Raw genomic sequence first — 57,671 nt, 5'->3', positions numbered from 1 at the left:
GCCGCCGCACCTACCAGGGCCCGGCCGGCCACAACCCCTACTTCCCGTTTGGCGGGAAAAAGAAAAAATGATCCCGGCTCCGTTTCGAACTGCCGTGCTCACGCGGCCTGGACAGAGCATCGGCTAGGATCGAAGACTAACAAGGGAAGTTGCGGACCAGCGGTCAACCGGCTTACCGGAGGGCACACGGTCGCTCTCGGAGTGACCACGTCGGCAGGTCCCGGACAGTCTAGGAGGAGCCCGTGTCCCACCCGATCGATGTCGGATCAGTACTCGGTGGCCGCTACAAGGTCACTGCCACCGTACTGACCTCACATGACCAGGATCTGGTGCTGGACGGTGTGGACCAGGTGCTCAACCGCCCCGTGAGCATCCTCGTCGCAGGCCCGGGCAACGCCGATCAGGTGGCCCAGAGCGCCCGTGAAGTGGCCACGGGCGAACGCCCCGGCAACGTGCAGATCCTCGATCTTGGCGTCAGCGATGCCACCACGTACCTGATCACCAACCACACCTCGGCGGCGGATCTGCTGGATCTTGTAGTCTCTTCCAACCCGCCGTACGTCGAACCCTTCTTCACGGACACGCTGGGCAGCGAGATCTTTGGGCAGGCCCGCTCCCACGAACCCGAAACCTACGACGGGCTTTACGACGACGAGGAAGTCGACGCCGGGTACATCAACTATGGCCAGGCCCAGGGCGCAAACGCACAGCCGCCGGTTTCCCCGGCGGCGCCCCCCGCGGGATTACCGTCGCGGCCCGCGGCCGCTCCTGCTGCCTCGGCAGGCGTCGCGGCAGCAGCCGGGGCGGCCGCCAGGGCACCCAAAGCCCCCACAACCGCACCGCAGGAGACGGCCGCGCATTCAACGGCGCCGCAGCCCGTCCAGAACGGCGGCGCGCCCCGCCAGGCCGAACCGGCAGCGCAGCAGCCGGCAACCGCCTCGGCACCAAAAGTTTCCTTGTGGTCCGACGACGACTACACCGGTGACGATCAGCACGGCGGAGAGCACCACGGCGGCGCAGCCACGGCTGCCGGAGTGGCTGCTGCCGGCTTCGACTCCGCGGATCGGGCTCCGGGCAACTTCCCCGCCTCCGCCCGTGCCGCCGTCGACCAGGATGAAGACGAGTACGAGTACGAAGACGAGGACGAGCCCAACCGGGAGCCGCGTTCCATGCGCTGGCTGGTGGGCGGGCTCCTGGCTGCCGTGCTGGTGGTGGGCCTGATCTTCGCGGTCACCAACCTTGGCAGCCTCTTCAAGAGCAGCCCGCAGACCAACGCCGCAACCTCCGCCTCCTCCAGCGCACCGGAACCGTCCACCGCGCAGCCGTCGTCGACCGCCACCGAGGCGCCGGCGGCCGGACCGCCCGTCATCGAAGACGTGACGCGACTCGGCAACTTCGATTTCGCCGGAAATTACGACTCCGACCTCGTCAAGACCTTTGACGGGAACGGCGCGAGCTTCTGGTCAGACATGGAATTCGCGACGGACGACTGGGGCGGACTCGCCTCCGAAGTTCCGCTCGTGGTCAAGCTGAAGGACCCTTCCAAGGTCTCCTCAGTCACTCTGAGCCAGTTGGGGGCCTCCGGGGGCAACATCAGCGTCTTCACCAATGACAAGCCGACCCTGGACGGTGCAAAGCAGATTGGCAGCAACAGCTTTACGTCACCGGACCTGACCATGCCGCTGTCTGAACCCGTCACGGCGCAGTACGTGATCGTGTCCATCAAGAAGCTTCCGAAGCTGGCCGCACCCAAGACCCGCTATGGGTACGGCCTGCGCCTGGCCGAAATCAAAGTCCAGTAGCGGCCCTGCGCGGCCGCCGTTGCGCTGTAAGGCTGCGGCGTAGGGCTCTGCAGCTGCGCTGTAAGGCCGCGGCTGCGCTCTCAGGCTGCGGTCGTGCGGCGGCGGTCGTGCCCGCCGGCGGGCCGGTAATCCTGGGTCGTCTCCGGCCCCGGCCCCGGCAAACCGGTACCCTGAGTAGTGGTGTTGCTCCGTGACGCCCATTTCGGCCGGAATATTCAATGCCCGGCAATAGTTGTGCCATGTGGCCGGCCATCGAGGCGGGCGCATCGACAAAGGAAGAGGTTCACCGTTCAGTGAGCAACGCAGAAAACACTGCCTCCGAAGTACGTGATGTCATCATCGTCGGCTCCGGCCCGGCGGGCTACACCGCAGCGGTGTACACGGCGCGCGCGAACCTGAAGCCGCTGCTCCTGGCAGGCTCGGTTACGGCCGGCGGCGAACTGATGAATACTACGGACGTGGAGAACTACCCAGGGTTCCCCGACGGCATCATGGGCCCGGACCTGATGGAGAACTTCGAGAAGCAGGCCGCCCGTTTCGGCACGGAGATCCAGTTTGAGGACGTCACCGATTTGGACCTCGACGGCGACGTCAAGACGGTCACCATCGGCACGGGGGAGACCTTCAAGGCCCGTTCTATCATTCTTTCCACCGGCTCGGCCTACCGCGAGCTCGGCTTGCAGAACGAGAAGAGGCTTTCGGGCCACGGTGTGAGCTGGTGTGCAACCTGCGACGGTTTCTTCTTCAAGGATCAGGACATTGCCGTTATCGGCGGCGGCGACTCCGCCATGGAAGAGGCCCTGTTCCTCACCAAGTTCGCCAAGTCCGTCACGGTGGTCCACCGCCGCGATGCCCTCCGCGCTTCAAAGATCATGGCTGACCGCGCCTTGGCCCACGAGAAGATCAACTTTGTGTGGAACACCGGTGTGGAAGACGTGTTGGGACAGGACAAAGTCACCGCATTGCGGTTGAAGAACCTGGTGGACGGCACGGAATCCGAACTGGCCGTAACCGGAGTGTTCGTGGCAATCGGAAACGATCCCCGCACCGATCTGGTCAAGGGCAAACTCGAGCTGACCGCAGAGGGAACCATCGCCGTGGACGGCCGCACCTCGAAGACCAGCGTCCAGGGCGTCTTCGCTGCCGGCGACGTCATTGATCCGACCTACCGCCAGGCCATCACCGCCTCCGGTTCCGGATGTGTGGCGGCCCTCGACGTCGAGCACTACCTCGCAGATTTCCACGCCTAATCGGCGCGCAGCAACCAACGGAAGAGAGACAAAGGTTATGAGCAACGCAAAAGACGTAACGGACGCCAGCTTCAGCACTGATGTACTGGCCTCCGAGAAGCCCGTCATTGTCGATTTCTGGGCCGAATGGTGCGGCCCCTGCCGCAAGCTGGGTCCGATTCTTGACGAGATTTCCGTCGAGTACAGCGAGAAGGTTGACGTGGTCAAGGTGAACGTTGACGACAACCCGGCCATCGCTGCCGAGTACGGCATCACCTCCATCCCTGCCGTCTACCTGTTCCAGGGCGGCGAGGTCAAGGGCACCGTGATCGGCGCCCGGCCCAAGCAGTTCTTCGAAAAGGAATTTGCGGACGTCCTGTCCTAGGCCGACCGAGAGTGGCCCCCGCTTCTGGCGGGGGCCACTTTTTTGTTGTGCTCCAAGGCCATCGGTCGGGGAGTAGGACTAGGCGGACACACCATAGATCTGCCATAACCGTTGTTACAACCTTGGGTGGCTGTCTATCGGCATTGTTTTTTGTCTGCTGGCTGACAATTCTCTTGGCTGCTGCCGGCTTGTGGAATGGGCCATCATTCGGCCGGCGAACTGCTATTCGTGCTGACACGCACGGAAGGTGTTTGGCCGTTGCGCAGGGGACACCACCGCCTTGTTTCACGTGAAACATGGTGATCGCGACGATCCACCTAGCAGTTGCTGCGCCGTGTGCGCCCGCGCATAGAAGAGAACGGTTTCCGGTAAGGACATCCCACTCGATTTCCGTTGCCTTCGTGGTCACGGCCGGGCGTCGTGTCGCCAATATTCCAGAGTGGGTGACCGTCACACAATGATGTTTTACGTGAAACATCCAATTCTCGCAGGGACGGTGAGGGGCTTTCGGGATGAGCCCGGCCGCCAAGTACACTCCATACACTCTTTACCCGTCGCGGGGGAGTCGAGGGTGGAGGTCGCATTCACACCAGGAGCTTGGTCTTCTGACGGGAAGGCATCCGCCGATACTGCCGTTAGGGCTGCGCAATAACCCCCGCTGCTGCGCCGAGATCGGGACGGACCAACGCCCGCCTGTCAGCGCAACACCCCGTGACTACTCCTGGTCGTCCGCCACGGGTTCGGGGAGGGGTCTGGGGGCTATCCGGTTCCGCGGCGAAATAGTCGACTAGGCGACTGATGACCACGACTGCGCTTGGCTGTCACAACGACACCTATTCGTCCACGTTTACCGCGAAAGGCGATCAGGGTTCACTCGTCATTACCGGCCGTAGCCAGCGGCCGGCCGGTTCAGACACTGTTTCACGTGAAACAGGTGTGTACGTCGCAGGCTGCCGAATTTTCCCGCCAACCTCCGGGCTCCCGACGTCACGTGAAACTGGAAGGCTCATCACGAGAGCGCCGAATACTTCCACCCACCGGCGCCGCACCAATGTTTCACGTGAAACGCCCTTGGTCCGAACCATAAATCGCAAATGAGGACGAAATGATAGTTGGCTCTTAGATAAACCAATGGGGCCGTCGGCTCAGCTTACCCATTTCCACGTGAATTGGGGCCGGTGTGACGGACGCAAAGATGCGCTCGATGGTCTCCGCCTCCCTGCTGGAAGGGCCAGGCACAACGTTGGCCGAGCGACCCCAAGGACGGTGGCCCGTGCCCGTGGACGCCAACATTCCTCGCCCAACGCTCGATGCGGCACCGCCGGCTGCGACCACAGTTCCGCACAACAGACGGGATTTCGCGCAGACCACCGGATCCCACCCCGTCCCGGCATCTCCAGAACGCTCGGTTTCACGTGAAACATGTCAGCAGACCAGTAAAAGTCTCCAGCGAGGCAGACCCAGATTCACGTCCGTAGCCCGGGGCAGAGTGCTCATGTGCGCTCTGCCCCACGCCTACGACCAAGGGCCTATGTTGTCTGATTTTAGAGCGAACCGACGAACAATTTCGGATCGCTGCGGCAGTCAGTCAGCGAATGAACACGCCCCGCCGCCGTTACCGCCGGCGCAGTTCCCGCACTCTGCGTGGCGTAGGACGCACGGACCGGACCTGCTTTCCATGGGGCAACCGACCAAACACAGGGCCCGGCCCTGAAGCGATTCCACCGGTTAGGCCCCCACTATATTCAATTCATGGCGCGTCTCAACAGTTGCTCCTCTGCGTCTCTGCGCCTCCGGTCCGCGTCCAATTCGCCTTGCCCGAGGCTCCGCTCGTCTTCCCCAGGGTTCCTGTCCATGGACCCTCCGGCGGCTGCCAGGGTCAAACGCGCAGTGCCTGTTCACAGTTCGTGGGCTGATCGGTTCATCAAACACCATCCCCGTTCGGCGCGCGGCATGATCATCTCCCAGCTGAACAATGCCCACGCTCTCCGCCCCGGGCCGCTTCGGTCTCAGGCACCACTCAAACTACATTAAGCTTGCCCAAACTCCTGTGCTGGCTGCAGCCGGGCGCCCCTATTCCGCTCTAGAGGGGAGCGGATTGAGCCGGCTCCTGTATCCCCGAGGTGGGCCAATTCGATATTCGCGGAACAAGAAGATCGCGCGCCTGTTCTCATGAAGGCTTGTTCTCATCAAGGTTGGGACCCCTGCCCTGCCAGTCGCGGCGCAGCAGGTTCGACTCCATGGCGGCCAGACCAAGGACACCCAGGTCCAGCCACGAACCTGCCCCCGCCCCTGCAGGCGCCGCAACCGCCGCTGCCCTTTATGGATGTGCTTCGAGACCTCGGCATCTGTCCGCAAATCGCCACACTCATGGTGACACCGTGCATGCCTTCCGACTGTCAATACACGAGCCTTCACGACCGGCATCCTGGGCGCTAGGCGAAGGTCAGCGGCGGCCGATACAAGCGCATTCCCGGCCCGTCCAGCGGCCACAGAATCCGGAGCTCACTCGATATCCACGAGTTTCTCCACAGAAGTTATTCACACTGTTATCCACAGGTGCTGAGAGATTATTCACATGCCCTTTCCTAGTGGGCCGCCGAGGGCGGTCGCCCCTCCGAACTGGCTGTCTGACCAGCCACCCACCGTCCCAGAGACATGTCCTGGACCCCGATTAAGAACTCCGGCTCGCAATCACGGCGGAGAGCGTATATCGCCGAAAAATTAACCATAGAACGTCGATTTAGTACATCTTTGCGAATGCTTCGACCATCGTCGCTGCACACCATGATCATGTTTCACGTGAAACGGACTGGGAACCCTGAAAGGACGTTCAGGGCCGTTGTCACGACAACAGCTCGCCCAAGAATCTGGCGACACGAACGGGCTGCAATCAGTCACTAATCCACAAAGTTATCCACAGCAATATCCACCGCTCTATCCACCGCCCCATCCACCGGCCGCTGGCTAAAATCCGAGCCGGGAACGGCCACACGAATCCCACCTGGATGCACCTTTGACCTGCAGTGAAGTGCTCTCCGGACGTGTCATACCAAGGGGGCCGGGAACTGCAAATCCATGTGGGGCGAACCAAACCCGTCGCGCGCCGAGACCGCCAGCGTGCCATTGCATCGCCCGACGCGCCGCCCGAAGCCAGCTTGTCCCACAGCGCCAGGCGGACCTCAAGAGAACCAGGGGAGCGGAGCCACTGGCCCAAGGAACCCTCCCGTCACACGTCCAGGGGATCGTTTTGCCGGGCCAAGATCCGACGACGGCACCCGCTCAATCGACGGGCTTTGCCGGGCAGCTCACATACTCTGAGCTCGGAGACCTTGGCGGGCCTCACGCCCTCGCAGGGCCTGTCTGGCCGATCATCTTTGCACGCCGGTCCGCGGGCCCGCTGTGTCCGTTGGCCGATGCAGACACGAAGAGGCTCGTCGACCGTGTGTTTGCCATGCGTTGTTTGCATTGGGACAGCACTGGTCCTGTTCCGACTGAAGCATTGCCGGTCAACTTGGGGATTCGCATGAGGGAGGCGCCGGACTGCAAAAAGCGGTCGGCCCGGTCGTGCCGGCACAGTTGACACGCGCAAGCACAAGTCCCGAACCCAATCAGACTGGCCCGGATGTCTGCCTTCCCTTCTTTGCGGTTTGAATCCCTCCGGTTGCTGCACCAACTTACGGGTCCGGCGCGGTCAGCGGATTGGATCCTAAAGGCAACTGCGCCCTGATGCCCGGGGGCGACGAACCTGGCCGCCCGAAACACGCTGGTCCGGGGGAGCGGACCCGGCCCGGGTAGCCGTGTAGTTGGACATGCAGCAGCTCGGCAGCTTCCCTCTGGTGTCGGCTGGATGCCCACACAAGAACCACCCCGACAGTTCCGGCCAGGCTGAATCCGCAGGGAAGGCGTGATTGACGCCTGGGACTGATCGGTACGACCCCGGCCCTACTTCACGTGGGCTCCGCTTCCCTTCTCGCGGGTGCGTCGCGTGGCCTGAGCTCCTGCTGGAGGACTCCTTCCAACCACTCTGCAGCAGGGTCAGCCGATGTGCAGCAGTACAGGACCTGCGCTGCACTCTCATCAAGCGGGTACCGGCAAGCCGGCAGGCGCCGGCAGCGGCAAAGTGTGGGGGGCCCCAGGTGTCCGGTGCGCGATTCCGGATGAGGGGTGCCGTGTCCGGGGTGCCGGGAAAGCCCCACACAGGGCCATCTCGGCCATTGGATAAGGCGTCCGGCTCGCCGGAGGAAGCTGAAGAATGCGACAGGAACAGCACGCCCGCCGGGGCCCTCAGGGAGATCAGGCATGCCTCGCACACCGGCATGCCACATGGCGCATGGTTACGGCTGGATGCGGCGACGGGACTGCAGCAGTACGTTGGCGGTCATGGCACCCGGATACCGGGGTGGGGAGGATGCGTGTCAGGGCCCCGGTTCCGGTTGCCCGGGTCCCGGCAAACTGACGGGCACAATCAGTACTGAATGCCGAACCTAGGACGCGGGGGCAACCCAGTGAAAGGGGGGTGAACAGCAAACCGGCGGGGGAGTCGAAGGACGCAGACATCCGCAAAAGGGAGGCAACTCCGGTCAGCTTCCGCTGTCACAGTCCCACAAGAGGCCTCTGCCCGCGCGATCGAGACCACCTACTTTCTGCGGCACCGACGCCAGATCACCCTCCCTAACACGGCCCGCGTCCATTCCCGCGCCAAGGTCGGCGTCCGGCCTGCACCGTCGCCCTCGTCCCGATCTGCACGCCAAGCTCGGCGTCCAGGTCTGCACCGTCGCCCTTGTCCCGACCTTCGTCCACGCCCGCATCGATACCTCTGTCCAGGGTTCGTTTCGAGGCGCGTGTCGGACGCCTACTTCAACCGTAACCACCGGAACGGCCTACAAATCCATCGCCGAACCCGACGAAGCACGTAGCTGACCAGCCTGCCGGCCTCTGCACGAACTCAGGGTTCACCCACTTCAATTTTCCTTCACGGAGGGTGCCTTCACGGCCCGTGATCGTAAGCAGCGGGAGAGTGCCGCGGGCCTCTGCCAGGAGCGGACAGTGCCGCATCAGGGCATCTCAAGGCGTGCAAGGCTTCAGCTGCGCTCCAGTCGGCTTCGCCTTCCCTCAGTCAACCACGCGGCCACACAACGCAGCAGCGGCGCCGTATGGCACTTTCAGCCGCGCACAGGAGCGGGTGACCCCGCAGAGACTGGCAACGGTACAACAGTCGCTCCGAGGTTCGGCTGTGGCTGCGGCGAGCTTGCACCGCCGCCAAGCAGCAGCCGCGCCGTAGTGAGTCGCTTCCCCTGCTTCGCACCGGCATGGATGAATGTGGTCGCATAGCGCACCCGCGGCCGGCCCGGCCGCCAGGAAAAGGTGGGCCATAGCTGCGGGCCGACCCCCTTCAAGGGGAGGCTGAACCGTCATGACGCAGACGGTGGACCCTTGGTCGAAACGACGGCATTCGCTCGGCATCCCAGTCCACCGGCATTGCCATGACCATGGACGGGGACGGGGACGCAGTCCAGCTGCCGGAGTGACGACAGCGCATCGGTCTCCAGCCGGTGGCCGGATTCTTCTGCCCTTTTGCGTCCTCACCTGGGCGACCAGCCAGCAAGGCGTTCGATGGGGCAAGGCGCAGATTCGCGGCCCCGTTTCACGTGAAACATTGATGGACCGCTCCCTCTCAGCTGTTCATCGAGCTCTGGAAGGTGGCGAAGATGGCTGTCGCTGAAAAGCGCGATCGCAGCGGCATCGACAGGGAGGGGCCCCTTCCGCATAAAGGAGAACTGTATGTACAGCCGCCATTTCACTCGGCGTAGCCGTTCCATGGAATCAGAAGCTCCACCCACGAAGCGCAACAGAGTGGACGGTACGGCCACCGGAAGCCCATCGACTCCACAACAGGATGCTCAGCAGGAAGCTCCGTCCCAGTCTGGGACATCCGCCTGCCCAGCACCAGCCCGTCGTTCCGCACGTGTGCCTCAGTCTCGCCGAAGTAGATCCGGCGATACTGACAATTTCCACAGAAGGACCACGGCGCTGCGTCGGCCCCACTCCCGCAGCCGCGAACACGACAGCGCCGAACCCGACACCACCGAATCCGCCGGCACCGAATTGGCCGGCACCGGCAGCATCGGTAGAGACAAAAAAGGGAGGGTCTGTTTCACGTGAAACAGACCCTCCCGGAGAACTCAGCGAGTCGCGACCTAGCTTGGCGCCCCCGGCGTGAGGACATCCATGATGCGGTTCAGGTCCTCAACGCTGGCGAACTCAATGCTGACACGCCCCTTGCGGGCACCAAGCGAAATCTTGACATTAGTATCGAGGCGGTCAGACAGCGACGACGCCAGGTAGTCCAGTCGCTCGTGGCGCGCTCCCGCCCGCGGGATGTTGTTCTTGGCCGGCGAGGCGGGGCTCTGATACAGGGTCACGGCTTCTTCGGTCGCTCGGACCGACATGCCCTCTGAAACAATCTTCTGCGCCAGGCGTTCCATGGCCGCGGCGTCAGGAAGTGCCAGGAGTGCTCGGGCATGCCCTGCGGAGATGACATTTGCCGCGACCCGGCGCTGCACCAGCGGGGGCAGCTTCAGCAGGCGCAGGGTGTTGGAAACCTGGGGCCGCGAACGCCCGATCCGGTCCGCCAGCTGCTCGTGCGTGGTGCCGAAGTCCTCGAGCAGCTGCTGGTAGGCCGCCGCCTCTTCGAGCGGATTCAGCTGGCTGCGGTGCAGGTTCTCCAGCAGCGCGTCGCGAAGGAGGTCGTCATCGGTGGTGTCACGGACAATCGCCGGGATAGTTTCCAGGCCCGCGGCCTGTACTGCACGCCATCGTCGCTCACCCATGACGAGCTCATAGGGTTCGCCACCCTCTTCGGTTGAGGTACGGACTACAATTGGCTGGAGGACGCCAATTTCCCGCACGGAGTGCACCAGCTCCGCCATGTCATCTTCATCGAAGACCGAGCGGGGTTGCTTGCGGTTGGGGTGGATGTCAGTAACCGGGATTTCGGCAAACCTGACGCCGGGCACCTCGACGAGGTCAACAGTACCCTCGTCGCCGTGCTCGGGCGAGGAATCAAACGTCAGCTGTTCGCCGGCGTCGGACGCAGTCGCCTTGGCAGCAGCGGGGGCCGGCTTGGAAGCAGCCGACTTTCGGGCGGGAGCTTTCTTGGTGACGGCGGCAGCAGCGCTGCCGGTTTCAGTGGTGTCAACCGTGAGATCAACGGAATCGTCAGCCTTGAACGGTGTGGACTTCGGCTCCTTGTCCCGTGCGGCAGTGGCGTCCGGGTGCGGCTCGGCGTCGGAGGTCTTTTTTCGGGCTTCAGGGAAGAAGAGGTCCACGGGCCGGGATGGGGCAGCGCCGTTTCCGGAGGCGTTTGCCGCGGCGGAACTTGGAATGAGTGCGCCAAGTCCACGGCCGAGGCCGCGTCGCTTATCGCTCATGGATAAATCCCTCCAGTGGAAGAGCCGGGATTCACCTGGCTCTGGTTAGTGCAATTCTTGAAAGATTCTAACGTTCCGCGATTTCCGCGGCGGCTTCCAGGTAGGACAGGGCACCGCTGGAAGAAGGATCATACGTCATGACAGTCTGCTGGTAGCTCGGCGCCTCGGAAATACGGACCGACCTCGGCACCACAGCGCCGAGCACCTGCTTCGGGAAGTGCTCCCGGACCTCGGCTGCCACCTGGGCGGCGAGGTTGGTGCGGCCGTCATACATGGTCAGCAAAATAGTGGAAACAACCAGGTCAGCGTTCAGGTGCTTCTGGATCATCTCGATGTTCTTCAGGAGCTGGCTGAGGCCTTCGAGGGCGTAGTACTCGCACTGGATCGGGATAAGGACTTCGCCTGCCGCACAGAACGCATTTACCGTCAGGAGCCCGAGGCTCGGCGGGCAGTCGATGAAGATGTAGTCCAGCCGCTCCTCGCCATTCTTGGCGCGCTCCTTGGAGTACACATCGATTGCGCGGCGCAACCGCTGCTCGCGGGCCACCAGGCTAACGAGTTCAATTTCGGCACCGGCAAGGTGGATGGTGGCGGGCGCACAGATCAGGTTGTCGATGTCGGGGCACGGGGCCACGACGTCCTTCAGCGGGACATCATTGATCAGCACATCGTAGATGCTGTCGACATCGGCGTGGTGCTCGATTCCCAGGGCGGTGGAAGCGTTGCCCTGGGGATCGATGTCGATGACGAGCACGTTCAGGCCAGCGGCCGCCAGCGCGGCGGCGATGTTCACGGTCGTCGTGGTCTTGCCGACGCCGCCCTTCTGGTTGGAAACGGTGAAGATCCGGGTTTTTTCCGGTTTGGGGAGCTGCCGGCCGAGCAACCGCTCGCGGCGCTTGTTTTCGTGCGCGAGTTCGCGGGCGATGGGACTGGAATCATCGATGGAATCCAGCACGTTCCCCGTGTGCGGAAGGGATGTTTCACGTGAAACACCGGCCATCCCGGTCGTCTTCGCAACCGAAGCCGTGTGATTTCCGGAGTAGTCAAAAGCTACTGCAGGAGCCGTAAACGCCCGTGCGGACCCCAGGGACACAAACGGCGGGATCCGTTGTGTGGAGGCTTCGCTACTGCTCACTATGACACGCTCACTCTCATTCGGCTCTTACTGCCGGTTACTAGCCTAACCTCTTCCCCTCAGACTCCCCGGGCACCGGGGCCGGTGCTAGGTAATCTTTTGAGGCTTATTCACTACGATTCGCACAACGGTGGTGGGTTCCTCAAGCAGGTCCTCGCCCACCACCACCACGGACGTCTGAATGCCGCCCAGTTTGCGGATAACCTTGGCGGCTTTTTCGATTTCCTCGCCGGCGCTGCGTCCCTTGATGGCGACGACTTCGCCCTTGCCGGCCAGGAGCGGAATGGTCAGCCCGGCGAGATTGGAAAGCGCGGATACGGCGCGGGCAGTCACGACGTCGGCGTTCACGAGTCCCACTGCGAGTTCCGCGCGGGTGCGCATGATCGTGACGTTCTCGAGGCCAAGATCATCCACTACCTCCTGGAGCCAGATGACGCGGCGCTCCAGTGGTTCGATCAGCGTCAGTTCCAGATCCGGCCGCGCAATGGCCAGGCACAGGCCAGGCAGGCCGGCGCCGCTGCCGACGTCGGCGACATGGCTTCCATGGGCAATCTGGCTCTCGATGACGGCGCAGTTAAGCACGTGCCGGCTCCAAAGCCGGGGCACCTCGCGGGGCCCGATCAGGCCCCGTTCGGTCCCGGACGTCGCCAGGTGCTCGACATAGCGTTTCGCCAGTTCCAGGCGGTCGCCGAAGATGGACTCTGCTGCCTTGAGTTCCGGGGCGGTAATTTCAACCATCAAGCTAGTCAACGGTTCAGTCTGCGGAGACAACGATGTGCCGGTCGGCGCCTTCGCCTTCGGACTCGCTCACGAGTCCCAAATCAGCGACGGCGTCGTGCACGATCTTGCGCTCGTAGGCGCTCATCGGAGCCAGGGCAACTGCCTCACCGGAATCCTTCACAGCAGCGACGGCGTCTTCAGCGATCTTCTGCAGGTCGCCGGCACGCTCGGCACGGTAGCCGTTGATGTCCAGCACCAGCCGGGAGCGGTTCTCCGTCGCGGAGAGGACCGCGAGCCGCGTGAGCTCCTGGAGGGCCTCAAGGACTTCGCCGTCACGGCCCACCAGGCTGTCCAGCCCGGCGGCTTCCTCTTCGGCGACGATCGAGATGTACGTGCGGCCGTTGCGGACCTCGATGTCGATGTCGCCATCAATGTCCGCTATATCCAGCAGTTCCTCGAGGTAGTCCGCAGCGACGTCGCCTTCTTCTTCGAGGCGGCTGGCGGAAACACTCTTGCCGGTGCCGGCGTCCGCACCCTGTGACGAGTCGTCGGCCGCGCTCAGGGCGTCGTCCCGGTCCTCGTCAAACTCGGCGGAAATAGCGTGTTCGGTGCTCTCGGCGGACATTACTTCCTCTTCCTGTTCTTACGTTGCGGCTGGACGCGCTGGGTCTTGGCTTCGACGGCGGCCGCGGCGGAGGCTTCGGCTGCCTCGGCGTCGACCTTCTTGCCGCCCAAAAGGGGCAGGGCGGGCAGGCCCTTGGCTGCCCGGCGCTCAGCGAGAGCCTTGGCCGCCGGAGATCCCGGCGTAGGCATCCGGCGGATCACGAAGAACTGCTGTCCCATCGTCCACAGGTTTGTGGTGGTCCAGTAGATCAGGACGCCGATGGGGAAGTTAATACCGCCCACACCGAAGACGACCGGCAGGATGTAGAGCATCATTTTCTGCTGGCGCATGAACGGGCTGGCCAGGGCCTCTTCGGACATGTTCTTGGCCATAATCTGCTTTTGCGTGATGAACTGCGAGGCCGTCATGGCCAGGATCATCACGATGGAGAGGATCCATACCGACATCTGGTTCCCGCCGCCGCCGTGGAGCAGGGAGGCGGAGAGCGGGGCACCGAAGATGGTGGATTCATCGAACTGCTTGACCTGTTCGGCGCTCATCGCGCCGATGCCATGCCCGCTGGATTTGGCCGAGCTGATGCCGGAGAGCACCTGGAAGAGCGCGAAGAAGAAGGGCATCTGGATCAGCATGGGCAGGCAGGCGGAGAACGGGTTGGTGCCGTGCTTCTTGTACAGCGCCATCTGTTCCTGCGCCATGGCCTGGCGGGAGAGCTGGTCCGTCTTGCCCTTGTACTTGTCCTGCATTTTCTTCAGGTCCGGCTGCAGCAGCTGCATCCCGCGCTGGGCCTTGATCTGCTTGACGAAGACGGGAATCAGGGCGGCGCGGATGACCAGCACCAGCCCGATGATGGCCAGGGTCCAGGTCCAGCCGCTGGCCGCCGACATGCCGATGGCGCTGAGTCCGTCATGGAAGCCGACCATGATGGCTGAGACCAGCCATTTGAACGGGGCCAAAATTGTTTCAAAGATGTCCATACGATTCCCTATTCGTCAGGCCGCAGAGCGGCCTTCTCCATCAGGCTGAGCAGCCAGGTAGATATCCGGATTGTTCAGCACAACAATTGTGGGGGTGCGGCCCGCCGGCCATTCCCGATGCCCGGCGGGGACATGGTCCACACCGCCGGGATTCCATGGATGGCAGCGCAACAGGCGCCTCGCTGCGAGCCAGCTTCCTTTCACCGCGCCGTGGACGGTGATCGCTTCAAGGGCATAGGCCGAGCAGCTGGGGAAAAAGCGGCATACCTGGCCGTAGAGCGGTGAGATCACCTTGCGGTACGCCAGGAGCAACAGGATGAGGACATTGCGCGGCAAGTTCCAGACTGCCCGGGCCAACCATGCTGCTGCGGATTTTGCAGGAGGGACGTCGGCGGCAGTTGAGTTACGCACGCGGGGTCCCTTCCTGTGTCGTCTCGTTAGAACCTCGTGAAGCAGCCTGCGAAAGGCGGTTGCCCAGCCTTTTCATGGTCGTCTCCAAAGCGGCGTCATAGTCGGCGAGCAGCTGGTCCCAGCTGGCTCCCGCCGCGGCGGGCAGGGCCCGGACCACAATGGCGAACCCGCTGCCGTATTTCTGCAACGACAAAGCACCGGCTTCTCTCAGTCTCCTCTTAACGAGGTTCCTGACAACAGCGTTCCCGACACTCTTGGAAACGATGAATCCGATCCGGCTTGGTTCATCGGCAGCGAGAGCTGCCGCATATAACACTACGTTCCGGCGTCCATTGCGGACACCGGAACGTACAGTTGTTGAAAAATCGGTTGATGTCCGCAGACGGTTCCTGGTGGCTAGCACCGTTCAACTCGCACAGGGATATGGACCGACGAGTCAGTTATTTAGGCCGACAGTTCGGTGCGGCCCTTGCCACGACGGGCTGCCAGGATGGCACGGCCGGCACGGGTACGCATACGAAGGCGGAAGCCGTGCTTCTTGGCTCGACGGCGGTTATTCGGCTGAAAAGTCCGCTTGCTCACGTTAGTTACTCCAGTGGATCAAAGGTGCGCCCACCCGATCAAGGGGAAGAACTGGCCGACGCTAAGTTTTGGTATGTGCCGCTTCCCTCGTATCTCACACGACGCGGGGCGTCAGGAAAGATGCAGATGAGGCGAAAAGCGTACACATGGGACTTCACAACGTTAGGGCTTGCCAACCTCCCGAGTCAAACCGGGGACCGCTCCGCAGGCTATCCCCAGCTGTGGCTAACTGCTCCCGCAGCCTGTGGATGAAGTGCGTCACCCGCCCCATTTCAGAACCACAACGGTGTAATTATCCACAGGACTGAACCCAGCTATCTTCTGGCGTTTTCATCCCCTACAGTGTCTCAGTAACCCCTTATCCACGGACTGTGCATAACCCTGTGGATTGAGCCGGCCGGTGGACAGCTCCGGACCGCGTGGATGCACGTAATGCAGGCCAGCAAGTTTGAGGAACTGATTGATGACAGTAGACGAAGCCAACCAAGCCAACACTGTCGGAAGTTCCTGGCGGCGGGTAGTGAGCCTCCTGGAGAACGACCACCGTGTCTCTCCCCGGCAGCGCGGCTTCGTCATCCTCGCCCAAGCGCAGGGGCTCATCGGTTCCACCCTGCTGGTGGCAGTTCCGAATGAGCTCACCCGCGAAGTGCTGCAGACCCAGGTCAAGGAAGCCCTTGACGACGCGCTCCGCAGCGTGTTCTCCGACGAAATCCGCTGCGCGATCGACGTCGACACGGATCTGGTGCCGCTGCACACAGAACCCGAACCCGCCGTCGAACTTTCCCTGGCCGCCGACCCGACCGTGGAGTTGAAGCCGCAGCCGATGCTGCCGAGCACCTCGCACGAATTCGGCCGGCTGAACCCGAAGTACGTCTTCGACACCTTCGTGATCGGTTCCTCCAACCGGTTCGCCCACGCAGCCGCCGTGGCAGTAGCCGAGGCGCCGGCAAAGGCCTACAACCCGCTGTTCATCTACGGCGACTCCGGACTCGGCAAGACCCACCTGCTTCACGCGATCGGCCACTACGCGCGCCGGCTCTACAGCGGGATCCGGGTCCGCTACGTCAATTCCGAGGAATTCACCAACGACTTCATCAACTCCATCCGCGACGATGAAGGCACCAGCTTCAAGACCACGTACCGCAACGTGGATGTGCTGCTGATCGACGACATCCAGTTCCTGGCCGGCAAGGACCGGACGCTGGAGGAGTTCTTCCACACGTTCAACGCCCTGCACAACAACAACAAGCAGGTGGTCATCACCTCGGACCAGCCGCCGAAACTGCTCGCCGGCTTCGAGGACCGGATGAAGTCGCGCTTCGAATGGGGCCTGCTGACCGACATCCAGCCGCCCGAACTCGAGACCCGCATCGCGATCCTCCGGAAGAAGGCCCTCAGCGAGGGCCTTTCCGCACCGGACGATGCGCTCGAATACATCGCCTCCAAGATTTCCAGCAACATCCGCGAACTTGAGGGAGCCCTTATCCGTGTCACGGCGTTCGCCAGCCTGAACCGGCAGCCGGTGGATGTGGCCCTGGCCGAGATGGTGCTCAAGGACCTGATCACCGACGACGGTGCCCAGGAAATCACCTCGGCGCAGATCCTCACCCAGACAGCCGACTACTTCAAGCTCAGCATGGAAGAACTCTGCAGCAAGTCGCGCACCCGCACACTGGTGACCGCCCGGCAGATCGCGATGTACCTGTGCCGGGAGCTGACAGACATGTCCCTGCCCAAGATCGGACAGGAGCTGGGCGGCCGCGACCACACCACCGTGATCCACGCCGACCGCAAGATCCGCGAACTCATGGCCGAGCGCCGGGTCATCTACAACCAGGTGACCGAGCTGACCAACCGGATCAAGCAACAGCAGCGCAATTCCTGAGCCATCGGCCGGCGCACTCTTACCTTATTAACAGGGCCCTGTGGACAACCCTGTGGATAGTTAAGGGGACAACCGCGGTTAATGGGCTTAAAACCCTTAAGGCGCCTGTGGATTGGCCAGTCGGCCAAAAATCTTGTCCCCATCCACACCCTGTTTAAAACCTGCTCCGCCCACAGTCCATGAACAGGGCTTAACCGCGGATTCGCACGGCAGGATCGAGTTATCCACAGTTTCCACAGCAGTTATTAACACTACTAATCCCAAGAAAATGAAATTCCCTCAAACAACAATCTCGTTCCGACCTCCGAGCAGCGCCCAGGCCCGTTCCGGACCGGCGCAGGAGACCGGCCCCGCGAACAACACCGATGTAACCCGGGGATGGGAGAAACGCTCACCTTGGGGCTAAGCTGTCTGCAGTGCGTCCGTCCCGGACATCTTTTGTGGTTCCTACGGGGCCATGGGGCCCGGGTGGGCGGACGATTCCCTTGTTGACGGAATTCGGCGTCCCTGCCGAGGTCCGCCGCAGCTTGAGCAGTTTCAGCGATTTTCAGCACTAACAACAGCAATGAAAGGCGGCACCCTTCCGTGAAGTTCAGAGTCGAACGGGACGTCCTGGCAGAAGCCGTGACATGGACCGCCCGGTCGTTGTCTCCGCGGCCGCCCGTTCCCGTACTTTCGGGCCTGCTCCTGAAGGCTGAAGCCGGTACCGTCAGCCTGTCGAGTTTCGACTACGAGACCTCCGCAAGGCTCGAAATCCCCGCTGACATCAGCGCCGAGGGCACCATCCTGGTATCGGGACGCCTGCTCGCGGACATCTGCCGCAGCCTGCCGTCCGCCCCCGTCGAGGTCGAAATCGACGGCAACAAAGTGACGCTCACCTGCCGCCGAAGCAGCTTCCACCTGGCCACGATGCCCGAGGCCGAATACCCGCCGCTGCCGGCCCTGCCGACGATCAGCGGCACCGTGCCCGGCGATTCGTTCGCCCAGGCCGTATCCCAGGTGATCATCGCGGCCAGCAAGGACGACACCCTGCCGATCCTGACCGGCGTGCGGATGGAAATCGAGGACGACCTCATCACCCTCCTGGCCACCGACCGCTACCGCCTGGCGATGCGTGAAGTCCCGTGGAAGCCTGCGACGCCGGGCATCTCCACGAGCGCTCTGGTCAAGGCCAAGACCCTCAACGAAGTGGCGAAGACCCTGGGCAGCAGCGGCGACATCAACATCGCCCTCGCCGACGACGACAGCCGGCTGATCGGCTTCGAGAGCGGCGGCCGGACCACCACCTCACTCCTGGTCGACGGCGACTACCCGAAGATCCGTTCGCTCTTCCCGGATTCGACCCCCATCCACGCCACCGTACAGACCCAGGAACTGGTCGAAGCCGTGCGCCGCGTCTCGCTCGTGGCCGAACGCAACACGCCTGTCCGGCTCGCTTTCACCCAGGGCCAGCTGCACCTGGACGCCGGCACCGGCGAGGACGCCCAAGCCTCCGAGGAGCTCGAAGCCCAGCTGTCCGGTGAAGACATCACCGTGGCCTTCAACCCGCACTACCTGATCGAGGGCCTGAGCGTCATCGAAACCAAGTTCGTGCGCTTCTCCTTCACCACCGCCCCCAAGCCGGCCATGATCACGGCCCAGCAGGACGCCGAGGGCGAGGACCAGGGCGACTACCGCTACCTCGTCATGCCCGTCCGGCTGCCCAACTAGCCCGTCACTGCCGTGCCCCGGACCTCGGGAGCACGGCACCTGCGGGCCATCACGGCCGTCCCCAACGAAGCACCCCAGCGCAGAAAAGAGTTCATCCCCGTGCACATCGGACTAATCGGCCTTGGAAAAATGGGCTTCAACATGCGTGAACGGCTGCGCAAGGGCGGGATCGAGGTCACCGGGTTTGACCGCAACCCCGACGTTGCCGACGTCACCACCCTGGACGAACTCATCGCCGCCGTCCCGGCGCCGCGCCTGATCTGGGTCATGGTCCCCTCGGGCGAGATTACCGACGCCGTGATCACCGAACTGGGCACCAAGCTCGACGCCGGTGACCTCGTGATCGACGGCGGCAACTCCCGGTTCACCGAAGACCAGAAGCACGGTGCCGCGCTGGCCGAAAAGGGAATCCGCTTTGCGGACTGCGGCGTGTCCGGCGGGGTCTGGGGCCTCCAGAACGGTTACGGCCTGATGGCGGGCGGCGATGCCGCGGACATCGAACGGGCACTCCCCGTCTTCGATGCGCTCCGTCCCGAAGGTGAGCGGGCCGACAGCTTTGTGCACGTCGGCGGCGTCGGCGCCGGCCACTACGCCAAAATGGTCCACAACGGGATCGAATATGGCCTGATGCAGGCTTACGCAGAGGGGTACGAGCTCCTGGCCGCCAAGGAGATCGTCGCCGATCTTCCCGGGACATTCCGGGCCTGGCAGAAGGGGACGGTTGTCCGCTCCTGGCTCCTGGACCTCATGGTCAAGGCCCTTGACGAGGATCCCGGACTGGAATCGATCTCCGACTACGTCGAGGATTCGGGCGAAGGCCGCTGGACCGTCGAGGAGGCCATTGCCAACGCGGTGCCGGCCCCGGCGATCACGGCTGCTTTGTTCGCCAGGTTCTCTTCCCGCGAGGACAATTCGCCGGCCATGAAGATGGTCTCGGCGCTGCGCCACCAGTTCGGCGGCCACGCGACCCGGCCGGCCAAATAATCCTGCCCCGGCCACTTGATCCTGCCTGTGAAGTACTGAATCCCGCGTGTACCTAGAAAAACTCTCGCTCACCGATTTCCGCAGCTATGCCCAGGTCGATCTCAGCCTTGAGCCCGGAGTCACCGTCCTGGTGGGTTCCAACGGCATCGGCAAGACCAATCTGATGGAAGCGATCGGGTATCTGGCCACGCTCACCTCGCACCGGGTCAGTACGGACGCGCCGCTGTTGCGGTTTGGTGCCGAGCGGGCCATGATCCGGGCCAAGCTGGTCCGTGGCGAGCAGTCCACCGTGCTGGAGCTGGAAATCAACGCGGGCCGGGCCAACCGCGGACGGATCAACCGGAGCAACCCGGTCCGTGCCCGGGACCTGCTCGGGATCTGCCAGACGGTGCTCTTCGCGCCGGAGGACCTGGCGCTGGTCAAGGGCGATCCGTCCAGCCGCCGCCGGTTCCTGGATGAGCTCCTGGTCAGCCTCATGCCGCGCCACGCCGCGACCAGGAGCGACTATGACCGGGTCCTGAAGCAGCGCAACGCGCTGCTCAAGTCGGCCCGCGCCGGAAAATTCAGCACGGGCCACGAGGCAACGCTCGATGTCTGGGACCAGCACATGGCCCGGGCCGGGGCTGAGCTGCTGCACGCGCGCCTGGAGCTGGTGGACCGGCTGCAACCGCACCTGAAAAACGCCTACGCGCAGCTGACCGATGGCTCCAAGTTGGCCACTGCGGTGTACCGTTCCACGCTGCAGGACAGCCTGGACGACGACGGCGGCACCTCAAGACCAGCGGATTCCAGACCTGCGGACGGAACTGCTGCCGATGAGGCCGCGCCGGCGGAAGACCTGCGCCTGCTCTCCGTCGAGCAGCTCACCGACCGCTACATCCAGGCCTTCGCCGCAGCCCGGCGCAAGGAACTGGAACGGGGAATCTCGCTGGTCGGGCCACACCGCGACGAACTTGAGCTCGTGCTTGGGTCGGCGCCGGCCAAGGGCTACGCCTCCCACGGGGAAACCTGGTCCATGTGCCTGTCCCTGCGCCTGGCCTCCTACTACGTCATGCTCGACGATGCCCGCACGGGTGGCTCGCCCCCGATCCTGATTCTGGACGATGTCTTTGCCGAACTCGACGTCCAGCGGCGGCGTAAACTGGCGGCAATAGTATCCGGCGCCGAGCAAGTGCTGGTCACTGCCGCCGTCGAGGACGATATCCCGGCGGAGCTGACCGGACGGCGGGTGAAGGTCATCCCGGGAGGAATCGATGAGCAGGAAAATCGATGAATAAGGATACCGACGGCGGCCTGCAGCCCGGCCGTGACCCCGACGATATCGATGCCGCACAGGCCGCCTTGAACCGGATGCGCGACGCCGCCGCGGCCCGGGGCGAAATCCGGCGGGCGGTCCCGCGCTCCGGTGCCGCCAGCCAAAAACCCGCCCGCGCGGCCCGGGGAACCCGCGGGTTCTCCCAATTCCACGGCACCGGCAGGGATCCGCTGGGCCTCGGAAAAGTCGTGGGACGCCTCGTGGCCGAACGCGGCTGGAGCTCGCCGGTGGCCGTCGGGTCCGTCATGGCGCAGTGGGCCGTGCTGGTGGGCCCGGAGATCTCGGCGCACTGCACTCCCGAGAGTTTTACCGACACCACCTTGCATGTGCGGACCGATTCCACGGCTTGGGCAACCCAGCTGCGGCTGCTCAGCAGCAGCCTGCTGGAAAAATTCCGGGCCGAGCTTGGCGACGGCGTTGTCACCAGCATCCAGGTGCTCGGACCCGCCGCCCCGAGCTGGCGCAAGGGACTCCGGACGGTCAACGGCCGGGGCCCCCGCGACACGTACGGTTAGCCCCGGCCCCTGGCGGGCACCGGATCTGAAGCACTTCTTGCAAAAACCCTTGAAAAATCCGCAAGCGGCGTGTAGGGCGCTTGAACCTCCCGGAGTCGTATAGGAACCCTAGGGCTGGACCCCGAAAGCCTTGCAGGGGGAGCCAGCGCCCTCCCAGCGGCACTTTCCCGCCCGTTTGGCGCCCTGGAATGCAGGTTTGGCCCCTATAACACGATAGAATCGGTGTAGATAACTGGGCGCCGGTGAAGCGTTGACTGAGTCCGTTTCCGACGCAATTTCAGCGTGCGGCGGACGGGATCCCCAAGTCAACGGAAACACCCGGCGTCGTCAGTGACGTGCCTGTTGGCAGGAGCCTTTTCCACGGAAGGGGCAACCGCCGGCCTTCAACGAACATAGAGGAGTCGAAAGCGCCTGTGGCTAACGACAATGCAGAGATCCCGGCAGTGGAAGACGTAGCGGAAGCGGTGGAACAAGAGGCTGCGGCAGCGGCGCCGTCGGGGACCGCGACATCGCGCGAATACGGCGCCAGCGACATCACCGTACTTGAAGGCCTGGAAGCTGTCCGGAAACGTCCCGGCATGTACATCGGCTCCACCGGCCCCCGCGGTTTGCACCACCTCGTCTATGAAGTGGTGGACAACTCGGTGGACGAGGCCCTGGCCGGCTACTGCACGCACATCGAAATCGTGCTGCAGGCCGACGGCGGGGTCAAGGTGGTCGACAACGGCCGCGGCATCCCCGTGGACATGCACCCCACCGAGCACAAGCCCACCGTGGAAGTCGTCATGACGATCCTGCACGCCGGCGGCAAGTTCGGCGGCGGCGGATATGCCGTCTCCGGCGGCCTGCACGGCGTCGGCATTTCGGTGGTCAACGCACTCTCCAGCCGGGTCGACACAGAGGTCCGCCGCCAGGGACACGTCTGGCGGATGTCTTTCGCCGACGGCGGCAAGCCGCAAGGCGGCCTGATCCAGGGCGAGGAAACCACCGAGACCGGCACCACCCAGACGTTCTACCCCGATGCCAGCATCTTCGAGAGCACCGACTTCGACTTCGAAACACTGCGGGCCCGCTTCCAGCAGATGGCATTCCTCAACAAGGGCCTGCGCATCACGTTGACGGACGAGCGCCGCGCTCCGGGGGAATCGTCCGAGGACGACGACCTGGACCTGGACACCGTCCCCACCGAAGGTGAGATCGCCGCGGAATTCCACACAGTGGTCTACCAGTACGACGACGGCCTGCTGGACTACGTCAAGCACCTGAACTCCGGCAAGAAGGTTGATGTGGTCCACGAGGACGTCATCGCCTTCGAAACCGAGGACACGGAACGGCACATTGCCCTGGAAATGGCGATGCAGTGGACCAACGCGTACTCCGAAAGTGTCCACACCTACGCCAACACGATCAACACGCACGAGGGCGGCACCCACGAAGAGGGTTTCCGCGCCGCGATGACTTCACTCATCAACCGCTATGCGCGGGAGAAGAACATCATCAAGGAAAAGGAAGACAACCTCACCGGGGACGACATCCGCGAGGGCCTGACGGCAGTCATTTCCGTGAAGCTCTCGGAGCCGCAGTTCGAGGGCCAGACCAAGACCAAGCTCGGCAACTCCGAGGTCAAGGGCTTTGTCCAGCGCGTTGTCACCGACGGCCTGGGCGACTGGCTCGAGCGCAACCCCGGTCCCGCCCGGGACGTCATCCGCAAGGCGATCTCCGCAGCCCAGGCGCGCATGGCCGCCCGAAAGGCCCGGGACAACGCCCGCCGCAAGAGCCCGCTGGAATCCTTCGGCATGCCCGGCAAGCTGTCCGACTGCTCCTCGAAGAACCCGGAGAGGTGCGAGGTCTACATCGTGGAGGGTGACTCGGCCGGCGGTTCCGCCAAGCGCGGCCGCAACCCGGAGACCCAGGCCATCCTGCCGCTGCGCGGCAAGATCCTGAACGTCGAGCGTGCCCGGCTGGACAAGGCGCTCGGCAATGCCGAGGTCCAGTCCATGATCACCGCCTTCGGCACCGGCATTGGCGAGGACTTCGACATCGCCAAGCTGCGCTACCACAAGATCGTGCTCATGGCCGATGCCGACGTCGACGGCCAGCACATCACGACGCTGCTGATGACGCTGCTGTTCCGCTACATGCGCCCGCTGATCGAAAACGGCTACGTCTACCTCGCACAGCCGCCGCTGTACCGGATCAAGTGGTCCAATGCCCCGCACGACTACGTCTACAGCGACCGGGAACGCGACGCGAAGCTGGTCTCGGGCCAGGCCGCCGGCCGCCGCATCCCCAAGGACAACGGCATCCAACGCTACAAGGGCCTTGGTGAAATGGACTACACGGAACTGTGGGACACCACTATGGACCCGGACCACCGGACGCTGCTGCAGGTGACGATGGACGATGCCCTGGCGGCGGACCAGATCTTCTCGGTCCTGATGGGCGAGGACGTTGAATCGCGCCGAAACTTCATTCAGCAGAACGCCAAGGACGTTCGGTTCCTGGACATCTAGAGGGCAGCCAAGCCCCGAATATGCCCGGACTGATATATACCTGAAACGGAAAATATAGACTATGAGTGACGAAACACCAGAGGTGCCGGCCGGCTCCGAGCCCGTCCTTGAAGGCGCCATCCTCGATGGCGACGTACTGACCGACCGCGTCGAGCAGGTGGACCTGCAGACCGAAATGCAACGCTCCTACCTCGACTACGCCATGGCCGTGATCGTGGGCCGTGCCCTGCCGGATGTCCGCGACGGCCTCAAGCCCGTCCACCGCCGCGTGCTCTACGCGATGTTCGACGGCGGCTACCGCCCGGAACGCTCCTTCAACAAGTGTGCCCGCGTGGTGGGCGAAGTCATGGGCCAGTACCACCCGCACGGCGACACCGCTATCTACGACGCCCTGGTCCGCCTGATCCAGGACTGGACCATGCGCTACCCGCTGGCGCTGGGCCAGGGCAACTTCGGCTCGCCCGGCAACGACGGCGCCGCGGCTCCGCGGTATACCGAAACCAAGATGGCGCCGCTGGCCATGGAAATGGTCCGGGACATCGACGAGGAAACCGTCGACTTCCAGGACAACTACGACGGCAAGAACCAGGAACCGACCATCCTGCCGGCGCGGTTCCCGAACCTCCTGGTGAACGGGTCCTCCGGCATCGCCGTCGGCATGGCCACCAACATCCCGCCTCACAACCTCCGCGAGGTCGCTGACGGTGTGCAGTGGTACTTGGCCAACCCGACCGCCAGCCGCGAAGAGCTGCTCGAAGAGCTGATCCAGCGCGTCAAGGGACCGGACTTCCCGACCGGCGCCACGATTCTGGGCCACAAGGGCATCGAGGACGCCTACCGCACGGGCCGTGGCTCCATCACGATGCGCGCCGTGGTCAACGTCGAGGAACTCCAGGGCCGCACGTGCCTGGTGGTCACCGAGCTGCCTTACCAGGCCAACCCGGACAACCTGGCCATCAAGATCGCCGAACTCGTCAAGGACGGCAAGATCTCCGGCATCGCCGACCTCCGCGACGAGACCTCGGGCCGCACCGGCCAGCGACTGGTGATCGTGCTCAAGCGCGACGCCGTGGCCAAGGTGGTGCTGAACAACCTCTACAAGCACACCCAGCTGCAGGACAACTTCGCCGCCAACATGCTCGCGATCGTCGACGGGGTGCCGCGCACGCTCAGCCTCGATGCCTTCATCCGGCACTGGGTCACGCACCAGATGGACGTCATTGCCCGCCGCACCCGGTACCGGCTGCGGAAGGCGGAGGAGGAAGCGCACATCCTGCGGGCCCTTCTCAAGGCGCTGGATGCGCTCGATGAGGTCATTGCCCTGATCCGTGCGTCCACCACCACCGAAGCGGCCCGCGACGGGCTGATGGAGCTGCTGGACATCGACGACGTGCAGGCCCGGGCCATCCTGGACATGCAGCTGCGCCGGCTCGCTGCACTGGAACGCCAGAAGATCCAGGACAAGCACGCCGAACTTGAGGCCCTGATCGTCGAATACAACTCGATCCTGGCCTCGGAGGAGCGCCAGCGCGAGATCATCAGCACCGAACTCTCAGAGATCGTGGCCAAGCACGGCGATGACCGCCGCACCAAGGTCCTGCTGGGCTACGACGGCGACATGTCCATCGAGGATCTGATCCCCGAGGAGGAAATGGTCGTCACCATTACCCGGGGCGGCTACGTCAAGCGCACCCGCAGCGACAACTACCGCTCGCAGCAGCGCGGCGGCAAGGGCATCAAGGGCGCGCAGCTGCGCGGCGACGACGTCGTCGAACACTTCTTCGTCACCACCACCCACCACTGGCTGCTTTTCTTCACCAACCTGGGCCGGGTCTACCGCGCCAAGGCGTACGAGCTCGTGGAAGCCGGCCGCGACGCCAAGGGCCAGCACGTGGCAAACCTGATGGCGTTCCAGCCGGACGAGCACATCGCCCAGGTGCTGGACCTGCGCGACTACCAGCACGCCCCTTACCTGGTGCTCGCCACCAAACGCGGCCTCGTCAAAAAGACCCGTCTGGAGGACTACGACACCAACCGGTCCGCCGGCGTCATCGCCATCAACCTGCGCGACGGCGATGAGCTTGTCTCGGCCCAGCTGGTGTCCGAGACCGATGACCTCATGCTGGTCTCCCGCAAGGGCCAGTCCGTCCGCTTCACCGCGACGGACGATGCGCTGCGCCCGATGGGCCGTGCCACCTCGGGCGTGACCGGCATGAAGTTCCGCGAGGACGACGAACTGCTGGCGGCCGACGTCGTGCAGGACGGTTCGTTTGTCTTCATTGTCACCGAAGGCGGCTTCGCCAAGCGGACCGCAGTGGAGGAATACCGCCTCCAGGGCCGCGGCGGCCTTGGCATCAAGGTGGGCAAGTACCAGGAAGAACGTGGCCACCTCGTCGGGGCCCTCATTGTCAACGAGGAAGACGAAGTCCTGGTGGTCATGGAAGGCGGCAAGGTGGTCCGCTCGTCGGTCAGCGGCGTGCCGGCCAAGGGCCGCGACACCATGGGCGTGATCTTTGCCAAGCCGGACAAGAACGACCGCATTATCGCCGTCGCGCGCAACAGCGAACGCGGGCTCGAAGTCGAGGAACCGGCCGAAGGTCAAGATGCCGGTGAAGACACCGGTGAAAATGCCGGAGACGTGGCCGAAAATCGGGCATCCACGCCCGATGACGTAACGTTGGCTGAAGATGGCGGACTGCATGAGGAGTCCGCAGCGGCAGAATCAGTACCGGCCCCGGAGTCAGATGAGTCATCAGGCAATGCCGAGCTGGACGAAGACAATACCGGAGGTAACGAGTGAGTAATTCCGACTCATATCCCAAGCCGAGCAGCGGCGTGCCGAGCGGAGTGCGGCAGCCCGCCGCCGCACCACGCGTAGGCGCCCCCTCGCGTCCGCAGCAGCGCCCCGGGGTGTCCGGCGCAGCCACGGGAACGGGCCAGCGGCCCGCCGCACCCGGCCAGCGCCCCACGGTCCCCGGACAGCGCCCCGCCGTCCCGGGTCAGCGCCCCGCCCAGTCCGGCGGGCAAGGCACTGCCGGGCTGATCAAGCCCGCTCCCAAGGCCAAGGTGCGCCGTGCCAGGCTGCTGGTCAGCAAGGTTGACCCCTGGTCCGTGCTGAAAATGGCCTTCCTGCTCTCCGTGGCGCTGGGAATCGTCACCGTCGTGGCGGCGATCGTGCTCTGGACCGTCCTGGACCTAACCGGGATCTTTGACCAGGTGGACAGCCTGCTCGGGACCCTCGCCGGCTCCGAAGGCGGCGGCTTCGAGTTGAAGAAGGTGGCATCCTTGGGTCAGGTGGCCTCATTTGCCACCATCATCGCCGTAATCAATGTGGTGCTGCTGACGGCGCTGTCGATGCTTTCGGCGGTGCTCTACAACATTGCCGCGACGCTCGTCGGCGGCATCGGCGTGACCCTCACGGACGACTAATGCCCTTACTTTTCCGCGGATTCCCGCGGAAAAAGGCCTCGATTTGAGATCGGGCCGGGATGTGCTGTACAGTCATATCTCGGCCCGATGAGGCATCGGGGCGTATAGCTCAGGCGGTTAGAGCGCTTCGCTGATAACGAAGAGGTCCCAGGTTCAAGTCCTGGTACGCCCACGGAACCTGTACTGGTTCTGGCAGAGGTTAGTGAAGGTTCGTCCATGACAGAACCGGAACGGGGTGCATGTGAAGAAGTTGCTGGTTATCGCAGCCACGGTCGCAGGCGTCCTCCTCTACAGGAAAGTGCAGGAATCCGAAGCCCGGAAAGTGATCTGGAGCAATTCAACCGATACGGTTGACTAGCCCGGAACCCGGGGATGGAAGCTGGAAATCAGCTCTCCGGACCTAGGGTATGATTGTCGGGTTGCTTCTTATGGGGGCATGGCGCAATTGGTAGCGCACCTGCTTTGCAAGCAGGGGGTTCGGGGTTCGAGTCCCCGTGCCTCCACCATAGGAAAAGCCCCGGACAGCGGAAACGCTGTCCGGGGCTTTTTTCATGCCTTCCCCACTCACTCCTTCGGCTTGGCGTAGTCCGCCATCCCTTGCCAGTCGATATACACGTAGGGCTCGTCGCCGAGCACCCAGGCGTCGTGGCCCGGCGGAATCACACCGAAGTCGCCGGGCCCGAATTCGAGTTCTTCGCCGTCGTCCATGACGACTTTGATGCGGCCGGAAATCGTGTAGCCGGTATGGCTGGCCATGCAGCTGTCAGTTTTGGCGATCGGCTTGACGTGGTCTGACCACTTCCAGCCCGGAAGGAAGGTGGCCCGTCCAACCGGGCCGGCCTCGAGGTTGACGAGCTCCACCTGACCCATGCCCTCGGCAACGGGGCGCGTCTCTTCGGGATTGTCCAGGCTCTTGCGGATCATTGACGCCATGATGGTCTCCTTCTTCGATGATGGCGAGACCGGAACGTGAGACCGCGCCTTAAGGTTGGCACCGCGGTATGCACCCGTCAAGGAGCAGCGGCCGTAAGGGCCCCTGCTGTCCGTCCCATTAGTGTTGGAGCGTGAACTTCTTACTTGCGGCCGTAGGTGTGCTGGGTGTGGCCTCGTCGGGGCCCCTTATTGCCGCCACGCTGGGCGCCACGTCGGTCAGTGCCCTCGCCATCGCTTTCTGGCGCAACGCCATTGGAGCAGTCGTGATGGCCGGTCCGGTTGTGGTCCGCAACCCCCGTCAGTTCGGAAAGGTGACCGGAGCCGAGTTCCGCTGGTCGCTCGCCGCTGCCGTCGCCCTGGCCCTGCACTTCGCGTGTTTCATTACCTCCCTGCAGCTGACGTCGGTCGCGGCGGCGACTGCGCTGGTGTGCCTTCAGTCAGGCTGGATCGCGATCTTCCAGCTCTTCCGGGGAGTCCGGCTCCGCTGGCCGGTCCTGGTAGGGCTGGGGCTCGCCTTCGGCGGTGTGGTGACAATCACCGGTTTTGACATGGGCTCCTCGCCCGAGGCGCTTGTGGGCGATCTCCTGGCCGTCGCCGGCGGCGCCCTGGCGGGCATCTACACGCTCGCCGGAGGCAAGGCGCGGCAGAGCATGGGCACCGGCGTCTATACGACCCTGTGCTACGGCATGTGCGCCGCGATTGTGGCGGGGATGGCGCTGTTGGCCGGACAGCCGCTGGCAGGGTTCGAAGCCACCGGCTGGCTGGGGATCCTCGCCATTACCGTGTGCGCACAGCTGGTGGGGCACACCGCGTTCAACTATCTGCTGGCGACCATGAGCCCGCTGCTGGTGTCCATGATCATCCTGCTGGAAATCCCCGGAGCGGCGCTCCTGGCCGCAGCCTTCCTGGACGAGACGCTGCCGGCCGGGACCTACGTGGGGCTGGCGATGATCCTGGTGGGGCTCGCCGTCGTGGTCCTGGGGCAGCGAGGCTCACGCTCCGCCCGGAGAACGGGCGAGGGAGCCGGTGAAGAGCGGCTGGCGGAGCTCGGCACCGACTAGGCCGCTCCCGGCGGCCGCATCTCCCGGCGGCCGCGTGGCCGCCGCCATTGGCCGCTATTGGCCGCCGCGGCGGGCCGGCTGGGCAACGTTGACCGTGTGGATGGCACGGAGCAATTTCGCCGGGAAGTAGACCGAGAAGAAGACCACCATGGGCGCCTTCAGTGCCATCTTCTTGACGTTGTGGGCCTTGTAGGTGCGGTCAAAGCGCGTCACGTAGTAGCGGTAATCCCGCGGCGAGTCCTCCAGCCGCCGGGCCGACATGCCCGAGATCATCTGCGGCCAGTACTGGATCCGGAGCTCGTGGTCGGCCAGGTGCAGCGACAGATCAATGTCCTCGTGCATCTCGTCCCGCTCGTCGCGGCAGGCTTCTGTGCGGATGGTCTCCCAGGCCGAGCGGCGCAGTGCCATGTTGGACCCGAAGAGGAAATGATACTGGTGCTTGGCAAGCCTGAGCATCAGTTGGCGCATCTTGTCGTCGGCCTTGAGCCCGAACCGGCGCATGGGCATGTCGTAATAGACCACCGGACCCGTCGCAGCGTGCACAGACTCGTCGGCGAAGGCTTTCTGCACCTGCTCCACCCAGTCCGGTTCCAGCACGGAATCGGCGTCGATCCGGCCGAGGATATCGCCCGTGGCATGGTCCAGACCGAAGTTGCGTGTGGGAATGAGCCCCTGGTCGCGGTCCTGGCTGAGCAGGATGATCGGGCTCTCCGGATACTCCAGTTGCATCTGCCGCACGATTTCCGCCGTGCGGTCCGTGGACAGGTTGTCCACCACAATGATTTCGTGGGCGGGCACCGACTGGTAGACCGCGGCGATCAGACACTGCCGGATGACGCTTTCCTCGTTGTACGCCGGGATGACGATAGACACAGCCGGCGGTGGAGCAAGGAGCAAGGCATCCTGGGGTGATCTATGGGGTGACATCACCACAAATTTAGCATCAAGCCTGGCGTTTGAAGCCGGACCGTGACGTGCCTGCGGAGCCCGCGTCAAACAAAAGGAGGGATCCCGCACTGTGGCGGAATCCCTCCTTGGGAAAGTGCAGGACACCTGCCGGCAGCCGGACTGCCCGGCGCAGGGTCTCGACTCAGCCGGCCTGTGCCGGCCAGGTTCTACTTGCCGGGCTTGTCTGTGCCGTTGTTCAGGCTGGCCGCGATGTTGCGTACGGCCGTTTTGGCGTCGGTGGCAACCTTGTCGGCGGCGTCAGCGGCGTTGCCGGCGGCGTCCTTGGCCGTTTCCGTGGCTTTGTCCGCCGCGGTGGTTGCGGAATCGGAAGCCTCCTTGGATGCCTCAGCCGCGGAGTCCGCTGCCGCTACAGTCGCGGAACCGGCCTTGTCGGCGGCGTCCTTCAGCGATTCGCCGGCCGGGGCGGCCGTGGGGGCGGGCTTTACCGGCGTCGGTACCTTCCAAGGGTCCTCCACCGGCCTGGACGCCCGCCAGGCGGCGACACCGGCTGCAACGGCGGCAGCGATGATGCCGAAGATCAGCAGGCCGCGGTGCTTGGGCTTCTGCTGCTTGGCGAGCTTGGCATTAGCCGTCTTGGTGACCTCGGTGGCGGCCGCTTTGATGTTCTTGCTGGCGTTCTTGCCTGCCTTCTTGGCGTGTCCCTTGACGGCCTGGGCCTGCGTCTGAACGCCGGTGACAACACCGGAATCAACAAGCTTCTGTGCGACGGCGTCCACGTGGGCCGGGGCGTTTTCCAACGTGCGGTGGACGACCACGGAAGCCTGCCCGATCTGGTCGGAAAGCCTGGGCAGGTACTCGACAACAACCCGGTCGCGTGCATTGGCGATGACCGGGGCTGCCTTGTCCACAGCTTCGTGCAGGCGCGGGGTCGCGCTGTCCGCGGCATCGTGGATCCTCGGCGCCAGCTGGGCCAGGCCATCCTGAAGGCGGGGAGTGACAGTGGCAACGCCGCCGGCCAGATTGTGGGCCGCCGACTTGAGGCCCTCCTGGATCTTGGGAGAGGCGGTGTCCAGTCCGTGCTGCAGGCGGGGAACAGCCCAGTTCACGGCAGCCTCAACCCGCGGGGCCGCCCAATCCTTGGCGCTGTCTACTCCGGTGCTTACTGACTGCTCCAGGTCACGGGCAATACGATCCGTTTTCTTCACAACTACCTCCCGATTAATGTGACGGTTCTGCAGTTAGCCTACGTGTCTATGAACGCACCGGCTATTCTTCAGGCCGATTTCCAGTGGATTTCACCCAGCGCGGAACTGACTGTGCGGCCCTATGCGGGCGGAGCCGTCATGGAAGAATGGGCCCTATGACTGCCAACGCAACCGCAAAAGCCACTATCCACACGAGCCTCGGCGACATCGTCGTCAACCTCTTTGGCAACCACGCGCCGAAGACCGTCGACAACTTCGTCGGGCTGGCCACCGGTGAGAAGGCCTGGACCCACCCGGAAACGGGCGAGGACAAGACCGGCACGCCGCTCTACAACGGCACCATCTTCCACCGCATCATCAAGGACTTCATGATCCAGGCCGGCGATCCCCTGGGCCGCGGCACCGGTGGACCGGGCTACAAATTCGACGATGAGATCCACCCGGAACTGACTTTCAACGAGCCGTACAAGCTGGCCATGGCCAACGCCGGCGTCCAGATGGGCCGCGGCACCAACGGTTCGCAGTTCTTCATCACCACCATCCCCACCGGCTGGCTGCAGGGCAAGCACAGCATCTTCGGTGAGGTCGCCGATGACGAATCCAAGAAGGTCGTCGACGCGATCGAAGGCGTCCGCACCGGCATGGGCGACCGCCCCGTCGAGGATGTCACCATCAACAGCATTGACATCGAAAAGCTCTAACCCACCACCATGAGCTACGGAATTCCGGCGGCAGAGCCGTCCGCAGAGGTCCCGGTATGCCCCAGACACCCGGACCGGCCCGCCTATGTGCGTTGCCAGCGGTGCGGGCGCCCTGCGTGCCCCGACTGCCAGCGGGCGGCCGCCGTCGGATTCCAATGCGTTGACTGTGTCAACGAAACCAAGCGCACGACGCCGGCCGTCAGGACCGTCTACGGCGGCGCCGTGACCGCCGGCAAACCCGTGGTCACTTACGTGATCATCGCGCTGTGTGCCCTTGTCTATGCGCTGCAGTGGATAGTCCCCAACGACGGGATTTACCAGCAACTGGCCTACGCTCCCGCCCTGACCGGCGTTGAACCGTGGCGGATGCTCACTTCGGCGTTCCTGCACTCGCAGGGATTCCTGCTCCACATCGTCCTGAACATGTACACGCTGTGGATATTCGGCCAGATCCTTGAGCCGCTGCTGGGCCACGCCCGCTTCCTGGCCATCTACCTGCTCTCGGCCGTCGGCGGCTCCGTCGGCTTCCTCCTGCTGACCCCGGTGTATCCGGTGAACGGCCCAGTGGGCCTCGTCGGCGCCTCCGGCGCCATCTTTGGCCTGTTCGGCGCCCTGCTGGTGGTCCAGCGCCAGCGCGGCGGCGAAGTCCGCCAGCTCCTGGTCCTTATTGCAATCAACGGCGTCATCGGCTTCATGGTCCCGCAGATCGCCTGGCAGGCCCATCTCGGCGGCCTCGTCACCGGCGCCCTGAGCGCCGCTGTCATTGCCTACACCCCCCGCGGCCCGCGGCAGACCCTGCTGCAGGCCATCGGCCTCGCCGTGGTCCTGGGCTTGGTTACCGCCGTGTCCGTCGTGCGGATGACCGGCGCCAGCGCTTAGCCCGCTCCTGCCGAAGCCCCGGCCGCAATCGCCCGCAATTCGGCCGCATTCGGCCGTAATTGAACGCATTTAGCGCCCGGCCCCCTTCACTCTTTACCAGTGTTTCTCTCGCTGGGGTTCCTTGGCTGTTCCCTCCATTTTGTGGACCTTTCCCCCTGTACCCCCGGGCCGAGCCCCCGCACCTGAATTCACAGGTGCGGATCCAAGAGTTTTCCACAGCGGTTATCCACATTGTTAATAACTTACAAGCGTGTAGTTCACTGTGACGACCCGGCTCTGGCCGCCCGGGCTGGCGATTATCCAGCTTGCAGGCGATGCTGCCGACCTGATCTCCACACCTGTGGATAACTTCTGTGGGTTGCCCTGTGAGTAAGTGGACAACTTTGCCCGCGCAGGCCCTGTTGCCTGGCGCCGGGCGGCACCAGCCCTGTCCCGGCCCTATGCAGGCCCTGCGCCGCGGGCACTCCAGAGAGTACTCCACAGAACGGTGCCGCGGGCACGCCGGGGACCGGTACCTCAGGACCTCCAGGCGGCGCCGCGTCACCACGCCGCACTCCCAGCGCCGTCGCCCCCCACTGGCCCCGCCCGCGTCGGCGGCAGGTCACGACGGGCCGTGGGACGGCCGCGGTGCGTGTTTCAACAGGGTTATTCACAGTGTTAATAACTTGATGGTCTGAGCATCCGCGGGATTCAACCCGGCTCATGGCCCGGCAGAGGGGGTTGCGGCTCCTATCGACAGGCTGTTATCCCCAGCTGTGGATAACTTGTGGGTAGTGGCCTGTTATTAAGTGGATAACTTGCTCGTTGCACCTGTTGTCGGGATGGACAACAACGTCGGGCGGCCGGCTGGCCCCAAGGCGGCCCCGAGGCTGCCGTGAGCCGGCCGTGCGGCGGAACCGCGGTGCCATCCGCGGCCTGTTGCCGGGGTCAGGGAACTTGTCCACAGGAAATCCACACTGTTAATAACTTACAGCTGTGTAATTCAGGGTAGGCCGGGGATCTCATCAGTGGCATTGCGCCCCGCTGTGGCCGCTGAACCCGACTGAACCGCATGAAGACCCGGAAACTTATAAACAGTGTGGATAAGTTTCCCCAGACTTGTGCACAGCTGTGGATAAGGAGGCGGGACCTCGCCGGGTCACCGTCGGGTCACTGCGACCAGACGCCCGATGACCCGCGCCGGTGGCTGTCCAGCAGATGGGTGTCCACCATTCCGATGGCCTCCATGAGCGCGAACATCGTGGTGGGCCCCACGAAGGCGAAGCCCTTCTTGCGCAGCGCCTTGGAAAGCGCGACGGACTCGGCCGAGGTAGTAGGGACCTCATCGAGGGAGTTCGGCCGGGGTGTGTCGGCCGGCTGGAACGCCCATACGAAGTCAACCAGACCGCCGTCGTCCCTCAACGCCAGAGTAGCGCGGGCATTGGTGATGGTTGCCTGGATCTTCAGCCGGTTCCGGACGATCCCGGCATCGAGCATGAGCCGCTCCACATCGGCGTCCGTGAAGCGGGCCACCAGTTCCGGGTCGAAGTCCTTGAACGCCGCGCGGAAAGCGGGCCGCTTACGCAGGATCGTCGCCCATGAAAGCCCCGCCTGGAATCCCTCGAGGCTGATGCGTTCGTAGAGGCCCTGTTCGTCCCGGACGGGCATGCCCCACTCGGAGTCGTAATACTCGCGCAGCATGGGATCCACGGAGGCCCACACAGGCCGCGCCAGTCCATCGTCGCCAATGGTCGAGCCGTTTACTGCCGGGGTCATCTGGATTCCTTCGCTGGGCCGGGATTAATGCTGTGGATTAACGGCGGCGGGCCGGCACACTGTGTGTACCGGCCCGTCAGGGATGTGCGCCGCGCCGGCCTGGTGTCAGGAACGCCAGCGTGTGGTCATCAGGAAGCCGATGATCGCGATTCCGAAGCCCGCGACGATGTTCAACGAGCCCCAAGCCTGAACCGGGAAGGCGCCCTCGGTGATGTAGAACGTGATGATCCACAGCAGGCCAATGATCATCAGGCCAAACATGACGGGCTTGAACCAGACCGGATTGGGTTTGTAGGCCTCCGCGGCAGAAGTCTGCGGGGCCACAGGGGCAGTCCTTTTACGCGGCTTCGACTCGGGCACTGATCCTCCTTGGCGGGCTGGAACAAGAGCGGCTAACGTGGCTTGGTATCCTGCAGGAAGCGAGCCCCTGCCGGCCAACGTGCTCTTGGTCGAGCTTGAATTCTTGTGTCGCACAATTCTAGCTGTAGTTCCGGCCACGCCGTGGACCCCCGCAACCGTCTTGGAGGAGAACCCGCAGTGCTGGAGTTGGAGCAGGGATCCGGCCGGACGGCCCGCAGCCGCCGCGGGCTGCTCCTGCGCACCATCCACGTCGCGGGCGAGCTGCTCCTGACCGCGGGCGTCATTGTCCTGCTCTTTGTGGCCTTGCAGTTGTGGTGGACGAATGTGGCCTCCGACGCCCGGCAGCGCGAGGCGGTGCACGACTTTGCCCGCGGGATTGGAACCGCCGCTCCCGCAGCGCCGCCTCTGCCGTCGTCGGCTGTTGCCCCGGAACCCGCCGTCGCGCCCGAACCGGCCGAGGGCGCGACCATCGGCATCCTGTACGTTCCCCGTTTCGGCACCGGATACACGCGTCCAATGGTTCAGGGAACCACTCCGGCGGTGTTGGACACTCTGGGCATCGGGCACTATCAGGGCACGGCCATGCCGGGGGCTGCGGGAAACTTCGCCGCGGCAGGGCACCGGCAGTCCCACGGCGCCGTCGTGGACCATATCGACGCCCTGGTGCCCGGGGACCGGATCTACGTCCAGACCCGTGAGGGCTACTATGTCTACGTGTTCCGGAACAGCCAGACAGTCCTTCCCTCGCGGACCGATGTGCTGTTGCCGGTGCCGATGCTGCCGGGCGCCGCGCCGACGCAGAGCTACCTGACCATGACGAGCTGCAACCCGCGGTTTGGCTCCGAGGAACGCTTTGTGGCCTACGCCCTGCTGGAGCGGTGGCAGTCTCTTTCGGCTGGACCGCCGGCTGAAATTTCCCGGGCGGCCCGCGCGGCCGGGGAAGGCTGACGAATGTATGGCTGGCTTTTCCGCCGCCTTCCCGGGCCCTTGTGGCTCAGGATTGCGACCGCGCTGGTGCTGGCGGCCGGAGCACTGGTATTGATGGTTCAGTTCCTTTTTCCCTGGCTGGCGCAATTCACCCAGTTAACAGATTCAACGATTGGTTCAGCAAGGCACCCATGAGCACAACCAAGATCCTGGTCGTAGACAACTACGACAGCTTTGTCTACACCCTGGTCGGCTATCTCCAGGAGCTCGGTGCGGAGACCACCGTAGTCCGCAACGACGACGTCACGCTTGCCGAGGCGATCGAAATGGCCGAGGCGCGGGACGGGGTCCTCATCTCTCCCGGTCCGGGGAATCCAGCCGGGGCCGGCGTCTGCATTGAGCTGATCAAGTGGTGCGGCAGCCACGACAAGCCCATGCTGGGTGTCTGCCTGGGGCACCAGGCGCTGGCGGAGGCCTACGGCGGAACCGTGACGCACGCTCCCGAACTGATGCACGGCAAGACTTCCCTCGTCGAACACCATGGAACCAGCGTCTTTGCGGGGCTCCCCTCGCCCCTCACGGCCACCCGCTACCATTCGCTGGCCGCTGTCCGCGAGAGCATCCCGGAGGTACTGGAGATCACCGCGGAGACGGGCACCGGTGTGGTGATGGGCCTGCAGCACCGTACCGCCCCGCTGTGCGGCGTCCAGTTCCACCCGGAATCCGTCCTGACCGAAGGCGGCTACCAGATGCTAGGCAACTGGCTGGAGTCACTGGGCATGGCGGGCGCTGCCGAACGGGCAGCAGACCTGAGCCCGCTCATCAAGCACTGACCCGCCAGGCGTTGAATGCGCCGGCGCGGCGGCAGCCGGCACCCTAGGTTTTTCCCGACTGGGTTAGGGGAACAGGCCGCCCAGGGCCGCGTCCTCTTTGGACGCGCTCTTGGTCGGCGTCGGCGTCGGCGTGGGCGTGGGCGACGGCGGGGGCGGCGGCGGAGCCGGTGCCTTCGCCACGGTCACGGTGATGGTCTTGCCCTGTTCGACGAGCGAATCCGCGGCATCGGCCTGGCCTGTCACCTTGCCCGGAGCCACCTGGGTGTTCTCCACTTCGGTGGCCTTGAGCACCAGGCCCTGTTCCTTCAGTTTCGCCTCCGCCTCCGCCAGCGGCAGCCCGATCAGCTGCGGCACAGCCACCTTGCCGGTGGAGACGACGATTTCGACCGCGTCCGCCACGGCCACAACCTGGCCCGGGGCCGGGTTGGTGGTGATGACAATGCCGACCGGAACCGTGGGGTTGTTGGACATCTTGGTGGTGAGGGCGCCAGTCAGCCCCGTTTGGTGGAGAAGATCGCGGGCTGCCGCCTCGGTCCGGCCGGGCAGGTCCGTCGGGATGGTAATCGCGCTGGGGCCCTCGGAGATGTTGAGGATGATGTCCGAGTTGGCGGCCATGGAACTCCCCGACGTCGGCACGGTGCCAATCGCGGTGCCTTTGGGAATGCTCTCGTGCTGCAGCCGTTGGAGCTGTGGCTTGAAACCTGCGTTGTACAGCCTTTGCAGGGCCTCTGATTCCGTCAGGGACGTGACAGTGGGAACCAGTACCTTGGTTGCCTGTGGCGGGGCCTGATTCATGAGGTTGTACAGCCAGAGGCCGCCGCCGGCCAGCACCAGCAGTGTGAGGACTACGAGCGTTGCGATCCAGGTGCGGCGGCGCGTCTTCTGGCGCGGGGTGTGCTCGCGTTCGACCGGCAGCGCCAGCGGCAGGCTGCCGGTGTCCGCAATGCCATAGAGTTCGGTGCCCGCCGGCTGCAGCACTTCCTCGTCGTCGGGTGTTTCTTCGGCGGGCCGCAGCCGGCCCCCGGGGGAATCGTCGAGGAACTTGGCACCGGTCAGGGAGAAAGCTGCCGTGGCCGCCAGGGGGTCGTGCCGGGGAACCTCGTTGGTGGGGTCGGTGGGGGCCTCGCTGGCGGAAGGCGCCGTGACCGGAACGCCGCTGCGCGCGGCCCGCAGGGCGCGGCGGAAGGCGGCGGCGTCCTGGAAACGGTCGGCGCGGTTCTTCTGCAGGGCCTTCATCAACACGCTGTCCAGCGCGGCGGAGACGTCGGGATTGAGGCTGCTGGCGGGCTCGGGGATCTCACGAACGTGCTGGTAGGCCACGGAGACGGGGCTGTCGCCGATGAACGGCGGCCGGCCGGTCAGCATCTCGTAGAGAAGGCATCCGGCGGAGTACAGGTCGCTGCGCGCGTCGACGGCTTCGCCCCGGGCCTGTTCCGGGGACAGGTACTGCGCCGTGCCGACGACGGCCTGCGTCTGCGTCATGGTGGCGGACGAATCCGCAATGGCGCGGGCGATTCCGAAGTCCATGACCTTGACGCTGTTTGAATCGGGGCAAAACATCACGTTGGCGGGCTTGATGTCGCGGTGCACGATCCCGGCCTTGTGGCTGTAATCGAGCGCGGACAGCACGCCCAGGGTGAAGTCGATCGCCTGGTCGATGGTGACGTCCTTGGCCCGCACCATGTCGCGGATGGTCTTGCCGGAAACGAACTCCATCACGATGTAGGGCACCCGGACGCTGTCGTCGTGGTCACCGGGGACCGCGTGGTCCCCGGTGTCGAAGACAGCCACGATCGAGGGGTGGTTGAGTGCCGCGACAGCCTGGGCCTCGCGCTTGAAGCGGGCCTGGAACTGCGGATCCCGGGCCAGGTCCGGGCGCAGCAGCTTGACGGCCACGGTACGTCCCAGCCGGGTATCGAGGCCGCGGAAAACATCCGCCATGCCGCCACGGCCGATCAGCTCACCCAGCTCATAGCGCCCGCTGAGGACGCGCTGCGTGTTCGCCGGGCGTTCCTCCCTGTGCGACGGAGTGCGGGGTGTATTGCTCATGATCGTTTAGGGTCCGGACTTGGTAGGTGACGGTGAAGGGGTTGTGGCCGTGGCCTTGGCGAGGTGGTAGGTCACGACGCTTCCGGCGGTCACTTTGGACCCGGAAGGAGGCTGCGAGCTCACGAACGTGCCCGGATCTTCGTTCTTGTTCGTGGGACTGACGTCGGCTCCCTTGGCCCAGCGCAGCCCGGCGTCCTGGATGGCCTGCTGGGCTTCAGCCTCGCTGGCGCCCGCCTTGATGGACGGGACCTCGACCATTTCCGGGCCCTTGGAGTAGCTGACGGTGATGGTGGTGCCCGGCTGGACCGCACCGGAGGGATCGATGTTGGTGACGGTGCCTGGCGTCGCGTCGTTGACGACCTCGACACCGGTGACTTGCAGCCCCTTGCCAATCAGCTCGTTGCGGACATCGTTGTACGGCCGCCCCAGGTAGGCATCCGGGATCAGGTTGACCGCTGCCGGGGTGGATTCGGTGGGTTTCGGGGAGCTGGGCGTGGGGGTGGGCGTCTCGGTCGGGGAAGCCGACGACGCCGACGGCGTGGCACTGCTCGGTTTCGCGATGCTGGACGTGGCACTGCTCGTGGCCGGACCCTGCGAGGGGAAGAGACTGCCGGCCTGGCTCAGGACCACACCGACCAGGACGAACACCACCAGCAGGATCAACGCAATCAGCGGCCAGGTCCACGGGCTGCGTCCGCGGCGCTTCGGCTCCTCCTCCGGCTCGTCGTAGTCTTCTTCCTCCTCTTCCTGCACCCAGCTTCGCTCGGCCGCCAGGGCGTCGGCGCGGTTGAGGGCGTTGCGGGCGCCGTAGCCGCTGGCTGCGGCAGCGCCGGCTGCCAGGCCGGCGGCTGCACCGGCACCGGCGGCGCCCACGACGGGCAGCGCGGACGTCGCCGACGTCGACTTGTCCTCCGCGGCGCTGGAGCCAATGACGCTGGTGGCCGCTGTGGGGACGTCGACGGGGGCCGTGATGGGCCCGGTGGCTGCCTCGAAAAGCAGCATGCCCGGTACGGCTGCGTGTGCGGCGGCGATATCACCGTTGCGGATGGCCTCGGCCGCCTCGGACAGCTTGATGGCGTCGGCCGGGCGGTTCTTCGGATCCTTGGCCAGCATGGACATCAGCAGGGCGCGGACGGGCCTGGGCAGTGTGTCCGGCAGCGGCGGAGGCGCGTCGTTGACCTGGGCCAGCGCGATGGCGATCTGGGATTCCCCGGAGAACGGCCGGTGGCCCGTGAGGCACTCGTAGCCGATCACGCCGAGGGAGTAGATGTCCGAGGCTCCAGTGGCAGTCTGCCCCGTGGCCTGTTCGGGTGCCAGGTACTGGGCGGTGCCCATCACCTGGCCGGTCTGGGTCAGCGGAACCTGGTCGGCCAGGCGGGCGATGCCGAAGTCGGTGACCTTGACGCGGCCGTCGGGGGTGATGAGCAGGTTCCCCGGCTTGACGTCGCGGTGCACGAGGCCCTGCGCGTGCGCGACGGCCAGGGCCCGCGCCGTCTGCGCGATCATCGAAAGCGTGCGGTCCGGGGACAGCACCTGTTCGTGCTCGATGATGCTGCTCAGCGGCTGCCCCGGAACCAGTTCCATGACCAGGTAGGCGGAACCCTCTTCCTCGCCGTAATCGAAGACGTTGGCGATGCCCACGTGGTTCAGCAGGGCGGTATGGCGTGCCTCGGCGCGGAAGCGCTGCAGGAATCCGGGGTCGCCCGTGTATTCCTCCTTGAGCACCTTGATGGCGACGATGCGGCCAAGGATCAGGTCTTTGGCTTTCCAGACTTCTCCCATGCCGCCGATCGCAATGCGCGTGGTCAGCTGGAATCTGCCGCCGAGGGTGATTCCCGAAGTAGGCCTCACTTATTCAACACCGCCTCAAAAATCTTCTTCGCGTTCGGACTGGTTAGATTTGCGCCAGTGGTGATGTCTACGCCTTCCATGACGATGGTGACGGCCACTTGCGGGTCATTTGCCGGGGCGAACCCGGTAAACCAAGAATTGTTCAGGCCGTTGCCGAGTTCTGCGGTACCGGTCTTGCCGGCCACCTGGACACCGGGCACGGCCGCACGGTGTGCGATGCCGTCGTCGACGACGCTGACCATCCACTCGTTGACCTGCCGTGCGATCTCCGGACTCGTGGCGGTGCGCAGGGCCTGGGGTTTCGGTTCGCTGATCGTCCGCAGGTCAGGGGCGCGTACGGCCTTGATCAGGTTCGGCTGCATCTGTACTCCGTCGTTGGCGATCGCCGCCGTCATGGTGTTGATCTGCAGCGGTGTGGCGCGGACGTCGCGCTGGCCGATCGAGGACTGCGCCAGCCCGGCGTCGTCCAGCGGTTCGCTCGGGAAGAAGCTTGGGGCGCTGTCCAGCTTGAGCTGGTCGCCGAAGTCCTGGCCGAAGCCGAATTTCTCCGCCTCGTCCCCGATGGCCTTCTGCCCCAGGTCCAGTGCGATACTGGCGAACGGTGTGTTGCAGGACTGCTGCAGGGCAAACGCGAACGACGCCGTCGTGCGCGTGTAGCAGTTGCCGCCCGCGTAGTTGGGCAGCTTGTAGTCGATGCCCGGGAAGGACATCTCGGCCGGGTTGGGCAGGTCGCTGTCCTTGTTGTACTTGCCCGATTTCAGCGCCGCAGATGTGTCAATGAGCTTGAACACCGATCCCGGTGCCAGCAGCTCGCCCGTGGGTCCAGAGACGTTCTGGTTCAGGTTGATCCCGGGGACCTGGTTCAGCTCGGTGTAATTGGCCTGTTCGGCGGCCGGGTCCTGGGTGGCAATCAGGTTGGGGTCATAGGACGGTTTGGACACCATGGCCAGGACCGCGCCGGTCTTCGGGTTGGTGACCACGATGTGCCCGCGAATGCCGTCCGGGATGAGGTCGTAGGCAAGCTTCTGGAGTTTGGGGTCCAGGGTCAGCTCCACGGACGCGCCCTTGGGCTGGTTGCCGAGGAACAACTGGCCCACCCGGTCCAGGAACTGCTGGTCCGAACTGCCGGCCAGGACATCGTTCATCGACTTCTCGAGTCCGGTGAGGCCGTAGTTCTTGGAGAAGTAGCCGGTGACGCCCGCGTAGAGCTCGGGCTGGGAGTAGGTCCGCTGGAATTTGCAGCTCTCCGTGGCGGGCACGGACTCTGCCACCGGGGTGCCGCCGACAATGATCGCACCGCGGTCGTTGCAGTAGTTCTGCAGGATGGCGCGCCTGTTCCAGGCGTTGGCCTTAAGCTCGTCGGCGCCAACCACCTGCACATAGCTGAGCGCGCCGAAGACCAGCACGAACATCGCGATGGCGGCAATCCATGAATTGCGGATGGCCTGGTTCACAGCTGTTTCACCGCCTCGGTGGGTGCGTCGGGACTGTTTCGGGGATCCGGCGCCGGTTTGGCAGGCAGCACGGGGAAGTTCTTGCGCGCACCGGGTTCCTGGCCGGGCGGCAGTGGCGTTGTATCCACCGGGCCGCGCGCGGAGTGCGAAATCATGAGCAGCAGACCCACAATGATCCAGTTCGCCAGGAGCGAGGACCCGCCGGCGGCGAGGAACGGCGTCGTAAGTCCGGTCAGCGGGATCAGGCGCGTCACGCCGCCGATCACCACAAAGCACTGCAGCGCGATCGCGAAGGAGAGCCCGGTGGCGAGCAGTTTGCCGAACGCGTCGCGGGTGCCCAGCGCGGCGCGGAAGCCCCGGGTGAACAGCAGCAGGTACATCAGGACGATCGCGAAGACGCCGATCAGGCCCAGCTCCTCACCAAAGGAGGCAATGATCATGTCGCTGTTGGCGAAGGGGACGAGGTTGGGCCGGCCCTGGCCGAGGCCGGTGCCGACCAGTCCGCCGTTGGCCATGCCGAACAAGCCCTCGACAATTTGAAGGCTGCCGCCGAACTGCCGGCCGTAGACCTCATCGGTGAACGCGTTGAGCCAGCCGTCGATCCGCAGGGCCACGTGCGAGAACACGCGGGCAGCGACGAAGCCGCCGACGGCAATCAACACAAGGCCGATGATCACCCAGCTGATGCGGCTCGTGGCGACGTAGATCATGACGAGGAACAGGCCGAAGAACAGGATCGAGGATCCGAGGTCACGCTGGAAGACCAGCACGCCGATGCTCACGAGCCAGGCGGTGATCATGGGGCCCATGTCCTTGAACCGTGGGAACTGCACCGGGCCGATCTTGCGGCCAGCCAGCAGGATCAGGTCCCGGTTCGACGACAGATAGCCGGCAAAGAAGATGGCCAGCGTGATCTTGGCGATTTCACCCGGCTGGAAGGTCATGGAACCGATCTTGATCCAGACGCTGGCACCCAGGACCTCTCCGGCGGAGATGCCGGGAACCAGCGGCAGGATGAGGAGCACGGCGCTGATGGCCAGGGAGATATAGGTGAAGCGGCGCAGGATCCGGTGGTCCTTGAGGAACCAAATGACCGCGATCGCGACCGCCATGGCCACCAGGGTCCAGCGCAGCTGGTTGTTGCCGGTGTCTTCGCCTACCCTGTCCAGCCGGTGGATCATGGCCAGGCCCAGCCCGTTAAGGGCGACCACGAGCGGAAGTATTACCGGGTCGGCATATTTTGCGCGGAGCCGCAGCACCACATGGAAGGCGAGGGCGGCCAACGCCAGGAGTCCGGACTGAAACCAGAAGTCGGTGTCGAACGCTTTTTGCCGGTCCACGCCCACGAGCGCCTGGGCACCAATCCCTACGGCGAGGGCGAGGACCAGGAGGACCAGCTCCACGTTTCGTCGTGGCCTGGGCACGGGGTCGATGGGTGTCATTTGGCCCCCTCGCAATTCGTAGTCGGGGTGGCGGATGGCGACGGCTTGGCCGCTCCAGGGGAGGCTGTGGCACTTGGCGACGCCGTGGAGCCCGGCTTGGCCGTGCTGCCGGGGGAGGGGGTGGCGCCGGCGGCCGTCGCTGCGGGGGACGGGGTGAGGCATTCATCGGCCGGGGCGGTCGTGCCGGTGCGTTCCAGGTTTTTGACGATTCGCTGCGCGTCGTAGAGGTCGCGGGCGGGCACAGTCAGGCGCACCCGCTGCTGCGAAAATTCGGGAAGGTCGGACATCTTGATATCGGTTACCGCTTCGAGAGTGGAAAGCTGGATGGGCCCGAGACGCTGGGAGACGCCGTTGAAGATGGCCACATGCTGATCGTGTTCGCCGATGTAGTAGCGCGTCTGGGTCCAGGCGTAGCCAAGCCAGAGTCCGACGGCGAGCAGCGCGACGATCGCGGCGGCAATGGATACGGTGAGCCACCGGCGCGGCCGTCCGGCGGGCCTGAAGTCGTCGGCCTCCTCGCGGTCCTGTTCGGACTTGTGCGTGAGGACCGTGGCCGCGCGGCGGGCCACGGTGCGTCCGGCGATGGAAGGAATGGAACCTGATTCCGCCGCTGCGGCGGCGGCCCCGACAAGTTCGTGCGGGCGCATGGAGAGTTCTTCCCGCAGGACTTCGGCCGAGAGATGTTCACCCAGATGCGGGTCGGTGGTGGTCTCGGGCTCCTTGCCCTCGGCAGCCTTCTGTGCGGCGGCGCCCGGCGGCTTGCCGTCGGCCGGGGACCCTGGGGCGGGGTCGGCCGGCGGCGGCCCTGAGGCTCCTGCCGCGGTGGCCAGCGCGGCGGACCCGGTGTCTTGGGCGGAGTTGTCCTTCTTTACGGACCCGCCGGGGGTTTTCGCGGCACCAACGGTGCTGCCGGCCAGGGACCCGGCCAGGGTTCCGGCCGGGGCCGCGGGCGCTGACGTCCCGGCGGCCGCTGCGGGCGCGGGCACGACGTCGACGGCGGCGGTCCGGACGTCATCACGGGTCGGCTCGGCAATGTCGAGTACCACCACGGTCACGTTGTCCGGGGCGCCGGCCTTCAGCGTGAGTTCAACCAGCAGTTCGGCGCATTCGCCCAGGTCCTTCGTCTCCCGGACGGTGCGCTCCACGACGTGGCCGGCCACATAGTTCAGGCCGTCCGAGCAGAGCAGCCATCGTTCCCCGGCCTGGACAGCCAGTGTGTCAAGATCCAGCTCCGGGCTGGCATCGACGTCCCCCAGCACGCGCATGAGGACGTTCTTGTGCGGATGCGTTTCGGCCTCTTCGGGGCGGAGCCGGCCCTCATCGATGAGCCGCTGGACAAAGGTGTGGTCGACGCTGACCTGTTCGAACTCGCCGTCACGCAGCCGGTAGGCCCGGGAGTCGCCGATGTGGGCGAAGTGGAGCTTTCCTTCGGCGAGGAGCAGGGCCGTGACCGTGGTACCCATCCCGGCAAGCTTGGGATTCATGTGGACCAGTTCGGACAGCAGGGAGTTGGCCGTCTGGATTTCGTCGGCGAGGACGGTGCCGGGGTCGCCGTCGTAGTCGTCATGGTCCAGATGGATCATGTCCAGGACGGTCGCGGCAGAGGCGACGTCGCCGCCGGCATGGCCACCCATGCCGTCGGCAACGACGGCGAGGTGCCGGCCGACGTAGGCGGAGTCGTCATTCTTGGCGCGTATGCGGCCGACGTCTGAGCGCGCGGCGTAGCGCATGATCAGCGGCCGCTTCGGGGCAGTTGTCTTGCCTTCGGCCCTGTCTGCGGGAAATTCCGGGGCAGCCACGGCTACGGCCTCAATTCGATGACCGTCTTGCCGATTCTCACGGGGACGCCCAGCTCCACCGGGAGGGCCCGGGTCAGCTGCTGGTCTGCCAGATACGTGCCATTAGTGGAGCCGAGGTCCTCGATGAACCAGCGGCTGCCCTGCGGGAACAGGCGGGCATGGCGGCCCGAGGCGTAGTCGTCCTCCAGGACCAGGGTGGCTTCCTGTGCCCGGCCCAGGAGGATGGGGCTCGCCGCGAGGGCGATGGTGGTGCCCTTCAACGGTCCCTCGGTCACGATCAGCTGGCGGGCCTGCTGTTTGACGGGGGCCGGCGGCGGTTCGGCAAGGGAAGGATTCTTGCGCACCTGGCGTGCCGTGGGGGCACCGGCCGCCGCCTTGCGGCCGATCATCAGGTCGCGGCGCATGGCCGAGACAATACTGAAGATCAGCACCCACAGGAGGATGAGGAACCCGAAACGCAGGGCCGTGATGGTCAATTCGCTCATGCGCGGCCGCCTGGGTGGGCGGGCAGTAGGCGGAAGATGATTTTGGTTCGTCCCATCATGATCGTGGCGCCGTCAGCAAGCTCCGAACTGCCTACGATCTTTTGGCCGTTGACGTAGCTGCCGTTCGTGGAGCCGAGATCGATCGCCTGAGCCGTGCCAGGCCCAGTCCGGATTTCCAGGTGGCGGCGCGAAACGCCGGTGTCGTCAATAAGGATGTCTGCTTCGGAGGACCGTCCGAGGACGATTGAGGGCGCGTTCAGCGAATAGCGCTGGCCGTCGATGTCCAGTACAGGCTGAAGCTGTGCAGGCTGGCGTGTCGGAGCCGCGGGTACATTGCCGTGAATGCCCGGCTGAGCCGGGACGGAAGGGGCGGAGGCTTTCTCGGTCCGCGAGGTGATGTCGAAATTCCCGGCGCGGTGCTCCTCATCGCGGCGGAAACTGATCCGGACCGGGCCCTGGAGGGTGTACCCCTGGCTGCGGACATGGTTGATGACGACGTCGCACAGCTCCTCCGCGAGCGGTGTGCCCCATTCCTGGGCGCGCTGGAAGTCATCGCTGCTGAGGAGTACGTCAAAAACGTTAGGGGCCAGGGTGCGTCCCGCGGCAATCGTGATGGCCTTGTTGTCCACCTCGGTGCGGAGGCGGCTCGCGATCTCGACAGGCTCAACCTGGGCGCGGGAACCGGTGGAGAAGACTCCGCGGACGGCCTTTTCGATGCCGCGCTCGACTTTGTCCAGCAATCCCATGGTCCTTCTCCTTTCCTGGTGGCTGCGGGGCAGCGTTCGTTCCGGAACTCGGTTTCCAACTTTTGCGAGCCCGCGCTCAGCGGACACTCCTACATCAGATACTACTGGGCGTGTCTGGGAATGGCCTCAACGGACGCCGCCGGGGCGACGTCAAAATGAGTGCCCGCCGCGCCCTGACGTGCGCGGACACCGCCGCCGGGACGGCCGCGGCGGGGTCCCCGCGTGACGTCCGCCGGCGGGGCAAACGTGGCCGGCAAACGACCCCAATCAGGGGGCTCTGGGGCTCGATTGGTGTTTTCCGGCAGTTGTCCGTTATGCTTGATCTCGCTGCTTTTACGAGGTTGGCGGTCCGGGAAACCGGCCCTATCCGAGTGGAAGAAGTTGCGCGCGAGTGGCGGAACGGCAGACGCGCTGGCTTCAGGTGCCAGTGTCCGAAAGGGCGTGGGGGTTCAAATCCCCCCTCGCGCACGCAATCGAAAGAACCCCGGTCTTGGACCGGGGTTCTTTTGTTTAACCCACGGGGGAGAACCGGCGTCGGGGTTTTCCGGTTTCCCCACATTCGAAGGCTTCCTCCGGCGTGTTGCGCCGACCCGCCGGTGTGGTGCGGCGCCGGTCTGTCAAAAGTGGGGAAACTCCGCGGTGGACTACTGCTGCTGGACCGCTAGGCTGCCCGCAGCGCCCCGAGCCCGGCGAGAAGTGCCTCAAGTCCCAGCCGGAAAGCGACGTCGGCCGGTTTCTCATGGCCTTCCCCGGCCAGCCGCTGGACGGCGGCGGTGAAATGCGGTGTCGACGCGGCCATGGTGCCGGAATCGAAGATGTCCGCGGGTGCCGTGACGTCGTAGGCGGAGCCAAAGATGAACGATTCGATCGCGACGATGGCCGGGACAATGCGCTCCTGCGGAAAGCCTGCGCGGCTGAAACCGGCACTGACGGCCTCGTACATGGCCAGTGTCTTGGGCGCGTCGGTCACGGGCAGTACGGCAATGACGGGAATCAGCGGGGTGTGCTTGGAAAATACATCGCGGTAGCTCCAGGCCCAATCCCTCACGGCCTGTTCCCAGTCCCCGGCCTCGAAGGCGGTGACGTCCACGAACGAGGTCAAGTGGTCCTGGACGAGGACCAGCACGTCCCGTTTGGACGAGACATGGTTGTACAGCGCCGAGGGAGCCACGTTGAGGGTCCGCGCCAGGGCAGCCATGGTGAACCCGTCGTAGCCGCTCTTGCCAATCAGCTCCAGGGCCGCCACGGTGATGCCGTGCTGGTCCAGCACGGCCGCGGCGGGCCGTCCCGCGCGGCGGCGGGGCCCGGCGGCGGGGCCGTGCGCATCGGCGGGGGCGCTGGTTGCTGCCGTCATTCCGGCCCTTTCTTCTCTGCTTGGCTTCTCGGTTTGGCTGGCGGGTTGGGGGTGAGCCCGTTCTGCCCCTACTTTACGGGCGAAATTCATTAGGCGGAGGGTCTTCCCCGAAGCGTGTGGACCGTCTATCATTCTAAATGAACGTCATTCATTTTGTGGTCCGCATCACTCTAGCGGCCACGGGGAGGAACATCATGCTGGAACTTGACCGCGACGTCGTCATCGTAGGAGCCGGCCCGTCAGGCTTGACCGCCGCCCGCGAGCTGAAAAAGGCCGGACTCAGTGTGGCGGTGCTCGAGGCGCGGGACCGCGTGGGCGGCCGGACCTGGACCGACACGGTTGACGGGGCCATGCTCGAGATCGGCGGCCAGTGGGTCTCGCCGGACCAGACCGGGCTCCTGGGGCTCCTGGATGAGCTCGGACTGCAGACCTATTCCCGCTACCGCGACGGCGAATCCGTCTACATTGGCGCGGACGGCAAGCGCACCCTGTACACCGGTGACACCTTCCCGGTCAGCGAAACCACCGCCGTCGAAATGGACAAGCTCACGGCATTGCTGGACTCCCTGGCCGCGGAGATGGCTCCCGAGGAGCCGTGGGCCCACCCCAAGGCCCGCGAGCTGGACACCATCTCCTTTCACCACTGGCTGCGGCAGAACTCAACAGATGAGGAAGCCTGCAACAACATCGGCCTGTTCATCGCCGGCGGCATGCTGACCAAACCGGCCCACGCCTTCTCCGCCCTGCAGGCCGTCCTCATGGCTGCCTCGGCGGGGTCCTTCACCAACCTCACGGATGAGGACTTCATCCTGGACAAGCGGGTTGTCGGCGGGATGCAGCAGGTTTCGCTGCTGCAGGCCGCGGAACTGGGCGACGACGTCGTCCTCGGCAGCCCGGTCCGCACCATCAACTGGGCCGATGACGCGAGCGGCGGCTACCGTGTCACTGCTGTCTCCGACCGGGCCACGGTGAACGCACGTTTCGTCATCATGGCCGTGCCGCCGAACCTCTACACCCGGGTGTCCTTCAACCCGCCGTTGCCCCGCCGCCAGCACCAGATGCACCAGCACCAGTCACTTGGCCTGGTCATTAAGGTCCACGCCGTCTACAGCAGCCCGTTCTGGCGCGAAGACGGCCTGTCCGGAACCGCCTTCGGCGCCGGCGCCATTGTGCAGGAGGTCTACGACAACACCAACCACGAGGACCCGCGCGGCACTCTGGTGGGCTTTGTCTCGGATGAGAAGGCCGACGCCATGTTCGAGCTCAGCGCGGAGGACCGCCGCCGCACCATCCTCGAATCGATTGCGTCCTTCCTCGGCGAAAAGGCCCTGGAGCCCGAGGTCTACTACGAGTCCGACTGGGGTTCGGAGGAATGGACCAGGGGGGCCTACGCCGCCAGCTACGATCTTGGCGGACTGCACCGCTACGGCAAGGACCAGTTGACGCCGGTCGGACCGATCTACTGGTCCTGCTCGGACCTTGCGGCCGAGGGCTACCAGCATGTTGACGGCGCCGTCCGGATGGGGCAGCTCACGGCGGCCCGGATCGTCGCTGCTGCGGACCGCGCGTCCGTCGCCTCTTAGAAAATCCCAACAATTCAGTTGAATGCAGTCCAGATCAGTTAGGAGAGCGGCCAGATGCGTTACGTAGTGGGGTATTCAGCCAATGCCAGGGGCCATGATGCGGTCAATCTGGCCGTCTCCCTGGCGCTCGGGCGTGGAGCGAGCCTGGACCTTGTGCTGGTGGTGCCCGAAGTGCAGCAGTCCGGGCATGCCCTCGCACCGAAGGCGGGCTTCGAAAATCTGCTCACCGAGCAGGCCCAGGAGTGGCTCGACCAGGCCCTGGCGCTGGTTCCATCCAGTGTCCCGGCGCAGGCCCACATCCGCAGCCATGATTCCGACGCGCACGCACTGATCGAGGCGGCCGAGGAACTGGGCGCGGACATGCTCATCATCGGGGCCACCAGCACCGGGCTCTTCAAACGGTTCACGATCGGGTCGGTGGCCAGTGCACTGCTCCACGCCTCGCCCGTTCCGGTGGCCCTGGCACCGCACGGCTACCACCGCCAGGAGGCCTTGACCCGGATCAGCTGCGGGCTCGGAACCCGGGCCGGCGCGGAGAAGCTGCTCGAATTCGCCCTGGGCATGGCGGCGAACCGGGACGTGCCGCTGCGCGTGGTGTCGCTTCTGGCCCTCGACGGCGATGCGGCCGATTCAGCCGACGCGGCCCGGGAGTATGCGGCCAAGTGCCTTGCCGACGCACTGGCTGCCGGCGGGCCGGCAGTCCCGGGGGAGGCGAAGGCAGAGGTCCCGGGGGAGGCCAAGACGGAAGCCCATGTAGAGGCGAAGACGGAAATCGTCGTCGCCCACGGGCGCAGCATCGAGGAAGCCGTGGACCGCCTGGACTGGGAAGACGGCGAGGTCCTGTTGATCGGATCCAGCCGGCTTGCCAAGGGCCGCTCCATCTTCCTCGGCAGCACAGCGGGCCGCATTCTGCGTGCCCTGCCGGTGCCGATGATCGTGGTCCCCAGCGACTATGAACTCAAGCACCTCAATCATTCAGCGTCGAGTGACACCCCCCGAGAGGCACAACAATGAGCGCAGACCATGCGATGTCCAAGCCGTCGCAGACAGGACAGCACACCGGATCGCAGACCGGATCGCAGACCGAACAGCAGCACGGACTGAGTGAAAAGGGCCTGAAAGCCGGATCGGTGGGGCTCATTGGCGCCGTCGTCATCGGCATTTCCTGTATCGCCCCGGCATACACCCTCACGGCCGCCCTGGGTCCCACCGTGGCCGAGGTCGGCGTGCAACTGCCGGCGATCTTCCTGGTGGGCTTTGTCCCCATGCTGCTGGTGGCCTTCGGCTACCGGGAGCTGAACAACGCCATGCCCGACGCCGGGACCTCCTTCACCTGGGCCTCGCGTGCGTTCGGACCCTGGATTGGCTGGATGGGCGGCTGGGGACTCATCGCCGCCACCATCATCGTGCTCTCGAACCTGGCCGCCGTCGCGGTGGACTTCTTCTACCTCATGCTGGCGCAGATCTTCGGCAATCCCGAACTCGCCGACCTCACTACCAACCTGCCGCTGAATATCGCGACCACGCTGGTGTTTATCGCCCTCGCGTGCTGGATCTCCTACCGCGGCATGGAAACCACCAAGACCGTCCAGTACGTTCTCGTGGGATTTCAGTTGCTGGTCCTCGCCTGGTTCTCGGTCTCAGCGTTCAGCCATGTCGCCAACGGAACCGCCTTTGACGCCACGGCCATCTCCCCGGACTGGTTTAACCCGTTCGCCGTGGGATCCTTCTCCGCCTTCGCCGCCGGCGTTTCGCTGTCCATCTTCATCTACTGGGGCTGGGACGTCACGCTGACCATGAACGAGGAGACCAAGAACCCGGAGAAAACGCCGGGACGTGCCGCCACCATCACCGTGCTGGTCATCGTGATCATCTACATGACGGTTGCACTGGCCACGCTGAGCTACGCCGGCGTCGGCGACACGGGGCTGGGCGCCGGAAATCCGGAGAACCAGGGCAGTATCTTCGCCGTCCTGGCGGGACCGGTGATGGGCCCGTTCGCCATCCTGATGTCCCTGGCCATCCTGAGCAGCTCCGCCGCGTCCCTGCAGTCCACATTTGTCTCGCCGGCGCGCACCCTGCTGTCCATGGGCCATTACCGGGCGCTGCCGCAGAAGTTCGGCAGGATCAGCCCCACATACAAGTCGCCGAGCTATGCCACGATCGCCTCGGCCGTCGCGGCCGCCGCGTTCTATGTCATCACCCGGACCACGTCGGAAAACGCACTGTGGGACACCATCACGGCCCTGGGCATGATGATCTGCTTCTACTACGGCATCACCGCGTTGGCCTGTGTCTGGTTTTTCCGCGCCGAGGCGTTCAGCGGAGCGAGGGCCTTCTTCTTCAAGTTCCTCGCGCCACTCCTGGGCGGCGTCATCCTGCTGGTCATGTTCGTCAAGACCGCCTACGACTCCATGGATCCCGCGTACGGATCAGGGTCGTCGATCGGCGGTGTGGGTCTGGTCTTCATCCTGGGCATGGGCGTCATCCTGCTGGGCGTGGTGCTCATGCTGGTCATGGCCAAGCTCCGCCCCGAGTTCTTCAGGGGCCAGGTCCTGACCCGCGGGCACTGAGCCCACTGCCGGTTCAGGGAAGATCCCGGGAAGGTCTCAGGCCGGCAGCCATTGGAAAGTAAGCACACTTACCAATAGGCTGTCCGGAGGGGGACCTTCCTCCGTCGGAACCAGAACGAGGTGAGAGTATGTCGGATGCCGAAAGCATCAGCAAGGTCACGGACATCATCAACGATTCGCACATCGGAATGTTCACCACCATCAATGAGGCAGGCGCGCTCGTCAGCCGGCCGCTGGCCGTCCAGGAGGTCAAGGACGACGGCGGCATGTGGTTTTTCACGTCGGCGACCACCTCTCAGGTGGCCCACATCCGCGCCAACCCGGCGGTGAACGTCTCCTTCGGCAAGCGCACCGAGTGGGTTTCGGTGGCCGGGACCGCTGAAGTGGTCACTGACCGGCAACTGATCCACGACATGTGGAATCAGGTGGTGGAGGCCTGGTTCCCGGACGGCCCGGACACCCCCGAGGTGGTCCTGCTCCACGTCGACTCGGACTCCGCCGAGTACTGGACCAGCCCGGGCGGCACGGCGGCGACCGTGTTGCAGTGGATCAAGTCCAAGGTGACCAGCAGCCGGATGAGCGTCGGCGACAGCGGCACGGTCGAGCTGTAGCGCGCTGAACCGCGCCACCGTCCGGTCTCACCGGTGGATATAGCCGCTTGATATCACCGCTCCGTATGATCGCTCAGTATCACCGCTCTGGGCCGATGACGGCCGGTCGGGACCGGACTGCTCCTAGTCGGTGATTTTCAGGCCGGTGCCCCAGTTAAAGGTTGGATACGCAGGGCTAACCTGCAGCGCCATGACCAGCAGCATGAAGCCCTCGAGTTCGCGGGCGTGGCGCAGTCCGCCCACCTGGAGCGGACGCAGCCCGGCGGCTTCGGCGAAGACCGCAACCTCGTTGCGGGCCTCTTCGGAGTCCGAGGCGATGAAGACATCCATCGGCTGGCCACCGGCTTCCCCGGACCCGAGCGGGCCGGCGAAGGTGGTGTTGAAGGCTTTCACCACCCGTGCGCCCGGGAGCAGTGCGGCGATTTCCTCCGCCGCCGACGTCCCCGGGTCGACCACCAGCGAGTCGAAGGTTTCGGTGTCAATCGGATTGCTGATGTCCACCACCGTCTTGCCGCTGAGCGTGTCGCCGAAATGCGTGGCAACTTCCTTGGCCGGGCCGAAGTACAGCGCGAGGATGACGATGTCGCCCTCGGGAACCTCGCTCAGGCCGCCGGAGTTGGGGGTGCCGCCAAGTTCAGCAGCGAGCTTGGCGGCATTCTCCGGCGTCCGGTCCAGGATCTGGACGGAGCGCCCGGCGGCGACAGCCCGGGTCCCGATCGCCCGTGCCATGTTGCCGCTGCCGATGATCGTGATGTCAGTCATGATGGAACCTTTCCAAGGTGGCCGCGAACTGCCGGATCGGCAATTCCGGGGAATCAGCCGTGCGCGTGGTCCGGGCCACGCGGCCCGGCGGCGCTGACGCCGGCCGCGCGTTCGGCGGCAGCCAGGGCATGTTCCAGCCGTTCCACGGCCGGGGCGTAGGCGGCATCGGTGCAGGCGCGGTCCGTACGGCCGCCGAGGCCCTCGGCGGCCTTGATCGCCCGGATCAGTGCCGCGGTTTCCGGTTGCCGGGTATCGCTCATCGCGGGATAGTCAATCGAGAATCCCGGATCCAGTTCGTACCGCTGCCACCGGGCGAGGGCGCTCCGGTGCCGTGCGGCGGCCGCCTCGTTCAAGAGCCGGGTTTCCCGGCTGGCCCGGCGGGCTTCCTGCCGGCGGAGCAGCCGGGGTGCCGCAGCCACGGCCGCCAGGGCAGCTCCCGCGGCCAGCATCCCGAGGGCCAGGCCGGCCCAAGGCCATGTGGAGGAGGCCAGGACGATGGCGGGGACAATGACGGCGAGTCCGGCGAATGCGTCCCAAAACGCGCCGTCCGCGCCTTCGGAAGGCCCGTCGTCGGCCGCCAGGTGCTTGCGGGCGAAATAGACCGCGGCGAACGCTGCCCCGGCAACCAAAATGGCGAGGGCCAGGAACTGCCAGGCCGCGAGGGCGCCGGATAGTGAAAGCGTCATTGCACACCTCCCCGGAACGGTCCCGGGCGGGCGCTGTTCCGCTAGTTCCATTGGAATCCCTGGCGGCGGGGCCGTCAATGCCTGCCGGGCCGGGGCAATGCCCGGCGCCAGCGTGGACGCAAACCCGGGCGCCAAGGCCCCGTGCGGAGGCCGCGTCGCGGTTCCTACGCCGAGCCTCCCGGCGTAGCCTAGGGGCCATGCGACTGAAAATGTGCAGTATCCACGTCAAGGATCCAGCCTCGGCCCATGAGTTCTACACCGGCACGCTGGGCTTCGAAACGCTGATGGCCATGCCGGAGCACAACCTCTACATCATCAAGGATCCGGATGGTGACGGAGGCGCCGGACTGCTGCTGGAACCCAGTGACAACCCGATCGGAGCGGCCTACATGAACGGTCTTCACGACGCCGGAATTCCCGCAATCGTCTTTGGCGTGCCGGACGTGCGCGTCGAATACGACCGGCTGGCGGCCAAGGGCGTGGTGTTCCAGGGGGAACCGTCCGAAGGGCCCGGCGGAACCAGTGTGGTGTTGGATGACGGCTGCGGGAACTTCGTGCAGCTGCACCAGGACTAGATGCCGGACCACCGCGCCCTGACTCTGCCTAACGGCTCGTCTTGTCCTTGTCCGGGTGCTCGTCGCCGATATGGCCCGGTGCATTGGCGGCCAGGACCCGCGCCACGAAGGAGGCATACTCCTCCATGTAGTGGCGCAGCAACCCGGCCGTAGCCTCGTCCTTGACCTCGCCGTCCTCGCCGTAGGCCTCCGGGACGAAGCGGATGTACGCCTCCGGAGCATTCAGCTGCGGCGCGTCGAGGAAGCTCAGCACGCTGCGGAACGAGGACTGCATCACGGCCGTCCCAATGCCGCCGGGGGAGGCGCCGATGATCCCGGTGGGCTTGCGGGCGAAGGAGTTGGTGCCCCAGGGCCGGGATCCCCAGTCGATGGCGTTTTTGAGCGCTCCGGGGATGGACCGGTTGTATTCGGGCGAGACGAACAGGATGCCGTCGGAAGCCGAGATGGCATCTTTGAGGGCCTGCCCAACGGGTGGGAAGGCGGCATCAAAATCCGGGCTGTACAACGGCAGATCCCTGATGGGGATCTCCGTGAACTCCACTTCCGCAGGCGCAAGCCGGATCAGCGCCCTGGACAAAGTGCGGTTGATCGAATTGCTCGAGAGGCTCCCGACAAAATATCCGATCTTGAAGGCCACTGCCTTGTTCCTTCCCGATACGCCGCCGGTGGCAGGTGAATTGGGATACGGAGGGGATCGGACCGGCGGCCCCGACCCATTCCGCGAGCGTAGTCCTGTGTCCGCGGGATGAAAAGTGGCGCCGGGAGAAAGCGCGTGCCGCTATTCGGCCTTGGCGCGGGCTTTCTTGGCGTCCTTCTTGGCGGCCTCGTCCTTGACCCGCTGGGCCTCGGCGCGGACGGCGGCGTGGGTGGCGCGCTCGGCCACCAGCCAGGCCGGGGGAGCCTGGAGCAGTGCGGTGATTTCCGCCGTCGTCAGCGCTTCCTCAACACCACCGCGGGCCAGGCCGGCGATGGAGACGTTGAGCTTCTGCGCCACCACGGGGCGCGGGTGCGGGCCGTTGCGGCGCAGTTCCGCGAGCCACTCCGGCGGGTTGGCCTGGAGATCGGCAAAATCAGCGCGGGTGATGGTTGAATCCTGGAACTCCTGGGGTGTCGCCGGCAGGTAGATGCCAAGCTTCTTGGCAACGGTGGCCGGTTTCATGGACTGGGAGTTTGCAGAGGTCATAGTCCAAGGGTATCTGCCGGGATGCCCGCAGGGCACCAACCCAGTACCAACCCAGCACCGGATCAGCACGGTGCCGCCATCGAGACGGACCCCCGCGCCACCCCGGGCGGTACTGTGAACATGTGTCCGCAGCAGAAGAACCATCCCAGACCCCCGACGAAACCGCCGTCGTCCCAGCCGTCGCACTCGGGCGGGAGCTGCGCTTCGCGTACGTGGCCGGTGTGACACCGGGAAAATGGATCCGCCGCTGGGAGGAACGGATGCCCGATGTTCCGCTGCACTCCTTTATGTCCGACGACGGCGCGCAGCTGTCCGTGCTCCGCGACGGTACCGCGGACCTGAGTTTCGTCCGGCTCCCGGTGGAACGCGAGGGCCTCAGCGTGATCCCGCTCTACGAGGAGCAGCCGGTGGTGGTGGCACCGAAGGGGCACGAGGTCTCCTTGTTTGAAGAAGTGGACCTGGCGGACCTGTCTGCCGAGACGTTTCTCGATGTGCAGGAGCTCGGCGGACCCGCGATGGCCCTGCAAGTGGTGGCCTCCGGTGCCGGGCTGGTGATCCTGCCGATGTCCGTGGCCCGGCACTTCAACGTCAAGGACACCGTGGCGCGGAAGCTCACGGGCGCGCCCGGCACGGAGATTGCCCTGGCCTGGCCGAGCGACGCCACGGACGAGGTCATCGAGGAATTCATCGGTATTGTCCGCGGACGCACCGCGGCGAGCTCGCGCCAGCCCTCGGCGCAGCAGGAGAAACCCAAACGCGAGCCCAAGCCGGACCGGCGCGGCACCGGAGCCGCCAAGAAGCCCAAGGTGGCGCAGCGCTACGCGCCCAACCCGGACAAAGGCCGCGGCAAGGGATCCCGGAAAAAGGGCAAACGCTAGGCACGTGGAGTCGGACGCTCCTGGCGGCGTTCTGTGATCGCTGGGTGTCTCCTTCCGGGAGGACGCGCCGAGCGGCTGGTTGGTGAGTGGTGGTGGATGTACTTCCCCGACCGCGCGGAGGAATCGCGCTCAGCCCCTCGTCTCGTACCTGGTCAGGACCACGCCGCCGGGAAACGTCCGCGTCTCCACCAGGTTCAGGTTCACCCAGCTGTCCAGCGAGGTGAAGAACGGAGTGCCGCCGCCCACCAGGACCGGATGGGTGACTAGCGCGTATTCGTCGATCAGCCCGGCCCGCATGGCCGCCCCGGCGAGCGTTGCGCCGCCGACGCTCATCGGGCCGCCGTCGCCGGCCTTGAGCCGGGTGATCTCGGCGATCGCGTCGCCGGTGACCAGGCGGGTGTTCCAGTCGACGTTGTCGACCGTCGAGGAG

Annotated in this window: 50 protein-coding genes and 3 tRNA genes (2 of these 53 running past the window's edge); 27 read left to right on the top strand and 26 right to left on the bottom strand. The window is 65.0% G+C overall.

Going from position 1 to position 57,671, the window contains the following annotated elements; genetic code table 11:
* The 4 genes from murJ to trxA all read left to right on the top strand — a co-directional run.
* Positions 1-71, top strand: the 3' portion of a protein-coding gene (murJ, locus tag AC1D0A_RS16035; RefSeq protein WP_243178146.1) for a murein biosynthesis integral membrane protein MurJ. It extends 1,996 nt beyond the left edge of the window; the window shows 71 of its 2,067 coding nt (coding positions 1,997-2,067); its start codon lies beyond the left edge, outside the window; its stop codon occupies positions 69-71.
* A gap of 171 nt (positions 72-242) precedes the next feature.
* A complete protein-coding gene (locus AC1D0A_RS16030; RefSeq protein WP_476946279.1) occupies positions 243-1,802 on the top strand; it encodes an ABC transporter substrate-binding protein in 1,560 nt (519 codons plus the stop codon).
* Between the two features lie 293 nt (positions 1,803-2,095).
* Complete coding sequence (gene trxB / locus AC1D0A_RS16025) at positions 2,096-3,052, top strand: thioredoxin-disulfide reductase (RefSeq protein ID WP_243178148.1); 957 nt, start codon at positions 2,096-2,098, stop codon at positions 3,050-3,052.
* 37 nt (positions 3,053-3,089) lie between these two features.
* On the top strand, positions 3,090-3,416 hold the full coding sequence (trxA, locus tag AC1D0A_RS16020) for a thioredoxin (RefSeq protein ID WP_028277979.1): 327 nt from the start codon (positions 3,090-3,092) through the stop codon (positions 3,414-3,416).
* A gap of 6,200 nt (positions 3,417-9,616) precedes the next feature.
* On the opposite strand, the gene AC1D0A_RS16015 is transcribed toward trxA, so the two are convergent.
* The 8 genes from AC1D0A_RS16015 to rpmH form a co-directional block, all read right to left on the bottom strand.
* A complete protein-coding gene (locus AC1D0A_RS16015) occupies positions 9,617-10,849 on the bottom strand; it encodes a ParB/RepB/Spo0J family partition protein (RefSeq protein WP_476946278.1) in 1,233 nt (410 codons plus the stop codon).
* Positions 10,850-10,916: 67 nt separating this feature from the next.
* Entirely contained in the window at positions 10,917-11,984 is a 1,068-nt protein-coding gene (locus AC1D0A_RS16010; protein WP_275450894.1) for a ParA family protein, read from the bottom strand.
* An 87-nt stretch (positions 11,985-12,071) separates the two neighbouring features.
* Entirely contained in the window at positions 12,072-12,722 is a 651-nt protein-coding gene (rsmG, locus tag AC1D0A_RS16005; RefSeq protein WP_018775676.1) for a 16S rRNA (guanine(527)-N(7))-methyltransferase RsmG, read from the bottom strand.
* A gap of 16 nt (positions 12,723-12,738) precedes the next feature.
* Positions 12,739-13,329, bottom strand: coding sequence for a Jag family protein (locus AC1D0A_RS16000; protein WP_028277976.1), 591 nt, complete (start codon positions 13,327-13,329; stop codon positions 12,739-12,741).
* Entirely contained in the window at positions 13,329-14,303 is a 975-nt protein-coding gene (yidC, locus tag AC1D0A_RS15995; RefSeq protein ID WP_243178152.1) for a membrane protein insertase YidC, read from the bottom strand. The genes AC1D0A_RS16000 and yidC overlap by 1 nt, the downstream gene beginning before the upstream one ends.
* Before the next feature lie 15 nt (positions 14,304-14,318).
* Positions 14,319-14,714 (bottom strand): membrane protein insertion efficiency factor YidD, encoded by a 396-nt coding sequence (gene yidD / locus AC1D0A_RS15990; protein ID WP_439954087.1) that lies wholly within the window; start codon positions 14,712-14,714, stop codon positions 14,319-14,321.
* On the bottom strand, positions 14,707-15,117 hold the full coding sequence (rnpA, locus tag AC1D0A_RS15985; protein ID WP_028275301.1) for a ribonuclease P protein component: 411 nt from the start codon (positions 15,115-15,117) through the stop codon (positions 14,707-14,709). Before rnpA ends, yidD begins: the two co-directional genes overlap by 8 nt.
* Before the next feature lie 41 nt (positions 15,118-15,158).
* Positions 15,159-15,296 (bottom strand): 50S ribosomal protein L34, encoded by a 138-nt coding sequence (gene rpmH, locus AC1D0A_RS15980; protein ID WP_003800212.1) that lies wholly within the window; start codon positions 15,294-15,296, stop codon positions 15,159-15,161.
* Between the two features lie 463 nt (positions 15,297-15,759).
* Here rpmH and dnaA point away from each other — a divergent pair, with 463 nt between their 5' ends.
* The 11 genes from dnaA (at position 15,760) to AC1D0A_RS15925 (ending at position 28,153) form a co-directional block, all read left to right on the top strand.
* The gene (gene dnaA / locus AC1D0A_RS15975) at positions 15,760-17,181 is read left to right on the top strand and encodes a chromosomal replication initiator protein DnaA (protein WP_018775671.1); all 1,422 of its coding nucleotides are present in this window, start codon (positions 15,760-15,762) and stop codon (positions 17,179-17,181) included.
* A gap of 585 nt (positions 17,182-17,766) precedes the next feature.
* On the top strand, positions 17,767-18,891 hold the full coding sequence (gene dnaN / locus AC1D0A_RS15970; RefSeq protein ID WP_476946277.1) for a DNA polymerase III subunit beta: 1,125 nt from the start codon (positions 17,767-17,769) through the stop codon (positions 18,889-18,891).
* Positions 18,892-18,990: 99 nt separating this feature from the next.
* Positions 18,991-19,875 (top strand): phosphogluconate dehydrogenase (NAD(+)-dependent, decarboxylating), encoded by an 885-nt coding sequence (gnd, locus tag AC1D0A_RS15965; RefSeq protein WP_476946276.1) that lies wholly within the window; start codon positions 18,991-18,993, stop codon positions 19,873-19,875.
* A gap of 46 nt (positions 19,876-19,921) precedes the next feature.
* Complete coding sequence (recF, locus tag AC1D0A_RS15960) at positions 19,922-21,148, top strand: DNA replication/repair protein RecF (protein WP_243178154.1); 1,227 nt, start codon at positions 19,922-19,924, stop codon at positions 21,146-21,148.
* Complete coding sequence (locus AC1D0A_RS15955) at positions 21,145-21,705, top strand: DciA family protein (RefSeq protein WP_476946275.1); 561 nt, start codon at positions 21,145-21,147, stop codon at positions 21,703-21,705. The genes recF and AC1D0A_RS15955 overlap by 4 nt, the downstream gene beginning before the upstream one ends.
* A gap of 413 nt (positions 21,706-22,118) precedes the next feature.
* Positions 22,119-24,218 carry a DNA topoisomerase (ATP-hydrolyzing) subunit B gene (gene gyrB, locus AC1D0A_RS15950; protein ID WP_439954088.1) on the top strand — a complete coding sequence of 700 codons (2,100 nt, stop codon included), beginning with the start codon at positions 22,119-22,121 and terminating at the stop codon, positions 24,216-24,218.
* 61 nt (positions 24,219-24,279) lie between these two features.
* Positions 24,280-27,018 (top strand): DNA gyrase subunit A, encoded by a 2,739-nt coding sequence (gene gyrA / locus AC1D0A_RS15945; protein WP_476942781.1) that lies wholly within the window; start codon positions 24,280-24,282, stop codon positions 27,016-27,018.
* Positions 27,015-27,647, top strand: coding sequence for a DUF3566 domain-containing protein (locus AC1D0A_RS15940; protein WP_243178157.1), 633 nt, complete (start codon positions 27,015-27,017; stop codon positions 27,645-27,647). The genes gyrA and AC1D0A_RS15940 overlap by 4 nt, the downstream gene beginning before the upstream one ends.
* A gap of 98 nt (positions 27,648-27,745) precedes the next feature.
* A tRNA-Ile gene (locus tag AC1D0A_RS15935) sits at positions 27,746-27,819 on the top strand.
* 63 nt (positions 27,820-27,882) lie between these two features.
* Positions 27,883-28,005 (top strand): DLW-39 family protein, encoded by a 123-nt coding sequence (locus tag AC1D0A_RS15930; protein WP_306292825.1) that lies wholly within the window; start codon positions 27,883-27,885, stop codon positions 28,003-28,005.
* 72 nt (positions 28,006-28,077) lie between these two features.
* Positions 28,078-28,153, top strand: a tRNA-Ala gene (locus AC1D0A_RS15925).
* A 58-nt stretch (positions 28,154-28,211) separates the two neighbouring features.
* On the opposite strand, the gene AC1D0A_RS15920 is transcribed toward AC1D0A_RS15925, so the two are convergent.
* The gene (locus AC1D0A_RS15920) at positions 28,212-28,580 is read right to left on the bottom strand and encodes a cupin domain-containing protein (RefSeq protein ID WP_243178158.1); all 369 of its coding nucleotides are present in this window, start codon (positions 28,578-28,580) and stop codon (positions 28,212-28,214) included.
* Between the two features lie 131 nt (positions 28,581-28,711).
* On the opposite strand from AC1D0A_RS15920, the gene AC1D0A_RS15915 reads away from it, so the two are divergent.
* Positions 28,712-29,641, top strand: a complete 930-nt coding sequence (locus AC1D0A_RS15915; RefSeq protein ID WP_028275347.1) for a DMT family transporter — start codon at positions 28,712-28,714, stop codon at positions 29,639-29,641.
* Between the two features lie 54 nt (positions 29,642-29,695).
* Here the strand turns inward: AC1D0A_RS15915 and AC1D0A_RS15910 are convergent, their stop codons facing one another.
* Both AC1D0A_RS15910 and AC1D0A_RS15905 read right to left on the bottom strand, forming a co-directional pair.
* Positions 29,696-30,568, bottom strand: coding sequence for a glycosyltransferase family 2 protein (locus tag AC1D0A_RS15910; protein WP_243178159.1), 873 nt, complete (start codon positions 30,566-30,568; stop codon positions 29,696-29,698).
* Between the two features lie 188 nt (positions 30,569-30,756).
* Positions 30,757-31,755 carry a hypothetical protein gene (locus AC1D0A_RS15905; RefSeq protein ID WP_476942780.1) on the bottom strand — a complete coding sequence of 333 codons (999 nt, stop codon included), beginning with the start codon at positions 31,753-31,755 and terminating at the stop codon, positions 30,757-30,759.
* A gap of 155 nt (positions 31,756-31,910) precedes the next feature.
* On the opposite strand from AC1D0A_RS15905, the gene AC1D0A_RS15900 reads away from it, so the two are divergent.
* Together AC1D0A_RS15900 and AC1D0A_RS15895 are read left to right on the top strand one after the other, a co-directional pair.
* Positions 31,911-32,456 (top strand): peptidylprolyl isomerase, encoded by a 546-nt coding sequence (locus AC1D0A_RS15900; protein WP_026538031.1) that lies wholly within the window; start codon positions 31,911-31,913, stop codon positions 32,454-32,456.
* Between the two features lie 9 nt (positions 32,457-32,465).
* Complete coding sequence (locus AC1D0A_RS15895) at positions 32,466-33,335, top strand: rhomboid family intramembrane serine protease (protein WP_476946274.1); 870 nt, start codon at positions 32,466-32,468, stop codon at positions 33,333-33,335.
* Positions 33,336-34,484: 1,149 nt separating this feature from the next.
* On the opposite strand, the gene AC1D0A_RS15890 is transcribed toward AC1D0A_RS15895, so the two are convergent.
* Together AC1D0A_RS15890 and AC1D0A_RS15885 are read right to left on the bottom strand one after the other, a co-directional pair.
* Positions 34,485-35,090 carry a DNA-3-methyladenine glycosylase I gene (locus tag AC1D0A_RS15890; RefSeq protein ID WP_476946273.1) on the bottom strand — a complete coding sequence of 202 codons (606 nt, stop codon included), beginning with the start codon at positions 35,088-35,090 and terminating at the stop codon, positions 34,485-34,487.
* 105 nt (positions 35,091-35,195) lie between these two features.
* Positions 35,196-35,450: a cell division protein CrgA gene (locus AC1D0A_RS15885; RefSeq protein ID WP_243178163.1), complete on the bottom strand. Its 255-nt coding sequence runs from the start codon at positions 35,448-35,450 to the stop codon at positions 35,196-35,198.
* 177 nt (positions 35,451-35,627) lie between these two features.
* On the opposite strand from AC1D0A_RS15885, the gene AC1D0A_RS15880 reads away from it, so the two are divergent.
* Both AC1D0A_RS15880 and AC1D0A_RS15875 read left to right on the top strand, forming a co-directional pair.
* Positions 35,628-36,398, top strand: a complete 771-nt coding sequence (locus AC1D0A_RS15880; RefSeq protein WP_476946272.1) for a class E sortase — start codon at positions 35,628-35,630, stop codon at positions 36,396-36,398.
* 170 nt (positions 36,399-36,568) lie between these two features.
* Entirely contained in the window at positions 36,569-37,210 is a 642-nt protein-coding gene (locus AC1D0A_RS15875; RefSeq protein ID WP_028278232.1) for an anthranilate synthase component II, read from the top strand.
* 63 nt (positions 37,211-37,273) lie between these two features.
* Here AC1D0A_RS15875 and pknB read toward each other — a convergent pair whose 3' ends face one another.
* The 7 genes from pknB to AC1D0A_RS15840 are packed head-to-tail and all read right to left on the bottom strand — an operon-like array spanning position 37,274 to position 47,036.
* On the bottom strand, positions 37,274-39,259 hold the full coding sequence (pknB, locus tag AC1D0A_RS15870; RefSeq protein ID WP_476946271.1) for a Stk1 family PASTA domain-containing Ser/Thr kinase: 1,986 nt from the start codon (positions 39,257-39,259) through the stop codon (positions 37,274-37,276).
* 6 nt (positions 39,260-39,265) lie between these two features.
* Positions 39,266-41,110 (bottom strand): protein kinase domain-containing protein, encoded by a 1,845-nt coding sequence (locus AC1D0A_RS15865; protein ID WP_476946270.1) that lies wholly within the window; start codon positions 41,108-41,110, stop codon positions 39,266-39,268.
* Complete coding sequence (locus AC1D0A_RS15860; RefSeq protein WP_243178167.1) at positions 41,107-42,564, bottom strand: peptidoglycan D,D-transpeptidase FtsI family protein; 1,458 nt, start codon at positions 42,562-42,564, stop codon at positions 41,107-41,109. The genes AC1D0A_RS15865 and AC1D0A_RS15860 overlap by 4 nt, the downstream gene beginning before the upstream one ends.
* Positions 42,561-44,006, bottom strand: coding sequence for an FtsW/RodA/SpoVE family cell cycle protein (locus AC1D0A_RS15855; RefSeq protein WP_028278228.1), 1,446 nt, complete (start codon positions 44,004-44,006; stop codon positions 42,561-42,563). Before AC1D0A_RS15855 ends, AC1D0A_RS15860 begins: the two co-directional genes overlap by 4 nt.
* Positions 44,003-45,805 carry a PP2C family protein-serine/threonine phosphatase gene (locus tag AC1D0A_RS15850; RefSeq protein WP_476946269.1) on the bottom strand — a complete coding sequence of 601 codons (1,803 nt, stop codon included), beginning with the start codon at positions 45,803-45,805 and terminating at the stop codon, positions 44,003-44,005. The genes AC1D0A_RS15855 and AC1D0A_RS15850 overlap by 4 nt, the downstream gene beginning before the upstream one ends.
* 2 nt (positions 45,806-45,807) lie before the next feature.
* Positions 45,808-46,290 carry an FHA domain-containing protein FhaB/FipA gene (locus AC1D0A_RS15845; RefSeq protein ID WP_018775647.1) on the bottom strand — a complete coding sequence of 161 codons (483 nt, stop codon included), beginning with the start codon at positions 46,288-46,290 and terminating at the stop codon, positions 45,808-45,810.
* Positions 46,287-47,036, bottom strand: a complete 750-nt coding sequence (locus tag AC1D0A_RS15840) for an FhaA domain-containing protein (RefSeq protein WP_243178169.1) — start codon at positions 47,034-47,036, stop codon at positions 46,287-46,289. Before AC1D0A_RS15840 ends, AC1D0A_RS15845 begins: the two co-directional genes overlap by 4 nt.
* A gap of 385 nt (positions 47,037-47,421) precedes the next feature.
* Between AC1D0A_RS15840 and AC1D0A_RS15835 the strand changes: the two genes are divergently transcribed.
* Positions 47,422-47,504 (top strand) — tRNA-Leu (locus AC1D0A_RS15835).
* Positions 47,505-47,697: 193 nt separating this feature from the next.
* Here the strand turns inward: AC1D0A_RS15835 and AC1D0A_RS15830 are convergent.
* A complete protein-coding gene (locus tag AC1D0A_RS15830; protein ID WP_243178170.1) occupies positions 47,698-48,390 on the bottom strand; it encodes a TetR/AcrR family transcriptional regulator in 693 nt (230 codons plus the stop codon).
* 194 nt (positions 48,391-48,584) lie between these two features.
* Here AC1D0A_RS15830 and AC1D0A_RS15825 point away from each other — a divergent pair, with 194 nt between their 5' ends.
* The 4 genes from AC1D0A_RS15825 to AC1D0A_RS15810 all read left to right on the top strand — a co-directional run bounded on the left by AC1D0A_RS15825 (position 48,585) and on the right by AC1D0A_RS15810 (position 53,157).
* Positions 48,585-49,973 carry a flavin monoamine oxidase family protein gene (locus AC1D0A_RS15825; protein ID WP_476942817.1) on the top strand — a complete coding sequence of 463 codons (1,389 nt, stop codon included), beginning with the start codon at positions 48,585-48,587 and terminating at the stop codon, positions 49,971-49,973.
* Positions 49,974-50,027: 54 nt separating this feature from the next.
* Complete coding sequence (locus AC1D0A_RS15820; protein ID WP_476946268.1) at positions 50,028-50,987, top strand: universal stress protein; 960 nt, start codon at positions 50,028-50,030, stop codon at positions 50,985-50,987.
* Positions 50,984-52,546, top strand: coding sequence for an APC family permease (locus tag AC1D0A_RS15815; protein WP_476946267.1), 1,563 nt, complete (start codon positions 50,984-50,986; stop codon positions 52,544-52,546). The genes AC1D0A_RS15820 and AC1D0A_RS15815 overlap by 4 nt, the downstream gene beginning before the upstream one ends.
* A 128-nt stretch (positions 52,547-52,674) precedes the next feature.
* Positions 52,675-53,157 (top strand): pyridoxamine 5'-phosphate oxidase family protein, encoded by a 483-nt coding sequence (locus AC1D0A_RS15810; RefSeq protein ID WP_476946266.1) that lies wholly within the window; start codon positions 52,675-52,677, stop codon positions 53,155-53,157.
* Positions 53,158-53,280: 123 nt separating this feature from the next.
* Here the strand turns inward: AC1D0A_RS15810 and AC1D0A_RS15805 are convergent, their stop codons facing one another.
* Entirely contained in the window at positions 53,281-53,919 is a 639-nt protein-coding gene (locus tag AC1D0A_RS15805) for an NADPH-dependent F420 reductase (RefSeq protein WP_243178173.1), read from the bottom strand.
* A 53-nt stretch (positions 53,920-53,972) separates the two neighbouring features.
* Positions 53,973-54,605, bottom strand: coding sequence for a hypothetical protein (locus tag AC1D0A_RS15800; protein WP_243178174.1), 633 nt, complete (start codon positions 54,603-54,605; stop codon positions 53,973-53,975).
* Between the two features lie 197 nt (positions 54,606-54,802).
* Between AC1D0A_RS15800 and AC1D0A_RS15795 the strand changes: the two genes are divergently transcribed.
* Positions 54,803-55,180, top strand: a complete 378-nt coding sequence (locus tag AC1D0A_RS15795) for a VOC family protein (protein ID WP_476946265.1) — start codon at positions 54,803-54,805, stop codon at positions 55,178-55,180.
* Between the two features lie 28 nt (positions 55,181-55,208).
* Here AC1D0A_RS15795 and AC1D0A_RS15790 read toward each other — a convergent pair whose 3' ends face one another.
* The gene (locus AC1D0A_RS15790) at positions 55,209-55,817 is read right to left on the bottom strand and encodes an NADPH-dependent FMN reductase (RefSeq protein WP_476946264.1); all 609 of its coding nucleotides are present in this window, start codon (positions 55,815-55,817) and stop codon (positions 55,209-55,211) included.
* Between the two features lie 141 nt (positions 55,818-55,958).
* Positions 55,959-56,363 carry a DUF5997 family protein gene (locus tag AC1D0A_RS15785; protein WP_018775636.1) on the bottom strand — a complete coding sequence of 135 codons (405 nt, stop codon included), beginning with the start codon at positions 56,361-56,363 and terminating at the stop codon, positions 55,959-55,961.
* A gap of 122 nt (positions 56,364-56,485) precedes the next feature.
* On the opposite strand from AC1D0A_RS15785, the gene AC1D0A_RS15780 reads away from it, so the two are divergent.
* Positions 56,486-57,241, top strand: coding sequence for a LysR family substrate-binding domain-containing protein (locus AC1D0A_RS15780; protein WP_476946263.1), 756 nt, complete (start codon positions 56,486-56,488; stop codon positions 57,239-57,241).
* A gap of 129 nt (positions 57,242-57,370) precedes the next feature.
* Here AC1D0A_RS15780 and AC1D0A_RS15775 read toward each other — a convergent pair whose 3' ends face one another.
* Positions 57,371-57,671: the 3' portion of a dihydrofolate reductase family protein gene (locus AC1D0A_RS15775; RefSeq protein WP_476942773.1), read on the bottom strand. It continues 263 nt past the right edge of the window; only the last 301 of its 564 coding nucleotides appear in the window; its start codon lies beyond the right edge, outside the window; the stop codon is at positions 57,371-57,373.

The sequence above is a fragment of the Arthrobacter sp. P1_D4 genome (assembly GCF_056406115.1).
Note: the sequence above shows the minus strand (reverse complement) of the source record. Positions and strands in the feature narration are given on the sequence as shown.

Bases quoted from the DNA above. Each gene is read 5' to 3' on its own strand.
- AC1D0A_RS15910 (WP_243178159.1), bottom strand. From the start codon at position 30,568: ATGTCACCCCATAGATCACCCCAGGATGCCTTGCTCCTTGCTCCACCG.
- pknB (WP_476946271.1), bottom strand. From the start codon at position 39,259: ATGAGCAATACACCCCGCACTCCGTCGCACAGGGAGGAACGCCCGGCG.
- AC1D0A_RS15825 (WP_476942817.1), top strand. From the start codon at position 48,585: ATGCTGGAACTTGACCGCGACGTCGTCATCGTAGGAGCCGGCCCGTCA.
- AC1D0A_RS15830 (WP_243178170.1), bottom strand. From the start codon at position 48,390: ATGACGGCAGCAACCAGCGCCCCCGCCGATGCGCACGGCCCCGCCGCC.
- rsmG (WP_018775676.1), bottom strand. From the start codon at position 12,722: ATGGTTGAAATTACCGCCCCGGAACTCAAGGCAGCAGAGTCCATCTTC.
- AC1D0A_RS15855 (WP_028278228.1), bottom strand. From the start codon at position 44,006: ATGACACCCATCGACCCCGTGCCCAGGCCACGACGAAACGTGGAGCTG.
- AC1D0A_RS15875 (WP_028278232.1), top strand. From the start codon at position 36,569: ATGAGCACAACCAAGATCCTGGTCGTAGACAACTACGACAGCTTTGTC.
- AC1D0A_RS15890 (WP_476946273.1), bottom strand. From the start codon at position 35,090: ATGACCCCGGCAGTAAACGGCTCGACCATTGGCGACGATGGACTGGCG.
- yidC (WP_243178152.1), bottom strand. From the start codon at position 14,303: ATGGACATCTTTGAAACAATTTTGGCCCCGTTCAAATGGCTGGTCTCA.
- AC1D0A_RS16015 (WP_476946278.1), bottom strand. From the start codon at position 10,849: ATGAGCGATAAGCGACGCGGCCTCGGCCGTGGACTTGGCGCACTCATT.
- AC1D0A_RS15895 (WP_476946274.1), top strand. From the start codon at position 32,466: ATGAGCTACGGAATTCCGGCGGCAGAGCCGTCCGCAGAGGTCCCGGTA.
- AC1D0A_RS15820 (WP_476946268.1), top strand. From the start codon at position 50,028: ATGCGTTACGTAGTGGGGTATTCAGCCAATGCCAGGGGCCATGATGCG.
- trxA (WP_028277979.1), top strand. From the start codon at position 3,090: ATGAGCAACGCAAAAGACGTAACGGACGCCAGCTTCAGCACTGATGTA.
- AC1D0A_RS15785 (WP_018775636.1), bottom strand. From the start codon at position 56,363: ATGACCTCTGCAAACTCCCAGTCCATGAAACCGGCCACCGTTGCCAAG.
- AC1D0A_RS15840 (WP_243178169.1), bottom strand. From the start codon at position 47,036: ATGGGATTGCTGGACAAAGTCGAGCGCGGCATCGAAAAGGCCGTCCGC.
- AC1D0A_RS16000 (WP_028277976.1), bottom strand. From the start codon at position 13,329: ATGTCCGCCGAGAGCACCGAACACGCTATTTCCGCCGAGTTTGACGAG.
- AC1D0A_RS15845 (WP_018775647.1), bottom strand. From the start codon at position 46,290: ATGAGCGAATTGACCATCACGGCCCTGCGTTTCGGGTTCCTCATCCTC.
- AC1D0A_RS15815 (WP_476946267.1), top strand. From the start codon at position 50,984: ATGAGCGCAGACCATGCGATGTCCAAGCCGTCGCAGACAGGACAGCAC.
- gyrA (WP_476942781.1), top strand. From the start codon at position 24,280: ATGAGTGACGAAACACCAGAGGTGCCGGCCGGCTCCGAGCCCGTCCTT.
- AC1D0A_RS15920 (WP_243178158.1), bottom strand. From the start codon at position 28,580: ATGGCGTCAATGATCCGCAAGAGCCTGGACAATCCCGAAGAGACGCGC.
- AC1D0A_RS15805 (WP_243178173.1), bottom strand. From the start codon at position 53,919: ATGACTGACATCACGATCATCGGCAGCGGCAACATGGCACGGGCGATC.
- AC1D0A_RS15800 (WP_243178174.1), bottom strand. From the start codon at position 54,605: ATGACGCTTTCACTATCCGGCGCCCTCGCGGCCTGGCAGTTCCTGGCC.
- AC1D0A_RS15900 (WP_026538031.1), top strand. From the start codon at position 31,911: ATGACTGCCAACGCAACCGCAAAAGCCACTATCCACACGAGCCTCGGC.
- AC1D0A_RS15955 (WP_476946275.1), top strand. From the start codon at position 21,145: ATGAATAAGGATACCGACGGCGGCCTGCAGCCCGGCCGTGACCCCGAC.
- AC1D0A_RS15810 (WP_476946266.1), top strand. From the start codon at position 52,675: ATGTCGGATGCCGAAAGCATCAGCAAGGTCACGGACATCATCAACGAT.
- dnaA (WP_018775671.1), top strand. From the start codon at position 15,760: ATGACAGTAGACGAAGCCAACCAAGCCAACACTGTCGGAAGTTCCTGG.
- AC1D0A_RS15795 (WP_476946265.1), top strand. From the start codon at position 54,803: ATGCGACTGAAAATGTGCAGTATCCACGTCAAGGATCCAGCCTCGGCC.